The organism is Caballeronia temeraria, from assembly GCF_001544795.2.
Taxonomy (GTDB): domain Bacteria; phylum Pseudomonadota; class Gammaproteobacteria; order Burkholderiales; family Burkholderiaceae; genus Caballeronia; species Caballeronia temeraria.
Window position 1 is genome coordinate 1 of record NZ_FCOI02000040.1, and the last position, 57,454, is coordinate 57,454.

Consider the following 57,454-nt stretch of genomic DNA (forward strand, 5'->3'; position numbering starts at 1 on the left):
TGCGAAAACCTCGCGGCGAAAGCCTTGTGATTGGAGCGAGGCCGCTTCAGCTCGAGTGTATTTCAGCGGCCTGCTAATGCTGCTGGTCGCCCCATATGGCAGGCAAATGACGCGTCCTCGAACGCACTGTTGGAGTTCATGCCGTCCGGGGCCGCGGTCACGGAACAGCCGGACCCCCTGAAAGGACAACTCGACCTCGTCGAGCCAGTCAACGATGCAGCGCTCGGCATCTGAGTGTGCTTGCACCGGACGATGCGTCAGATGTGCTAAGGGCGCGAGCCGGCATATCAGCAGGCTTCCTGCGGAGCCGACGGCGTATATCCGGTGCGTGTTGCGGGCGATGGCTGTGAGCAGTGATGGCCGCCCCAAGTGTGGTTCGGCGGTTCATTGCGGGGAACCGCAGCCGCCGCCCTCTACGGGGCGTGGGCCATCTTCAGCGCGATTGTGTGATCCAAAGGAGCAGGGGTGGCGGGACCCCGGAACCTATCCGGCTGGGGTGCCACTCCACGGGCAATACGAACCGATCCTCAGGGAAAACTATGATTATGGAATAAATGAAAATGGAAATATACTAGCTTCAAGGACGGCGATTCACGCGTCGTGGGCGATAGAAACATTCCGTAAGAGGGCAATGATGGCCGAGCGTTCGTTTGTCGAGGAAGTCAAGAAGCTGCGCCTGGGCGCGGGCGAAGTGTTCAGCGGCGAGGGCATTCTTGCGGTGACCAAGGCCCTTCTCGAATCGGGTGTCGCGTATGTGGCCGGCTATCAGGGCGCACCCATTTCGCATCTGATGGATGTGCTGGCCGACGCTCAAGACATTCTTTTGGACCACGGCATCCGCTTTGAGAACAGCGCCAGCGAGGCGACCGCCGCCGCCTCTCTCGCGGCGTCAGTCAATTACCCGCTGCGCGGCGCCGTTACATTCAAGGCGACCGTGGGCACGAACGTGGCCTCCGACGCCCTGGCGAACCTCGCGTCGGGCGGGGTGACCGGGGGCGCATTGATCATCGTCGGCGAGGACTACGGCGAAGGTTCGTCGATCATGCAAGAGCGTAGTCATGCCTTCGCGATGAAGTCGCAAATCTGGCTGCTTGACCCTCGCCCGAATCTGCCTTGCATCGTGCAAGCCGTGAAGGACGGGTTCGACCTCTCGGAGGCGAGCAGTACGCCCGTCATGCTGCAGCTGCGCATTCGCGCGTGCCATCTGCACGGTCAGTTCGTCGCCTCTGATAACAAGCGCTCCGCCTTCACGATCAAGGACGCACTCGAGAACCCGGCGCGCGACGTCAACCGTATCGTGCTGCCGCCAGCGAGCTTTGCGCACGAGCGCGAAAAGATCCATGAACGTTGGCCTGCGGCCGTCGAGTTCATCGAGTCACGCAGGCTTAATGAATTTTTCGGAGAAGACGGCCACGACATCGGCATTGCCGTGCAAGGTGGTAGTTACAACACGGTGTTGCGAGCCCTCGAACGGCTGGGCCTCGCCGACGTGTATGGCGAGTCGAAAATCCCGATGTACGTAATGAACGTGGCGTATCCTCTGATCGACTCTGAATGGGAGCGTTTCTGTGCGGACAAGCGTGCGGTGCTTGTGATCGAGGAAGGGCAGCCTAATTTCGTCGAGCAGAACGCCAGCGCGATCCTTCGTCAGCGGGGCGTGTCGGCCGCGCTGCATGGCAAGGACGTCCTGCCGCTTGCTGGTGAATACAACACCGCGACGGTGATGAAGGGATTGCGTAGCTTCTTCGAGCGATATGGCGTCCTTGAGCCGCAGCCGGCGCCGCGCAAAGTGATACCGGTGGTCGCGGTCAAAGAAGCGGCCACGACTAACGTCGCGGCAGACAATCGGCCACCGGGAGTCAACGAGTTGCCCGCGCTTGACGACAATGTGCATGCGCGCCCGCCTGGCTTTTGCACGGGCTGTCCTGAGCGGCCGATCTTCACTGCGATGAAGTTGCTCGAGCGTGAGATCGGCCCGCATCACGTCAGCGCCGATATTGGCTGCCATTTGTTTTCCATCCTTCCGCCGTTCAATCTGGGCGCCACAACGATGGGGTACGGCTTGGGTGGCGCCAGCGCGGCCGCGCTCAATGCCCCAGCCGCGAAGCGCGCCATTTCCATGATGGGCGACGGCGGATTCTGGCACAACGGACTGACAAGCGGCATCGCCAATGCCGTCTTCAACAAGAGCGACAACCTGACTGTGGTGGTCGACAACAGTTATACGTCGGCCACAGGTGGTCAGGACATCCTTTCTTCCACCGCATTGAATCCGACCCGTAGCACGGGGCACGAGATCGAGCAGGCGGTGCGTGGAGTGGGCGTGAATTGGGTGAAGACGGTTCGTCGCACCTATGACCTGAAGACCATGAAGGCGACGCTCAAGGAGGCCCTGACCACGCCTACGAAGGGGCCCAAGGTGCTGATCGCGCAAAGCGAGTGCATGCTCAACAAGCAGCGGCGGGAGAAGCCGAAGCAGCGCAAGGCCATCGCTGCGGGCGAGCGCGTGGTGCGAGAACGATTCGGCGTCGATTCCGATACCTGTACGGGGGATCACTCGTGTATCCGCCTGTCAGGTTGCCCATCGCTGTCGATCAAACCCAATCCCGACGCGCTGCGTACTGACCCAGTGGCGACCGTGCTTGACAGTTGCGTGGGCTGCGGTCTGTGCGGGGAGGTTTCGCATGCAGCGGTCCTGTGTCCGTCGTTCTATCGCGCGCAAATCATCAGCAACCCCACGCGCGCAGACAAGCTGCGCCAGCGCACTCGCGACGCAGTGATCGGCTGGCTGCAACGCCGCGGCGCCGCGCGCCGTGCACGCTACGCATTCTGATTCAGGAAAGACATGATGAACCTGCAACCCATCAAAATTGCGATTCTCGCCATGGGCGGCGAAGGCGGCGGGGTGCTCGCCGACTGGATCGTCGATCTCGGCGAGCACAATGGCTATCGCGCCCAGACTACGTCGGTACCGGGGGTCGCACAGCGTACCGGAGCGACCATCTATTACGTGGAGCTCTTTCCGGTCGAACCGGGCCTCGCCCGCGCGCCCGTTCTCTCGCTGATGCCTTTGCCGGGTGATGTGGATGTCGTTCTCGCTTCGGAGCTGATGGAGGCAGGCCGGGCCGTGCAACGTGGACTCGTCACCTCCGACCGCACGACGCTCATTTCTTCCACGCATCGCGTCTACTCGATCGCAGAAAAAACCGCAATGGGCGATGGCCGCGTGGATAGCGAAACGCTTATTGCACACGCGAGCAAGGCTGCGAAACGTTACATCCGCTTCGACATGGCGGCTGCTGCACAGGCAAGCGGCAGTGTGATCAGCGCCGTACTGTTCGGCGCGCTCGCAGGCGCTGGCGTGCTGCCGTTCAGTCGCCGCGAGTTCGAGGAGACGATCGAGCGGGGCGGCGTCGGCGTCAAGCCGAGCCTGCGGGCATTCGCCCTCGCGTTCGATCGCGCAAGCGAGGAAGAGACTGCCGACGCTGGGGTGCCTGCGGACGAGTTGCAGCTGACGCCTCGCAATTCGACAGTCGCACGGCTGGTCGAGCGCGTACGCGCCGAGTTGCCAATCGCGGTTCAACGCATTGCCCTCGAAGGTGTGCGCCGCCTGATCGACTATCAGGATCCCGCCTACGCGCGCCTGTATCTCGACCGGCTCATTGCGCTCGCCAGCGAACTGCCCGCCGAAGAAACGGCGCTTTTACGCGAGACGGCGCGTCACCTCGCGCTCTGGATGTCGTATGAAGATACGATCCGTGTGGCGGACCTGAAGACGCGCGGCGCGCGCTTCGAGCGCGTGCGCGGTGAAGTGCAGGCTCAGTCGAACCAGTTGCTGGAAATTAACGAGTTCATGCATCCGCGTATCGAGGAAATTTGCGAGACGCTGCCTGCGGGCCTCGGCCGCTGGTTGGCGAAGCCGCATTGGCTTCACGGATTCGTCAAGCGACGCACGCAGTCTGGACGGGTGGTCCGCACGAGTTCGCTGGGCGGCTACTTGATGCTGCACGCCGTCGCCAGTCTGCGGGCCATTCGGCGCCGCACGCTGCGCTATCAGCTCGAAAACGCACGTATCGAAGCTTGGCTGGCGCAGATCGCCGAGACGGCAAAACTCAATCCCGCGCTGGCCACTGAAATCGCGCAGTGCCAGCGACTCGTCAAAGGCTATAGCGATACCCACGCACGCGGCCTGAAGAACTACCAGACGCTGATGACCGCGGTGAGTAAGGCCGGTGCGCGGCTGGCTCCTGCAACCCTGCGCGACTTGCGCGACGCCGCGCTCGCCGACGAACATGGCCACAAGTTGAAAGCGGCGCTTGCGCGGCACGCGCTGGCTTGAGCGGCCCACAACAAATCGAGGAATCAGTATGAATGCACATGTGTTCGAACGCCGGCGCAAGATCCACTTTTCCGAGTGCGATGCAGCCGGGATTGTCTTCTATCCCCAATATTTCGTGCTCTTCAACGACTTGATCGAACAGTGGATCGACGAAATGTTGCCCGATGGCTATCACGGCGTGCTCGGCACGCGGCGCGTCGGAATGCCGACGGTGCGTCTGGAGGTCGACTTCAAGGCGATCAGCAAAATGGGCGACCAGGTTTCGCTCTCGCTCGACGTGCAACGCCTCGGCAACAAGTCACTGACGCTCGGATGGACGTGTACCGGCGCCGATGGCGTGGTTCGCATGGCCGCGCGGCAGACAATTGTGACGACTTGCCTGAACACCCATGAATCGATTCCGATCCCACAGGATCTGCGGGCGGGGATTGAGCGTGCGGCGAATGAGTGCGCAGTTGCGGTCAATCAATGAAGCGGGGCGTCCCTGTTGGCAGCGCTGAAATAGGTAAATCTGAGATATCGGAGTAAGGGAAATGAAGATCGTCTGCATTGGGGGCGGGCCGGCAGGCCTCTATTTTGGACTGCTTATGAAGCTGCAGGATCCAGAAAACGAGATTGTGGTCGTCGAGCGCAATCGTCCTTACGACACGTTCGGATGGGGCGTGGTGTTCTCCGACGCGACCATGGACAACTTGCGCGAGGCCGACGCGGTATCGGCTCAGACGATCGGGAATGCGTTCAACCGCTGGGACGATATCGAGATTCACTTCAAGGACCGCTCGATCAGAAGCGGTGGACACGGCTTCATTGGCATTGGCCGCAAGAAGCTACTCAATATCCTGCAAGCGCGGTGCGAAGACGTGGGCGTCAAGCTGGTGTTCGAGGAGTATGTCGAGGATGATCAGGCGATCGCTCGTAAGTATGACGCCGACCTCGTCATTGCGTCCGACGGAGTGAATAGCCTCACGCGCAAGAAGTATCAGCAGACCTTCCGTCCCGATATCGACGAGCGTCGATGCCGCTTTGTCTGGCTGGGCACGAAGAAGGTTTTCGACGCCTTCAACTTCATCTTTGTGCAGAACGAGCACGGCTGGTTCCAGGCGCATGCCTATCGTTTCCAGGACGGTCTGTCGACTTTCATTGTCGAAACGCCCGAGCAGACGTGGCAAGCCGCGGGCATTGGCGAGATGAGTCAGGAAGAGGGCATCGCCTATTGCGAGAGACTTTTTGCACCGTATCTCGACGGCAATCCGCTTATCTGCAACGCCACGCATCTGCGCGGCTCCGCGATCTGGATTCGCTTCCCGCGCGTCATTTGCGGGAAGTGGGTGCACTGGACCACGCAAGGCGATGGAAAGCAAGTTCCGGTCGTGCTGATGGGGGACGCGGCGCATACCGCCCATTTTTCGATTGGTTCAGGAACCAAGCTGGCGCTCGAGGACGCGATCGAGTTGGCGCGTAGTTTGAAAACGGTCAGTGGGTCACTCGAAACGCAGCTCGCGCATTACGAGGCGGTGCGCAGCGTCGAAGTACTCAAGATACAGAACGCCGCGCGTAATTCGACCGATTGGTTCGAGAACGTTGAGCGCTACGCCAGTCTGGAACCCGAACAGTTCGCTTATTCGTTGCTTACCCGCTCGCAACGAATTTCGCACGAGAACCTTCGTCTGCGCGACCGCGAATGGCTCGAAGGCTATGAAACGTGGCTTGCCAGCCAGGCTGGCGCGACGAGTGCCGACCACGCTGTGCCCCCGATGCTTACACCGTATCGAATCCGCGACGTCGAACTGAAGAACCGGATCGTGGTTTCGCCCACCGCGATGTACTCGTGCGAAAACGGCGTGCCGGGTGACTTTCATCTCGTGCATCTCGGTAGCCGCGCGCTCGGTGGCGCAGGGCTCGTGATGGTCGAGATGACAGCGGTTTCTCCGGAAGCACGGGCGACGCCGGGATGTCCCGGACTCTGGAACGACGAACAGACGGCCGCGTTTGCGCACATCGTTAAATTTCTTCACGCCAACTCCAGTGCGCGTATCGGCATTCAGCTGGGTCATGCGGGACGCCGTGCATCGACGCAACTTGGGTGGCAGAAGATGGACCATCCGCTGGAGGCCGGCAACTGGCCGTTGGTTTCGGCTTCGGCGCTGCCGTATCTGCCCGGTGTATCGGAAACGCCTCGAGCCATGACGCGGGAGGACATGGACCGCGTGCGCGACGACTTCGTTGCGGCCGCCCGTCGAGCCGATGCAGCCGGTTTCGACTGGCTGGAGCTGCAAGCGGGTCACGGTTATCTGCTGTCGTGCTTTATCTCGCCGATCACGAACCAGCGAGACGACGAGTACGGCGGATCGCTCGAAAACCGCATGGCGTTTCCTCTCGAGGTCCTTCGCGCAGTGCGCCGCGTGTGGCCGGAGGCAAAACCGATCTCGGTGCGGATTTCCGCCTCGGACTGGGTGGAAGGCGGCATTGGCGGCGATGACGCGGTGCAGATCGGGCGCCTCCTGAAGGCCGCCGGCGCGGACATGATCGATTGCTCGTCTGGCGAAGTGACGCCGCAGCAGAAGCCTGTCTACGGCCGCATGTATCAAACGCCGTTTGCCGACCGTGTTCGCAACGAGGCGCAGGTGCCGACGATTGCCGTAGGCGCCATCACGGAAGGCGACCAGGTGAACGGCATCATCGCGTCGGGGCGCGCCGACCTATGCGCGATCTCGCGCCCGTATCTCGCGGATCCCGCCTGGCTGCTGCGTGAAAGCGCAAAGCTCGGCTACCGGAACGTGGAATGGCCGGCCCAGTATCTGTTTGCTAAGGAGCAGATGGAACGCGCCTTTCAACGCGCGCCATCATGAGAAGGCAGCGTGCCTGGTTGACCCTACTTTCACGCAATGGAGTCGCAACGACATGGCTGAGCAAAATTACGACGCGTATCGCGAGGGCGTCGCGGGCCGCGCAGATGTTGAGGACACGCCAGAACTCATCGCCTATTACAGATCACTTGAAAAGTTGGAGGCGGGGGCGCTCTGGACCGTGGCGAACAAGATCGAACCGTGGCAGCCCAGGTCCGAGTCGGTCCCGGTGCTCTGGCGCTATCGCGATATGCGTGAGCATGTGCTCCGTTCGGTCGACCTCGTCTCGCCCGAAAAAGCCGGCCGTCGCGTCATCTACCTGAGCAATCCGGGTCGTCGCGAGGTGTCAGCAGCGGTTGGCTGGCTGTATTCGGGGCTTCAGGTCATGCACCCGGGGGAAGTTGCATCGGCGCACGCTCACTCTTCATCGGCGCTGCGTTTCATCATGGAAGGCACGGGCGCCTACACCGTGGTCGACGGCCACAAGATGACGCTCGGGCGCAATGATCTCGTGCTTACCCCCAATGGCACCTGGCATGAGCACGGGGTGGCGAAGGAGGGCACGCCCTGCATTTGGCAGGACGGTCTCGACATTCCGCTCGTCAATGCCTTGGAGGCCGGTTTCTATGCGGTGCATCCCGATCTTCGCCAGGCCGTCACGCACCCGGTGAACGACTCAACGGCGACTTGGGGCGCGCCGGGTCTGCTCCCGCAGAACGGCGACTGGAACAAGCGCTACTCCCCGCTCTTCAAGTACGAGTGGGAGCCGACGTACGAAGCCCTTGTACGGCACGCACGCGTAACCGACGGGTCGCCGTTCGACGGCGTGCTGATGCATTACGGAAATCCGGTGACGGGCGGCCCCGTGATGTCGACCATTGGCGCGAGCATGCAATTGCTTCGTCCGGGCGAGCAGACGCGCGCTCATCGGCACACGGGCAGCTTTATCTATCAGGTGGCGAAGGGCAGCGGCTATTCGATCATCGATGGCAAGCGTCTGGACTGGACCGAACGTGACATTTTTTGCGTGCCGTCGTGGGCGTTCCACGAGCACGCGAACAGCTCATCGTCGGACGACGCGTGCCTGTTCTGTTTCAACGATTTGCCGGTCATGCAGGCGCTGAACCTATATCGCGAAGAAGCGCTTGCCGAAAACGGCGGGCATCAGACCGTAGCAGAGTGAACGTCGGGCATTCGGAGTTCGATTCAATATTAGCCGCCTCATTTGTCGGGCGGGTTTTAGGGAGGTTTTATCATGCGTCTTGTCACCTATCGATCCGATGTAAATGCTGCCGCTCGTCTCGGCGCGATCGTCGATGATGCTGTCGTCGACCTCGAGCGCTTGGGCGCCGCCACGGGCTTTCCTTTACCGGCGGGCATGCTCGAATTCATCGACCTCGGCCCGCAGGCAGTACGGCAGACCAGCGCGTTGCTCAACGAACAGCGCGGCAAATGGCCGTTCGGAGTCTCGATGCCGGTGAGCAATGTCAAGCTGCTTGCGCCCATTCCGCGGCCGCGCAAGAACATTTTCGGGATCGGCCTGAACTACGTTGAGCACGTTGCGGAGTCGAGCCGCACCCTCGATACGTCGAAGGATTTGCCGAAGGAACCCGTCATTTTCTCAAAGCCGCCGACCTCGGTGATCGGTCCGGGCGACGCCATCGAGCACAACAAGGAAGTCACGCAGCAGCTCGACTGGGAGATCGAACTTGCGGTCATCATGGGCACGCGCGCCAAGCGCGTCAGCGAGTCCGATGCGCTCAGCTACGTGTTTGGCTACAGCGTCATGATCGATATGAGCGCACGCGATTGTCGCCGCGCCGGTCAGTGGATCTATTCAAAAGGGCAGGACACGTATGCACCGTTCGGGCCATGCATCGTCACCGCAGACGAGATTCCCGACCCGCATACGCTCAACTTGAGCCTGACCGTCAACGGCGTAACCAAGCAAAGCTCGAATACGCGCCACATGCTCTTCAAGGTGCCGACGCTCATCGCGGACATCAGCAAGGCCATCACGTTGGAGCCAGGCGACATCATCGCGACCGGCACGCCGGACGGCGTGGGGGCGGGCCGTTCGCCGCAGGAATGGCTCTGGCCCGGGGACATCGTGCATGGGCAAGTGGAGGGCATTGGTGAGCTGCGTCATCCGGTGGTGGCTGTTTGACGCCCGCGAGATCCGCTTAACCCTGCCGAACTATCGGAGACGCTCCATGCTCAATCTTCCCCAATTCAAGGCGGCGGCGGTGCAGGCCGCCCCGGTGTTTCTGGACACCGACGCCACCGTCGACAAAGTATGCGGGCTCATCCGCGAAGCAGCCGGCAACGGCGCGCGGCTCGTCGCCTTTCCAGAGGTGTTCGTGGCGGGCTATCCTTACTGGAACTGGGTGATGAACCCGGTGGAAGGCAGTCCGTGGTTCGAGAAGCTTTGCAAGTCGGCGATCGAGATTCCCGGACCCGAGATCCGCCGCATTGCCGCCGCTGCAAAAGCGAATCACATCAATGTCGTGGTCGGCGTGAATGAGCGTAGCCGAACAGGCATTGGCACGCTGTACAACACGCTTCTGACGATCAGCGACGACGGGCGCATCCTGGGCCGGCATCGCAAGCTCGTGCCGACGTGGGCCGAAAAGCTCACATGGGCGAATGGCGATGGCTCCGCACTGCGCGTGCACGACACCAGCGTCGGGCCGCTGGGCTCACTCGCGTGTGGTGAGAACACGAACACACTGGCGCGTTTTAGCCTGCTCGCACAAGGAGAACTCGTTCATGTGGCGAGCTATATCGCGCTGCCGGTGGCTCCCCCCGACTATGACATGGCCGAAGCGATTCGGGTGAGAGCCGCCGCGCATTGCTTCGAAGGCAAGCTATTTACGGTGGTGTCGTGTTCGACCGTGTCACCGGAGATCGTCGACGCGATGAGTGCCACGCATCCGCAAGCGCGGGAGCTGCTTGCACGCCGCAACAGCGCGTTCTCCGGCATTCTCGGCCCCGACGGCCGTGTAATCGGCGAACCGCTGATCGACGAAGAAGGGATCGTGTATGCCGACATCGATCTCTCGCGCTGCATCCAACCGCGCCAGATGCACGACATCACTGGCCACTACAACCGCTTTGACGTGTTCGATCTGCGCGTGAACCGCCGGCCGCTCGCGGCTGCGCAGTTTGACGACGGCCCCGCCGACATACTTAACCGCCTCGACGCTGAAACCGATGCGGACCTTAACGCCTTCGAGCTTACTGAGAGCAAGTCATGACACAACCGCGTGTTCTGCGTATCGGGCAGATTGTGCCCTCGTCCAACACGACGATGGAAACCGAGATTCCGGCGATGTTTCGTGCGCGCGAGCGCGACTTCGACGAGCGATTTACGTTCCACTCCAGCCGCATGCGGATGAAGAAGGTCGTCAAGGAGGAACTCGAAGCCATGGATCGCGACAGCGACCGGTGCGCGCTCGAGCTGTCGGATGCGCGCGTCGATGTGTTGGGCTATGCGTGCCTCGTGGCGATCATGAGCATGGGTCAGGGCTATCACCGGGTGTCTGAGAAGCGTCTTTTCGAGCGTACCGTAGAAAATGGTGGCTCAGCGCCGGTCGTGACCAGCGCGGGCGCATTGGTGGATGGGCTGCACGCAATGGGCGCGAAGCGCGTTTCGGTGGTGTGCCCCTATATGAAACCGTTGACCAAGATGGTCGTGGAGTACATCGAGAGCGAAGGCGTCGAAGTGCAGGATTACGTCGCACTTGAAATTCCCGATAACCTGCAGGTGGCGGCGCAAGACCCGGCGCGGCTGCTGGAAATCTACAAGCGCCTGAACCGCGCGAACACCGATGCCCTCGTGCTGTCCGCCTGCGTGCAAATGCAATCGTTGCCTTCTATCCAGCGTGTTCAGGACGAGTCCGGCATCCCCACTGTCTCAGCGGCGGTGGCGACGACGTGGCAGATGCTGAGGCGTCTTGACCTGCGCACCGAGGTGGCGGGGTGCGGCGAACTTCTCTCCGGGAAGTATTGAGATGAATGCGCCGCAGCTTGTCGCGTCAGAGGGTGTCGCAGACGAGGATATCCACTTCTACGAGCCTGCGAGCGGGCACGGTCTCGCCCACGATCCGCTCGGTGCGATCGTCGGACCGCGCCCGATTGGCTGGATCTCCACGCGCGCCGCAGACGGCCGCCTCAATCTCGCGCCTTACAGCTTTTTCAATATCTTCAACTATTCGCCGCCCGTCCTCGCGTTCTCGAGCGTTGGCTTCAAGGACACGGTACGTAACGCGCTAGAAACGGGAGAGTTTGTTTGGAATCTGGTGACCCGGAACCTGTGCGAGCACATGAATATGACAAGCGCGGAAGTGCCGGCCGATGTCAACGAATTTGCACTCGCCGGCGTGGAAGCGGCTTCATCACGCGTCGTCTCCGTCCCCCGCGTGGCGCAAAGCCCGGTTTCGTTCGAGTGCAGGGTATCTGACGTGATGCAGTTGCGACGTGCGAGTGGCAGCGCAATCGACACGTGGATGGTGATCGGGGAGGTCGTCGGCGTGCACATCGCGCGTGGATTGTTGAGTGACAACGCGTATGCAACGGCGGCCGCGCGCCCGGTGATGCGCGGCGGCGGTCCTGCGGACTACTTTGAAATTGAAGAGGCGGCGAAGTTCAAGCTGGCGCGGCCTAAGGCGCTTAACCGAGGATAGCCGAGGCTACCTGCTGAACGGACCGGCCGCGGACCGCATTACTCGGCCGGGCGGTGCAGATCGAGAAGTAAACGCAAGGTGGCCTTCAGTTCATCGGCCTTGGCTTTTCCCAGTGGCGCCAGCACCCGCTCCTCATGAGCTTTCGCCTGCTTAATGAGCGCTGAGACGAGCTTCTGGCCTTGCGGCGTGATACGCACGAGTGTGACCCGTCGATCGGTGTCGTGCGGGACGCGCTTGACGTAGCCTTGCGCTTCCATGCGGTCCAGCAACCGTGTGACGGTGGGCTGCTTGGTGACGGTCTTTTGAGCGAGCTGACCGATGCTGATCGTCTTGCCTTCCGAGAGCGTCGACAGCACGCGCCAGTCAGAGACCTCGAAGCCGGCCGCTTGCACGATCGCATGGAATTCGCCAGAGATGAGCTGGCTGACTTGTGCGAGCAGCGCGGGCGTGTAGTCATCGACGAAACCGCTGAAAGGTGAATTGCTCATGCTTGGATGGTCTGCAGTCGTAGAGGGACGCGCCGTTGATTAAGACGCGTTTGAGCCGCCGGGGCCGCAAGTCTCGAGGCGCCAAAGACAGGCTAAACATGATTTTGAATGGTTTTCCCGCCAAAGACAACGCGGCAGGTAGACGAAATCGGACGAGATGACAGATAGCAACGCGCACTGCGGGCGCAACCCAGTGCATTCATAGTCGATTGAGCATAAAACGGAGCCCAGCATGAGCAATAGTCTTGAGCAACTTACCGTCGATCTCGCGAGCGGCCGTGTCCGCGTGGTCGATCTGACGCAAACTCTGTCACCGGATTTCCCCGCGTTGCAGTTGCCGCCGCAGTTCGGTCAGGTTTGGGCGTTCAAGATGGAAAGGATCAGTCAGTACGATGAGCAGGGCCCGGGCTGGTACTGGAACAATTTCTCGTGCGGCGAACACACCGGCACGCACTTCGACGCTCCCGTACATTGGGTAACGGGCAAGGACCACGAGCACAACACCGTGGATACCATAGACGTTCATAACTTCATTGCACCGGCGGTCGTGATAGACGCGAGCGGTGAGGTGGCGGCCAATGAGGACTGGCTTTTGAGCGTCGGTTTCCTCGAAGCGTGGGAAGCAATGCACGGGCGCATCCCGGCTGGCGCCTGGGTGCTACTGCGCTCTGACTGGTCCAAACGCACGGATCCGGTTTCGTTTCTCAATATGCGTGAGGATGGGGCGCACACCCCCGGCCCGACGCAGGAGGCGGTTGAATGGCTGATACACGAGCGGAAGGTGCACGGCCTCGGCGTCGAGACCATCAACACTGATGCTGGCCAATCGTACGCATGGTCGACGCCTTATCCGTGTCACACGCTGATGCACGGTTCGAATCGGTACGGATTGCAGTGCCTTAAGAATCTCGATCAGCTGCCGGCCAAGGGCGCGGTAATCGTGTCGGCGCCATTGAAGATCCAAGCGGGTTCAGGCAGCCCTTTGCGTGTACTCGCGCTTGTCACGGATTGAGCGATAGGGAGCGCTCTCACCGGAGCACGACACTGCTCAGTTTGCATGGTGCATAAACCTCAATCGGAGGAAAGATGAAATTGAGACTCAGCGGGATCGCGAGTACTCTAATCGTGGCCGGCCTAGGCGCGTCGCTTGTTCACCTGTCATACGCTCAGGAGGCAGGTCCGACGAACGCTCAGGGCGATCAGGCATCTCATGGCAGCAAAGAGCAGCGAAAGGCAGCCCGTGCGCAGGCTCGTGCCAAGAAGAACGCTGAACTTAAGAAGTTGGAAGACGCGGGATACAATCCTTCGAGAGGAAATGATCCTCATTATCCGCAGGATCTTCAGAACGCGCAGAAGAAAGTCGGTAAAGACCGATCAGCCAGCCAGTAGTCGTACGCCGTCCGTGGCCAGATGTTCTTGCTGACTGTCGTCAGTCCGCCGAGAAGATGCGACATGTCGACGAGTCGCTGTGCCACCGGATGGCGAACTTCCCGTCGCATTGCCATGTGCCGTACACCGCGAGCGATGCCGCGCCCAACGTTTCCCGTCGCTGTTTCTCCAGCGGTGACGGCCACACGCTGACGATCACCTTGCCCATCTCATCCTCGGGCGTCACAAACATGACGCCTTTTGCGGTCCCAGGTCGTTGCCGGATGGTCACAAGCCCACAGCCTCGCGCGAGACGACCGTTCCGGCATGTGCGCAAAGTCGAAGCGGGCATCAACCGTTGTTCAAGCAGCGCCGGCCGCAAGAGCGATAGCGGATGGCGTCCGAGCGACAATCCCGCGGTGTTGTAGTCGCTCACGAGCTCCTGCGCTTCCGACGATGCACCGAGCGCCGGCGTTTCATCGTCGATTCGAGTATCGGCCATGTCGCGGTTGGGCACCACATCTGGAGGCTGCCACAGCGCTTCGCGCCGGTTCCCTGCAAGTGACCGGAGCGCCTTCGCTGCCGCGAGCACCTGCAGGTCGCGGCGATCGAGCTGCGCGCGGTGCACCAAATCGCTGACGTCATTGCTTGTCAATACTGTCACGCTATTCTCGCCGTCTTGTTCGCGAGAGCGATTGCCGGGACGCTCAGACAGAGCAGGTCATGGGGGGCTACAAATCGCAGCCCTCGGCCGGCGGGACGATAACGGCCGCTTGCAAGATTAATCCGTCATCCCACCTTTCGTCCGCCGCTCGGCACCGGGGCATTCGACGAGCGAGCTTCTACACACGGCGAACAGGCAACTTCGACGGGCCTCTGCGGCTCGGTTAGTGGCTCGATTTCCGTACGTATTACCAGCCGTAAAAACGCGGCCAGGTTTCCACGCTGCCGTCAGCGGCAATCGCATGATAGACGGGATGCTGCGCGCCCGTTGCACAGGCGTGGTTCGGCAGAATGCGCAGACGTGTGCCGATGGGGAAGCGCGCCTCGATGTCGTAGTCCGGCGTGCCCTTCTGCGAGATGATCCCGTGCTCCTGGTTCGCGCCGCTCATTACATAGTCGCCCACGACCTCGCCGTCTTCGGCACAGACCAGCCCATAGCCGAAGTCCTGCTTCTGGCGCTGCGTGCCCCGGTCACGACTCATCGCCATCCAGCCCGCATCGACGATCGCCCAGCCTTTCGCGCGCTGATGGCCGATTACCGTCGTCAACACGCTCAGCGCGATTTCAGAGGTCTGGTTGACGCCCACGTTGTGCATCACGAGGTCGAGCATCACGTAGACGCCAGCGCGCACTTCGGTCACGCCGTCCAGATGCGTGGCGGCCATCGCGGTCGGCGTAGAGCCGATACTGACGACGTCGCACGGCATACCCGCTTCGCGGATGCGTTGCGCTGCGCGTACGCTGCGCGAGCGCTCCTGTTCCGCAATGCGAACCAGGCCCTCATGCGTGTCGTAGTCATAGCTCGAACCCGCATGGGCGATGACACCGCCCAGTTGCATACCGCCTTCGACGAGCGTGCTGGCGACCGTGAGGAGCAGACCGTCTTCCGGTTCGATACCCGAGCGATGGCCGTCTACGTCGACTTCGATCCACACTTCGAATTTTTCCTGATGCTCCCGGCCAAACGTGACGATGGCTTGTGCGCAGACGATGCTATCCGCGACGATCTTCAGCGCGCAGCCTTGCCGACGCAGCGATAGTGCTTGCGGCAGTTTGACGGGCGCCATGCCGACCGCGTAGACGATGTCACGCACGCCGCTCGTAAAGAACTGCTCGGCTTCTTTCAGCGTGGATACGGTAATGCCGCGTGCGCCCGCGTCGACCTGGGCTTGCACCACCTGATCGCATTTGGTGGTTTTCACGTGCGGCCGGAAACTCACGCCGAGCGCGTTCAGGCGGTGCTGCATCCGCTCGATATTACGGGTCATGCGTTCGACATCGATCAATGCGGCGGGAGTATTCAGCGACTGCAATTTCATCTGCGGCTCCTTGCGATTTCATGCGCGAGTGGGGTCCGGGTATCGGCATGGCGCGGTGCGGATCGAGTCGCCAATATAGGATTCGCGTTGAGGCTTGTGTTTAACGAACGATAAAGGGAGCATTAATCCAGATTGAATACTAGCCGGGCGTCGTGGCGGATGACCCGGCGAGCCTACCTTGTCGCGCATCGGTCAATATGAGTGAAGCGCGCCTCAACTGCGCCACGGAACGGGATCGAATGCGCACTTGGCGGCTTCAAGAAACACCCGCTGACGGGTCGTCAGGCCATGACGGGAGGGCATCAACGCCATCACCGGCGCGGATTCGAGACGCCATGCGGGTAACACACGTTTGAGTTTTCCCGTTGCAATCAGACGCGCAGCGTCCCATTCGGAGCGCTCGACGATGCCAAGTCCTTCGATCGCCCAGTCGCTGACAACCGTGCCGTCTTTGGACGACAGCGTGCCGTCCAGCCTGACTGTGACGGCTTTCGCATTGCGTTTTCCCGAGGCGTCGGCCTGTGTGAAACGCAGACGCGTCACATCCTCGTCGTTTTCGCGCAATGTCAGCCACGGGTACTGCGTGAGTTCCGACGGATGCGCGAGCTTCGACAAGCGGCGCGCGAGGGCAGGGCTTGCGCAAAGGATGCGGTCGTTTGGGGCGAGATAGTGCCCGATCCACGACGACCCCTTGACGTTGCCGATAGATACGACGGCGTCGGCACCTTGGGCCGCCGTGAGCGGGCTGTCGGACAGGATCAGCGAAATCTCGAGATTCGGATGCGAGCGATGCAGATCTCGCACCAGCGGCGCGAGATGCGCGCGACCAAAGCCGAACGGCGCGACGACGCGCAAATGTCCGCCGACGCCGCCCGTCTCGCCAGAGATGCGTGACGGAATCGACTCGATCCGCTCCATGATCTCGACGGCTTCCTGAACCAACCGCTGACCTTCCGTGGTGAGCGAGATGCCGCGAGCCGCACGCGTTGCAAGACGTACGCCCATACGGTCCTCGATGCGCTGAAGCCGAACCGTCACCGCGGGCGGCGTGAGATTCAGCAGCCGCGCGGCGGCGGCAAGCGATTGCGACACACCGAGCGCGCGAAACAGGCGCATATCTTCCAGTTCGATCATTAAACGGCCTTTAACGCTGGGTTCAATGGATATTAAACATGACAGAGAGGTTTTTTTCTATAGTGCGTCGTACGAACCCGGCAATGGCTGCGTCTGACCGATGACCCCGGGGAACCTCATCCAACGTGGAGCGGCCCTCATGAACCAATCCGAACACGCGGGGCATCTTCCCCAGATGCTAAACCCGGCCGGACTCGCGATGCCGGGCGGTCACTACAGTCACGTTTCGATTGCCAATGGACTGGTCTTCCTGTCCGGTCAACTGCCCATCGACGCGCACGGCACGAAGCTCACGGACAGCGACTTCGACGCCCAGGCCGCGCAGGTGCTGGCCAATCTCGGCTCGGCGTTGAGCGGCGTGGGTAGCAATGTCTCGAAGCTGGTTCAGGTCCGTGTCTATATCGTCGACGTCGCGCATTGGGCGAGTCTCAACGCGATCTATGCGCGCTGGGCCGGCGACGCCAAACCCGCTCGCGCGGTGGTGCCGGTTCCGGCCTTGCACTTTGGGCTGAAGATCGAAATCGAAGCCGTGGCGACGCTGTAGCGTCGTCCGGACGTCGCCCGGCTCGGACATCCATAGGGCAAACCGAATCAGACAGGAGGCAAAATGAACGCACCATCCACGATGAGTCTCCACTATCGAGCCTTTACCGCCGCCGATATCGCGACGGCGCACGGGCTGTCACGGGCGGTCAACTGGCCGCATCGCGCGGAGGACTGGCAGTTCGCCGCCGCGCACGGCACCGGCTTCGCGGCCGAAGAAAACGGAGCCCTCATCGGCACGGGACTGTGCTGGAAATTTGGCGCGGATCAAGCCTCGCTGGGTCTCGTGATCGTGTCCTCCGAACGTCAGGGGCGCGGGATTGGTCGCAAGCTGATGGAACTGCTGCTCGAACAACTCGGCCCGCGCGTCACGTTCCTGCACGCCACGCCTGCTGGCAAGCCGCTCTACGAAAAACTCGGCTTCACCGTCTGCGATACGCTCGATCAGCATCAGGGCAATGTCGGCGAGGTGTCGCCGGTGGCATTGCCCGCCGGCGAACGGCTGCGCGCGGCGACTGCCGACGATCTTTCCACGCTCATCGACCTCGCCACCCGCGCTTATGGCCTCGAACGCAATGCGATGTATCTGGCGCTGCTGGAAATGGGCGAGAGCGCGGTACTCGAACGTGACGGCGAGATTGTTGGGTTTTCGGTGCTGCGTCGCTTCGGTCGGGGCCTCGTGCTCGGGCCGGTCGTCGCGATGCGTTCGCCGGACGATCTGCAAGCTAGGGCGCTGATCGGCCATTGGCTGACCGGTCGCGAAGGCGAGTTTGTTCGTATTGACGTCCCCTCGGGCGCAATGCTGACCGAGTGGTTGATCGCGCAAGGCCTGAATCGCGTCGATACCACGGTGAAGATGGTTCGCAATGCACCCGCCAATGCACATCGCGGGCCGCCCGATGCGGTCTACCGACCGTACGGGCTCGTCAGTCAGGCCATGTTCTAGAACGGCACTGCGCGCGATTGCCTGGCGTGCATGCGCGGAAAGTGCGCGACCCGATGCGTCGTATGCGGGCAGGGGCCTGCAAAGAACAGCGTCGCTTCGTGTAGACCAGTCCATTTGATATTTTCTGCCGCGAACCCTCTGTAGTATCAATTGCAGCCGGCCGGCAGAAACCAACGCATGGCACCCAATACCTCAGTCAGTAAGGAGTTTTCTCAGATGCGCGTACCGTTGACCCGCATTGTTACCACCCCGACGCTGCCGGACAGCGCCGATGTCGTCGTGATAGGCGCGGGCATCGTCGGCGTGTTCACCGCATGGTTTCTGGCGAAGCGCGGCGTGAAGGTCGCGTTGATCGAAAAAGGCATAGTCGGCGGCGAGCAATCCAGCCGGAACTGGGGATGGTGTCGTCAACAGAACCGTGACGCGCGCGAATTGCCGATTGCGATCGAAAGCCTGAGGTTGTGGGATCAGTTCGAAGCCGAGTCGGGTGAGACGGCTGGCTTTCGTCGCAGCGGACTGCTCTATCTGAGCAACGACGACAGCGAACTGGCTGGCTGGGCAAAATGGTGCACCTTCGCGCGCTCGGCAGGCGTAAAGACGGAAGTGCTCGGCGGCAAGGCCGCGACCGAGCGCGGCGCTTCGACGGGGAAAAACTGGAAAGGTGGTGTGTTCGCGCCAACGGACGGCACCGCGGACCCCGGCGCTGCGGCGCCCGCCGTGGCACGCAGCATCATGAGACTTGGCGGAACGGTACATCAGAACTGCGCGGCGCGGGGGATCGAAACGGAAGGCGGACGCGTTAGCGCCGTGATCACGGAGCACGGCACGATCCGCACAAAAATCGCGGTGCTGTCGGGCGGTGCTTGGACGTCGACATTCTGCCGCCAACTCGGCATTCGCTTGCCGCAAGCCACCATCCGCTCGTCGTTGATGTCGGTTTCGCTACCGCGCGGCACGCTGCCCGACGCGATGCACACCAAGGCCATCACGATCACGCGACGCGGTAACGGAACGTATTCGCTTGCCATCAGCGGCCTCGGCAAACTCGATCTCACGCTGCAAAAGTTTCGCTACGCCAACGACTTCCTGCCGATGTTGACGCGTCGCTGGCGCAGCCTGAGCCCGGGATATCTTGAAGGCGTGCGCTCCGGTCACGAGAACATGGGGCGCTGGGCACTCGATCGCCCCACGCCGATGGAAAAGATGCGCGTACTCGATCCGTGCGTTGATCAGGCCACGGTCAAGGAGATTCACCGACGGGCCATCGAACTGTGTCCGGCGATTGGCGCGGCGGCGGTGGCGGCGTCCTGGGCCGGTTATATCGACATGACGCCGGACGGCGTGCCTGCAATCGGCGAAGTGAACGAAGTGCCCGGCTTCGTGCTGGCTGCAGGCCTGAGCGGTCACGGTTTTGGCATTGGTCCAGGATGCGGTCATCTGGTCGCGGACCTGGTGATGGGCCTGAAACCGATCGTCGATCCCGAACCTTACCGCCCGGAGCGATTCGACGAATCGGTGTGGGGAAAGGTCGCCGAGTTCTAACCGTCGTCGCGCCCACCGGCATATTAATCACAAACCACCGTGTTCGCCTTCGCAGGCGCATGGTCAAGCCTCCAGGATAAGCCGCAATGATTTCACCCGTTCTTCATCTGAAGCAGGCGGGCCGGCTGGACCGGTTCTTTATCGATGGCGAATGGACGCTGCCCTCGACTATTTCAGACACGGCGCGGGCTGCGGTGATCTGCCCGTCCACGGAGGAAACGCTGTGCGAGATTGCGCTGGGCGATGCGAAAGACGTCGACCGCGCCGTGCTAGCGGCGCGTAAAGCATTCCCGCAGTGGTCCGCGACGTCGCCACAGGAGCGCGCGGCGCTGCTGGATCGCGTACATAGCCTGATGATTGAGCGCACCGAACTGTTTGCCCAGGCGCTGACGCTGGAAATGGGTGCACCGATCGACTATGCCCGCGGCGGGCATGTGCCGCTCGCGATTGCCCATCTCGGCGTCGCACGCGACAACCTGTTGAAGTACCCGTTTATCGTCCAGCACGGCACCACGGCGATTGCGCGCGAACCGATCGGCGTGTGCGCACTGATCACGCCTTGGAACTGGCCGATCTACCAGATCACGGCGAAAGTCGGCCCGGCGCTGGCGGCAGGTTGCACGGTTGTCCTCAAACCCAGCGAACTGTCGGCGCTAAGCGCGTTGCTGTTTGCCGAAGTGATGGCCGATGCAGGCATTCCCGCGGGCGTCTTCAATCTGGTCAGCGGGACAGGACCGGAAGTGGGCACAGCGCTCGCGTCGCATCCGCAGGTGGACATGGTGTCGATCACCGGATCGACGCGTGCGGGTGTGCTGGTCGCTCAGGCGGCAGCGCCAACCGTCAAGCGCGTGGCGCAGGAGCTCGGCGGCAAGTCGCCGAACCTGGTGCTTCCGGACGCCGATCTGCCGCCTGCGGTTTCACTTGGCGTGGCATCGGCCTTCCGGAACATGGGTCAGTCGTGCAGCGCGCCGAGCCGGATGATCGTCCCGCGCGGCGTCCTCGCCGAAGTCGAGGCGCTCGCCGTGGCGGCAACCGAGCAGATGTGCGTCGGCGATCCCTTCGCGGAAGCGACGACGCACGGTCCGCTCGCCAATCGGGCGCAGTTTGACCGGGTGCAGCAGATGATCGAAAGCTTCATCGACGAAGGCACGAAACTGGTAATCGGCGGGGCGGGCAGGCCCGAGGGACTCGCTACAGGCTTCTATGCGCGTCCGACGATCTTCTCCGACGTCCACACCGGAATGAGCGTGGCTCAGCAGGAAGTGTTCGGGCCGGTGCTGGCGATCTTGCCTTATGACACGGTGGACGAAGCCATCGCCATCGCAAACGACACCGTCTATGGACTCGGCGCGCATGTGCAAGGCACGGACAAGGCGCTGATGCGTTCGGTTGCGTCGCGTATTCAGTCGGGTCAGGTGCATCTGAACTATCCGGCGTGGGACCCGCAGGCGCCGTTTGGCGGCTACAAGCAATCCGGCAATGGCCGAGAGTATGGTGTCAAAGGCATGGAAGAGTATATGGAGATCAAGTCAATCCTCGGGTACTACGATTGAAACCATGCGAGGCATCTGTCGTCACATTATTTGACGTTAGATTGCGTCACCTCGCGCGCCCGAAACCGTTCGCTCTCAAAAGGCGTCGAATTGGAATCCGCCGATATTGTCGAGTCATCGCTGAACACGCTTCCGCGCCCTGGGAGAAGTTACGACGCGATCTGTATGCCCATCCCGAACTGCGTTTCGAGGAGCACCGCACTGCAGACGTCGTGGCGCGCGAACTGGAGGCGCTGGGGTACGAGGTGTCGCGCGGACTGGGCGGGACGGGCGTGGTGGCGAATCTGCCGGGCGTGAATCCGGCGTGGGGCATCGTGCTGCGCGCCGATCTCGACGCGCTGCCCATTCATGAAGCTAACGATTTCACCCATGCGTCGTGTGCGCATGGCGTCATGCATGCCTGTGGGCACGACGGGCATACGGTGATGTTGCTTGGCGCCGCACGTCTTTTGAAAACATTGCCCCAGTTGCCCGGCAGCGTGCACTTCGTCTTTCAGCCGGGAGAAGAAGGCGGCGCAGGCGCACGTAAGATGATCGACGACGGGCTGTTCGAGCGCTTTCCGACCGAGGCCGTGTTCGGCATGCACAACTGGCCGGGTTTGGCGGCCGGACATTTCGGGCTGCGTCGCGGGGCGGTCATGGCGGCGGGTTCGCGCTTCAGGATTACGGTGACGGGCAAGGGCGCGCACGCCGCACAGCCGCATCTGGGCCTCGACCCGATGCCGCTGGCGTGTTCGATGGTGCTGCAATGTCAGACCATTTCTGCGCGTCACAAGGACCCGGTGGACCCGGCTGGGATGCCGCTGTTGTCGAGGGCTTCGTAAATCTGCCGAGAGATACGTTGTGTAGATGTAACGTCGGCTAGCTAATTGGCCGAGATTAAGGCCGAACTCCCGCGCCATCACGCCTGGCGCGGTCATGTCAGCCAAGTTCAGTCGCGCGACTACGCCGACAGCACGCACAATGCGTCCACGAATCTCGCTTAGCGAAATGGTACGCGAACGGCTTCGGTGCCATTGGTGCTGATGAAAGGCCGACTCCATCAATACCGTCGGAAGGTCAAAGCCCAGGTACAGAACCCTATAGTCACCCGTCGGATCGTCGTACCGATTCGCGGAGCTTCTACCAAAATAGAGCGGCGTGGCGGCGTATTCGACTCGGCTGATGTGTTGGAGCAGTTCTCCGGCCGCAATGACGCGGCTGCGAATCGACAAAGTCAAACTGCTTCCTCACCGTGAATACCGACCGCGTTCAGGACAACCTCGACAAGTTGATCGAAGTTGCCTGGCGTCACGGCTTCGATAGGTGAGTGACCACCGAGCGCATCATTTCGAGACGACAGCGCACGAAAGAGTGTCCACGAGTCAACCGACGCCGCTCGGGTGAGCGCTTCGCGGGTGAACTTCAGCTTCAGCGGATCAAGCTGCCAGTCGGGCAGTCGCTGACCCCGACGACCCACGTCTATTGAGAGAAGGCGCCGAGGCCGTGCTGACAGATCTTTATAGATCTGTTGGCGCGACTTGTGTGCGAACCGCGCAAACTCCGTCAGCGGAATGTTCCCGGGTGCATCGTATGCGCGCAGCAACGCCGCACGCCCGCGCTGCACATCGGTCGCCGACGGCTGCCAGGGTGATTCTGCCCGAAGCGCGCGTGCTTTCGTTGGCAAGCCCGTGGTGAGCTGGAGCGGCGAGGGTGCAGCCTCCGCAAATTTCTCTCGAATCAACGCGTTCAACTCGGCGACGAAGGCGTCTTCGTCCTTGATGCGTACGGCACGTTCGAAACGATGAGCGTCTTCAGCGGTGATTTCAGGGAACTCCATGGCGGGCATTGGCTTGGACATGGTTCGGCCTCGTGCGAGACACAATACCAGCACAATGACCGCTTTTGTCGCGTTTGTCAACTTTGTCGCGTTAGCCTCGACTTCACGGTCACGCGGCGCGGTTGCAGTTCCTGGGCTTGAAGACGGTGAAGTTTGAAGGCGACTGCTAAAAAGAGTCGAACAATTTTCAACACCAGAGCTTGACGCCGTTTCGAACGTCTCGCTCGCTGAGTCCAAGCGACGCCGCTCGGCAAGCATTCCGCTATGTACCGCGTTGCATCGTCCGTGGGTCGCTAATTGTTGTACCCTCGCGCTCTGCCGTCTTTACGAACCTTCGCACCTGATGCGCGGGTCGACAAGGCCGGGGGCCAGCACGGCATCGACGTCCACGAATTTACTTCCGATTCTATCGAATGGTTAAGAGCTTGGGGGCTTCCGTAAAGCAGGGCTTATTGCATGCGGGAGGTGAGGCGCCAGTGCATATGGGATGATGGGGGCCATGAACGACCCCAAGGTGTGCGCCTAACGCCGATCGTATAACGCAAGTCATCGGGCTTTTGCATTGGGCGGCGGTCGCCGGTTCAGCCGCAACCAAAAAGAAGCAACGAGCGCCAGCATTTTAGAAAATTCGCTGAAACTCGTAGGCTCCCAGATATGCGTTGACGCCTTGTTCGTAGCAGCGGCGCAGATCGCGCGGTTCACGCGAAGAAGTCAACGCAACAACGGGTAGTGACGAGGTGCTCGGCGGTCGGCGGATTTCGTGCAGAACAGCAAGACCATCAACCTTTGGCAGCTTGAGGTCCAATAGTACGAGCGCCGGGTCCGCGTTGAGGCGGTGTTTCCGGGCACCCTCGCGCCGCAGATAAAAGCGCCTCTTCGCCGTCGCGAGCGATGGCCATTGTGCACGTTTCACAGTACGGCTCGAGAGCGATCTGCGCGAGGTCGAGGTCGTACGGATTGTCTTCGACGAAGAGAAGCGATTTCACGATGGCGGGCACGGGATCGGCTCACTTATGTAGCAATGATCGTTCCGATCGCGTTCCGAAGTGGAGCGGATTTTGGGCATCGGTGACGGGTGATTTGCGCTCTCCGGTTCCCACGTCATTGGACATGGAGCAGTTTTTGCGTCATGTAGGCGAGCACTCAGGGCCCAGCGTGCCCGAATCGTGCCTTTCTCCATGGACGACAATAGCCTGCGCCGGCCCGAGCTGGTCTTCTTTCCAACGAAGTGCCCCGAGCCGACTCCTGGTCATTCCACGGACGATTACCGCGTATACGCGTCGTATCGTCCGGGCACCACCGGGCGCTTCATGGGTACATTGAAGGTCGTACGTGTCACGGACGGACGACTGCTCTTTCCTTTTGATGGCGCCGAGGAAATTGGTCCTTTCGAGACCAAAGATGCGGCCAGAGATGCCGCGTCGCGTCGCGGTATGGAAATCGTCGAAGCGGACCTCCATTCACCGGAACTCTGACGGGATACATGGGGACGTCCGCAGCAGCGACTTGCCGTCTTGTATTAGGCAGAAGGCCGGCTGACAGAACTGCTTTCGGAGGTCGTATGAAACTGATTCTAGGAAATGCCTGCCTCTGCGCGCTCATTGTCGTTGTCATCGGCGGTGCGCACGCGGCAGGAACTGAAGGGCAAGGGCCCTTCGCATCGAGCTCGAAAGAATCTGCATCGTCGGGGCAGGGAGACGGTCGAGTTAGCGGACAAGGATCCGCCGGCGGCATGCAGCCGTCCACGCCGGGCGGCAACACCGGGAACACTGCGGATAGCGCCCGACCTCCAACGCAAGAATCTTCGGGCGGTAGACAGCCTGTCACGCCTGTCATACCGGCGAGCGGTGCCAATCACAGCTCTTCCGCCCGAAAAAGCAAGCCCGCCCCCGAGTAGGAGTGACCCTCGACACAAGGCGACGTTTAAGTGCCGGCGGGCCCGACCGCGCCGTAACCTCGATGAGGTCGAACAGGCAATGCAGAGTGTTACCTTTTCGGCAGAACGCGTCGATCTGGGCTTGTTTGCCGCGTTCGACGACCTCAGCTTCGTCGAGCGAGCTATACCCGATGATAGCAACCGCGGCGAAGCAGGCCGATTCACGCATGCCGTGGCCACCGCGAATCCATCACAGAAGGCATGTCAATGTCCAATGTGAGGTCCGAATGTTGGCGGCGTCCTTAATGCTTGCCGTCTTCCTTCGACGACCGTTGTTCGGAACCCTTCGAGAGCCAGAACAGCCGCAAGCGCCTCCGCCTGCGCGCGATCGTCGTCGACAATCAATCAAGAAAGCGACGGGCGGAGTGACGCTCTGGAACGAGCGGACGCTCCACATACGGGAAGGACGCGAAGAGCTGGTTGCATGGTCGAAAAGACGGATTTTTCCAGAAAACAGCAACGGCTATGCCGCAGGTTCACTCGCCGGCTTTCGAAGAACCCAGCTTCCTAGGGACCGCTTCGGCGTTGCAGCGCGCGGCTTCTTCGTTCGCGAATACTTCCTTAGAGCGATAAAGCACAAGCGATGGCCCGCCATCGGGATCGACCGCCAGTGCGATCCAGATCCAGCCGACTAGCTGACGTCCGACCCGGATTTCCGGAGAATCGGACACGGTTAAATATTTCCCTCAGAGATCACCGGGGTCGGCACTCTCCTTGCGAGTGTAGTCAAGCCTGCGATCGGGAGGAATGCAGGAGAACCGAAATGAATGAGGGTCGGCGAAAAGGTGAAGGGAGAAATCAACGGGGGCGTCGGCAAAGTAACGGACGATCCGGCCCAGGAAGCGAAAGGCGATGCTCAGCAGGCGGGCGGCGAAGCCACGAAAGAACTCGGTGACACGAAGGAAGATTTGAAGGACGCCGCCGCTGACAAGGACAGTCCTGCTGCACCCGCACCGCCGCCGCTGCGCTGCAGTTCGCGGTCGCGCTGAAGAGCCATCGCCGTGGTTTTTGTCGAAGCGGCGCGCGATCCCGCCGGAAGTGCCTTGCCCGATTCCGTATAGACGCGCCTCGTACCGCGCGCGGCTAATTGCGACGTGGTACAAGTTCATCGATGTCGTGCGAACTCTGGGTATCGAGCGCGATCAGCGTCGGGTCGTTGGTCAAGCCTTGTGAACTGTGGGACGGTAGGGGCGTACGCGTGTTCAAGACGAAGCGGCCGACTGCTGGACAGCTCGACCAAGCGGACAGGCGGTTCGTCGCGCGGCTCGACCGACTCAAGTCTCATGACGCCGTTCATACCCGGCCACGCGCATACCCCCGTTGACCGAAGCGTGACTTCTTTATAGGCATCTGCGCTGCCAACTCGACCGCCTTCACCAGCGTGGGCGCACGTCGGTTCTCTCGCCGACGGGCATCGCGCCATTGGATGCGCCTCGCGGACAAGCCTTCATGTGCCTTTCGCCGTGCGGTGTGCCAGTTCACTATACATAGTGCCTTCGGCGCATGAAGGCGCGCGGTGACTAACCGCCAGACCCGTCGGCGCCGCACCAATCGTGTCGGGCCAGCGGGGCAGCGAGAAAAATGTCTGTTTTAACCACGGCCCTGAGAGGCACCCTTGTAGGGCCGGAGGAACGCCTCCAGTCCTCCTCGTCATTCGCGACCGACGATCGGTGCATCCGACGTCTGCGCTGGCCGTTGGAGACATCCCCTTCCCTCGCGTTCGAGAAGCAGAGCGCTTCCTATTCTGGGCCTGGCGGTCGAGCAGACACGCGAAGAACGCGCAAGTCCGGCGAGCTTGGCTCTTCGGCACGGGAAGCGTAAGAATGGCCGCGGACCATCTCACGCAGCCTCTGATCGCAAGCCCTGATGGACAAGTAAGGGTCTAATAGCAAAGTAAGGAAACGCTGTTCGATTCGACTCGGCCGTCATCGCAGATGTGGCCGAGGACGTTGTAGAAGCAAGCTCACGGAACGGAACCATAGTGATGAAGCGGCAGATCAGCTTTGCAGAGGCGGAAAGTGCGGGCAAGAAACGCGTGACCAAGCGTCAGCGCTTCCTGGCTGAGATGGAGGCGGTCGTGCCGTGGCCGCGCTTGCTGGCGGCGATCGAACCATACTACCCGAAGGGCGAGCGAGGCCGACCGCCGATTGGCTTGGAACGTATGCTGCGTATTTACTTCCTGCAGCAGTGGTACGGGTTGTCGGATGAAGCGCTCGAAGACGCGCTCTATGACAGCATCGCGATGCGCGCCTTCGCCGGCATTGATCTGGCGGTTGAGAACGCGCCGGATGCGACCACGCTGTTGAAGTTCCGGCGTCTGCTGCTCGAGCACGATCTGACGCGCAAGTTGTTTGACCAAATCGGCATCTCGCTGTGTGAGCGCGGGTTGATGATGAAGGAAGGGACGCTGGTCGACGCGACGATCATTGAGGCTCCGGCTTCGACCAAGAACGCCGGGAAGAGTCGCGACCCGGAGATGCACCAGACCAAGAAAGGAAACACGTGGCACTTCGGTATGAAGGCCCACGTCGGCGTCGATGCCGAATCTGGCCTCGTGCTTAGCGTGGTGGGCACGGCGGCCAATGAGTCGGATGTGTCGCAGGCCCATGCCCTGTTGCACGGCCATGAGCAGGAAGCGTTCGGCGACGCGGGCTACATCGGTGTGGACAAACGCGACGAAATGAAGGGCAAGTCGGTAAAATGGCGCGTAGCGGCCAAGCGCGGAAAGATCAAGGCGATGCAGGATGGTCCGCTGAAGGATCTGGTGATCGCGCTTGAGAAAACCAAGGCGCAAATCCGCGCTCGGGTCGAGCATCCGTTTCATATCATCAAGAACCTGTTCCGTCATCGCAAAGTGCGCTACAAGGGACTGGCCAAAAACACGGCGCAACTGTTCAGCCTGTTCGGTTTGGCGAACCTGTTGATCGCGCGAAATCTGTTGCGCTCGGTTCATGGAAGCAATCCGTCTTGTGTTTGAGAAATGCGAGAAGTGAACCCCGTTTTCGGGCCGAACTCCCAAGAATTACAGGGGTTTCGCTTCGTCATCCGAAAATTGTGAACCAGCGCTGCCGATAACCTCGCGCGCTGACCCATTATTCAGCGATTCCCTAACACGCCCCATCGGTATAGACCTCCCTAATATTTAAGCGCACCAAGAATTCCGCTGCATGTTCGTCCAGTCGCTCTAAGCGTCGCTTAATGTATATCTATATAGGATCGCGCGCGTGTCGGACCCGAAAGCGAAAACCAAAAACGGAAACCTCGAATGGACACTACATCGCTAGAAGATTGCACGCTCACCGGCGACGATCTCGCAATGATGATAAGCAGCGTTGCCGCCTTGCGCGAAGGGAACAGCGATCTGAGCTTTCCGGCCGATTGGACGGGGCTCAAAGGACAGTTGTCCGCTGAATTCATTCGCTTGGCCGATCAATGCGCCCGCCAGTCGCTTGCGCTCGAAAGCGTAAGAGAGAGTCCGACTACACGCCCAGGCGATGGTCGTTGCGTCGACGAAGAAGGGCTGAAGGGGTTCTGGCTGCAGCAAGCCCGCGAAACGAATGCGCTCCTCCGCGGATCTGACACCGCGCACGTATGCACGCGAGAGATTCATGCTGCGCTCATTTCACTCAGGAAGGGAGAAGGCGCGTCGCTTCCCACCGACTGGACTGGCCTGCACGGCAAGCTCGCGGATGCCTTCAACGACGTCGTCGACCAGAACATCCGCATGTCGGACGAGCTCGCGAGACTCAGCCAGGCAGTCGGCAAGGAAGGTCGCATTTATGAGCGCGCCACGCTGCCCGATCCGCGGGGCTTCTGGCGGCGTTCGATCGACTCGGTGAATTCGCTCATCGTCGACCTTGTTCACCCGACGAGCGAGGTGGCGCGCGTCATCGGCGCCGTGGCGCAAGGCGATCTCAGCAAAAGCATGGCGCTCGAAGCCGACGGACGTGCGCTCGAGGGCGAGTTTTTGCGCACGGCCAAGATCATCAACCGTATGGTCGAGCAGCTCGGCACGTTTGCCGCAGAGGTGACACGCGTCGCACGAGAAGTCGGCACTGAGGGCAAGCTCGGCGGTCAGGCGGATGTGCAGGGTGTGGCCGGCACGTGGAAAGACCTGACCGATTCCGTGAACTTCATGGCGGGCAATCTGACGAGCCAGGTGAGAAACATCGCGGAGGTGACCAAGGCCGTCGCGGCGGGCGACTTGTCGAAAAAAATCACGGTCGATGTGAAGGGCGAGATTCTCGAACTGAAAAACACTATCAACACGATGGTCGATCAGTTGCGCTCGTTCGCCTCGGAAGTGACGCGCGTGGCGCGCGAGGTCGGCACGGAAGGCAAGCTTGGTGGTCAGGCGGATGTCAAAGGCGTCGCGGGAACCTGGAAGGACCTGACCGACAACGTCAACTTCATGGCGGGCAATCTGACGAGCCAGGTGCGCAATATCGCGGAAGTCACAACGGCCGTGGCGGCGGGCGACTTGTCGAAGAAGATCACTGTCGATGTGAAGGGCGAGATCCTCGAGTTGAAGAACACGATTAACACGATGGTCGATCAGTTGCGTTCGTTTGCTTCCGAAGTGACGCGCGTAGCGCGCGAGGTCGGCACCGAAGGCAAGTTGGGCGGTCAGGCCGACGTGAAGGGCGTCGCGGGAACGTGGAAGGATCTGACCGACTCGGTCAACTCGATGGGCAGCAACCTGACTGCACAGGTTCGCAACATCGCCGATGTGACGACGGCCGTCGCCGCTGGTGATCTCTCGAAGAAGATCACGGTGGACGTGAAGGGCGAGATTCTCGAACTCAAGAACACCATCAATACGATGGTCGATCAGTTGAGTTCATTCGCATCGGAAGTGACGCGCGTGGCGCGCGAGGTCGGCACCGAGGGCAAGCTCGGCGGCCAAGCCGACGTGCAAGGCGTCGCGGGAACGTGGAAGGATCTGACCGATTCGGTGAATTCGATGGGTGGCAACCTGACCGCGCAGGTGCGCAACATCGCGGATGTGACGACGGCCGTGGCCGCGGGCGATCTTTCGAAGAAGATCACCGTCGACGTGAAGGGCGAGATTCTCGAGCTCAAGAACACGATCAACACGATGGTCGATCAGTTGCGCTCGTTCGCATCGGAGGTGACGCGCGTCGCACGCGAGGTCGGCACCGAAGGCAAACTCGGCGGTCAGGCCGATGTGCAGGGTGTGGCGGGAACGTGGAAGGATCTGACGGACTCGGTCAACTCGATGGGCAGCAACCTGACCGCGCAGGTGCGCAACATCGCGGATGTGACGACGGCCGTGGCTGCCGGTGATCTCTCGAAGAAGATCACTGTCGACGTCAAGGGCGAGATCCTCGAGCTCAAAAATACGATCAACACCATGGTGGACCAGTTGCGCTCGTTCGCGTCGGAAGTGACCCGCGTGGCGCGCGAGGTCGGAACGGAAGGCAAGCTGGGTGGACAGGCCGACGTGCAGGGTGTGGCAGGAACTTGGAAGGACCTCACTGACAACGTCAACTTCATGGCGGGCAATTTGACAAGCCAGGTGCGAAACATCGCGGACGTGACGAAGGCGGTGGCGGCCGGCGACCTGTCGAAGAAAATCACGGTGGACGTAAAGGGCGAAATCCTCGAGCTCAAGAACACTATCAACACGATGGTCGATCAGTTGAGTTCTTTCGCCTCCGAAGTCACGCGCGTCGCGCGCGAGGTGGGCACGCTCGGCAAGCTCGGCGGACAGGCGGATGTGCAGGGCGTCGCCGGTACTTGGAAGGATCTGACTGATTCGGTGAACTTCATGGCCGGCAACCTCACGAGTCAGGTTCGTAACATCGCGGATGTGACGAAGGCGGTGGCAGCAGGCGACCTGTCGAAGAAGATCACCGTGGACGTAAAGGGTGAGATTCTCGAGCTCAAGAACACCATCAACACAATGGTCGATCAGTTGCGCTCGTTCGCTTCGGAAGTGACGCGCGTGGCGCGCGAGGTCGGCACGGAGGGCAAGCTCGGCGGTCAGGCGGATGTGCAGGGCGTTGCGGGCACGTGGAAGGATCTCACCGACAACGTCAACTTCATGGCCGGGAATCTGACCAGCCAGGTCCGCGGCATCGCGCGGGTAGTGACTGCGGTGGCGAACGGCGATCTGGGCCGCAAGCTCACGGTGGAGGCGAAGGGCGAAATCGCGGCACTCGCCGATACGATCAACAGCATGACCGACACGCTCGCCACGTTCGCCGATCAGGTCACGACCGTCGCCCGCGAAGTCGGCGTCGAAGGGAAACTTGGCGGACAGGCAAAGGTGCCGGGCGCGGCGGGGACATGGAAGGGCCTCACTGAAAACGTGAATCAGCTCGCCGCCAACCTGACGACACAGGTGCGTGCGATCGCCGAAGTCGCAACGGCCGTGACCCAAGGCGATTTGACTCGTTCGATCACCGTTGAGGCGCTTGGAGAAGTCGCGGCGCTGAAGGACACGATCAACGAGATGATCCGCAACCTGAAGGACACGACCGCCCTCAATACGGAACAGGACTGGCTCAAGACGAACTTGGCGAAATTCAGTCGCATGCTGCAGGGGCAGAAGGATCTCGTCGCGGTTGGCCAGCTCATCCTCTCAGAACTCGCTCCGGTCGTCGGCGTGCAACACGCCGAATTTTTCGTGTTCGAGACGATCGAGCAAGCTGCTTCACTGAGGCTAGTCGCCAGCTATGCTTCAGACGGTCATCAGTCGCACGGCAAACGGGTCCAGCTCGGCGAAGGGCTGGTCGGTCAATGTGCGTTCGAGAAGCGCAAGATCCTGTTGGCGCCTTCGGATCCTGCTAAGTATCGAATTGAATCCGGCCTTTTGAGCGTAGTGCCGCAGAACGTTCTGGTGATGCCAATCGTCTTCGAAGGGCAGGTGAAGGGCGTGATCGAACTGGCGTCACTTGAATGCTTCAATTCGACTCATCTGGCGTTTCTCGACCAGCTGACCGAAAGTATCGGCATTGTGATTAACACAATCGAAGCGAACACGCGCACCGAAGACCTGCTCAAGCAATCGCAGTCGCTTGCACACGAGTTGCAAAGCCGGCAGGAAGAACTTCAGCAGACCAACGAGGAGTTGCAGGAAAAGGCGAGGCTGCTCGCACATCAGAATCAGGAAGTCGAGAGGAAAAACTCGGAGGTTGAACAGGCACGCCAGGCGCTCGAGGACAAGGCCAAGCAACTTGCGCTGACGTCGAAGTACAAGTCGGAGTTTCTCGCCAACATGTCGCACGAGCTACGCACGCCGCTCAACAGCTTGCTCATCCTGTCTGACCAGCTGTGCAAGAACCCGGAAGGCAACCTATCAGCGAAGCAGATCGAGTACTCGCGCACCATTCATTCTTCGGGAAACGACCTGCTGTTGCTCATCAACGATATTCTGGACTTGGCCAAGATTGAGTCGGGAACGGTCGTTCTTGATGTCGCCGAGCATCGGCTTGCCGACATGACGGCGTACGTCGAGCGCACCTTCCGTCACGTCGCCGAAGCGCGAAACGTCGATTTCAACATTCATCTGGGCAGCGACGTCCCCGCCGCGATCGTGACGGACCTCAAGCGGCTGCAGCAGATCCTGAAGAACCTGCTGTCCAACGCCTTCAAATTTACGCACCAAGGACACGTATCGTTGTCGGTCTCAGTGGCGCGTGACGGATGGAGCGAGGACAACGACACCCTGAACGATGCGGGGAGCGTCGTCGCCTTTTCCGTTCACGATACGGGCATCGGCATTTCTGCGGACAAGCAGCAGATCGTATTCGAGGCCTTCCAACAGGCCGACGGCAGCACCAGCCGCAAATATGGCGGAACCGGACTGGGACTTGCAATCAGCCGCGAGCTCTCGAAACTGCTGGGCGGCGAAATTCGCCTGACCAGCATGCCGAACGATGGGAGTACATTTACGCTTTTCTTGCCACGCACGAACGACCTCGCCAAGACGGGGCGCAGAAGAACCGCGCGCCGAGAAGGGGCGCGCGTCACGGTTCTGAACGACGCGCACGGCGTAAGCAAACCTGCCATGGACTTCCGGGCACACGGAGAGTCGGTCGCCGAGATCGCACACGATATTGCGCTCGCGAATGTTGTTGATGACCGGGACAATATTGTTCAGAGCGACAGCGTGGTGCTGATCGTGGAAAACGATCCCGTTTTTGCACGTGTGATGGTCGATACGACGCGGCAGCGAGGGCTCAAGGCGCTGACCACGCCACTCGGTGCCTGTGCTCTGACGCTGACCAACCAGTTCAAGCCGGACCTCGTCACGCTCGACCTGTTTTTGCCGGACATGGAAGGGTGGCGAGTCCTCTCGCGACTCAAGAACGACGTGGCCACCCGACATATTCCGGTGTGTGTCATCTCGACCGATGATTCCCGCGACCGGGCATTGCGCGCCGGAGCATTCGCTTTTTTGCCGAAGCCTGTCGAATCGCAGGCGGTTCTGGACGCGGCGCTCGCGTCGATGGCCCGCTATGTGGAAGCGGACCGGCGCGTCGCGCTCGTGGCCCTCTCTTCGATGACCGATCGGGAACTGCTCTGCAGTGGGTTGCGGGGCACGCAGGGCGAAGTGGTCTTTGCCGACTCGCGCGATGCGCTGCTGCAACAATTGTCGTCCGAGATCGTCGATACCCTGGTCCTCGCTGACGACATCCCGGGCGTCTCTCCGGAGGACATTGAAGAGGCACTCGCCTTGCGCGAAGGCATTGCTCCACTGCCGGTAATCGTGAGTGCCCCAGTCGAGCTGCCGCCGGCGCGCTGGCGGCGTGCGCGAGAAGGCTTCGTGGTGCAGCACGCGGCGAGCCGCGATCAGCTGCTGGATCTGGTCGTCGCCGCACTTCATGTGGACGCAAGGCACCTCGGCGCGGAGCACGGCGCCATGCTGGATGCCTTTCGGGCGTCGCAGAGCGGATTGAAGGGCGTCAAGGCATTGATTGTCGACGATGACATGCGCAACATCTTTGCACTCGCGACGATCATGGAAGACCTCGGCATGCGTCATGTGTGGGCCGACAACGGACGTGATGCTATACGGCAGGTGGAGTCCGATGCTGAGATCGAGATCGTCATGATGGATATCATGATGCCGGAGATGGACGGTCTCGCCACGATGCGCGAAATCCGAAAGCGACCGGTGGGCAAGGCGTTACCGATCATCGCGGTAACGGCAAAGGCAATGAAAGGCGATCGCGAGAAGTGCATTGAGGCGGGCGCGTGGGATTACCTCTCGAAACCCGTCAACCGAGATGATCTACTCGCCGTGCTGCACGCGTGGCTGCATCGTTAGGAGAAGCTATGTTCGATACTTTCTCCGAAGACAAGGTCAGCATCCTCGTGGTGGATGATCTTGCCAGCCAGCACGTCGTCCTGCGCACGGTGCTCGAAGAACCGGATCAGGAAGTCATTACGGTCTCGTCGGGACGGGAAGCGCTCAAGGCGGTGCTGCAACAGGATTTCGCCGTTATCCTTCTCGACGTAAACATGCCTGACATGGACGGCTTCGAGACGGCCAGTATGTTGCGCTCCTATCGGCGCACGGCATCGACTCCGATCATCTTCCTCACGGCCTATGTCGACGACGCCGAGATGGCGCGGGGGTATTCACTCGGCGCAGTGGACTATATCTCGTCTCCCGTCGTGCCGGAGATCCTCAGCGCCAAAGTACGCGTATTCGTGCAGATGCACCGGATGAACCGCGAACTGCGCGCCCGCGCGGCCCAGCGAGAAGAACTTGCCCGCGCGGAGGCGCAACGCGCGTCCGCGGACCAGGCTCGCCAACGCGCCGATTTTCTGGCGCAGGTGAGCCATCTGCTCACGCGTTCGCTCGATGTGGAGACGACCCTTTCGCGCATCCTCGATACGTCCGTGCCCGCACTGGCCGATGTCGCGTGCGTCTACCTCGAACTGGACGGCGAACCCTGCCCACGCACTTCGGTACGCTGCGGTCCGGCTGTACGCGCTCAAGCCGATCCCGCCCGTGGGCTGACCCTCGAGACCGTTGCCCCGCTCGAACCATTTGTTCCGTTCGCGAAGCGGACGTTGGGCTCAGCCGAGAGTCTAGTTTGCCGGGATGCTGGTATATTCGGCTGGCCGTCCGGCGACGGTGCCGTCGACTTGAAGGAAATCCGGTTCCATCCCTTGTTGAACGGGAAGGAGCGAAGGGCCGTTATCGCCTTCGGAGCGGTTCATTGCGACGAGGACCGTCAGCCTGCGCCTGTGATCACCGAGTTTGTGAGTCGCGCGTCCATCGCGCTTGATAACGCGTTCCTCTACTCTGCGCTTCGGGACGAGGACCGTCGCAAGAACGAATTCCTAGCGATGCTGGCGCATGAACTCCGCAATCCGCTCGCACCTATATCGAACGCCGTCAGCGTGATGAAGCGCTCGGAGCCAGGCGATGCAAAAGTGGCGAGCTGGGCGACCGGAATAATTTCCAACCAGCTTGAGCACATGGTGCGAATCGTTGACGACTTGCTCGATGTGTCGCGGATTGCCCGCGGAACGGTAGCGTTACAGCGCAAACCACTTTCTCTCGGCGTCGTGATCGACCGTGCGATCGAAACGAGTCGGCCGCACTTCGCAGCCCGCTCCCAGGCCTTCACACATGAGGGGAATCAGAACGACCTAATCATTGAGGGAGACGTCGTTCGTCTCACGCAGATCGTCGCCAACTTGTTGAACAATGCGTCCAAGTTCACTCCGCCCGGCGGCCACATTATCCTCTCGACCACCTTCAGAAACGGGGTTGCGGTGGTCACTGTCACTGACAACGGAGAAGGAATCGAGCCCAAACTGCTCCCGCGGGTGTTCGATCTCTTTGCTCAAGGCAATACCGCGCTCGATCGTGCGCAGGGAGGCTTGGGAATCGGGCTGACTCTCGCCCGACACCTGGTGGAACTACATGGAGGCTCGATTCGTTGCTGGAGTGGCGGTCGCGGGAAGGGGAGTAAATTTACGGTCGAGCTGCCGGCGTCTGTCTCACAGGAGAAGTCGCCTTCAGCTGCCGACATTCTTCCGTTGCGGCGCAAGCACGGCGCGCGTATCCTCGTCGTCGACGATTCAATAGCCTCGACGGAAAGCCTGAAGATTTTTCTCGAGATGCACGGGCATGAAGTGCGATGCGCGCACGACGGCATCGCTGCGCTTTCTGTCGCGCGGACATTTGCACCGCAAGTCGCCATTCTCGACATCGGTCTTCCTGGAATGAACGGATATGAAATTGCTAAAGCTTTCCGGGCCGATGCTGCGCTCAAAGACTGTCTGTTAATCGCTTTGAGCGGGTACGGCCAGGACGACGACCGCCAAAAGTCACATGCGGCCGGCATCGACCACCATCTAATCAAGCCGGCGGACCTTCCCGCGCTCGTCGAACTGATTTCGACGGGTTGCGTCGCAAGCGGTGGGGACCGCGAAGACGAAGGGCGGCCCGCCTAGACCGGGAAACCGTTCTCGCCGGTCAAAAGAACGACTCGCTTTCCGTCCGAATGGTGAGGTTCGTCGGTGACAGCCGACGCGGATGGCGGCGTGATATGAGCCCGACAGACAAAATTAGATGACTGACTTCGGGCAACACGATGGGATTCGAACAACTCGCCGCGCTTAAAGTGCAGCTGAATCAAGGCGCGAACGGCAAAGAGACTGTTACAAGCACGCGAAAAGCGCCAGTCGACGTCGCACGGAAAATCGCCCAGCGATCGAAGCCTCGGAAGGTCTGCCGACCCAGCCGCGCGCGCAGTCACCACGCTGCAACGACATTTCCGGCAGGCTTTTCCGCGCAGTCCTGCACCAAAGGTCCCGCTCAAAGTCGCGATCCTCAAGGACGTGCTCGCCCGAGCGGCGTCGCTTGAACTCAGCGAACGAGACGCTCGTAGCGGCGTCAGGCTTTGGTGTCGCAGCCAACGCTGCGGTAGCTGGCTCATTGCATGCAATGTGCGCGTGGATCTTACCGGCGCAACCACAGGCGTGGTCACAGCTGCGGAAGCAGAGTACGGTGTGAGTCAAGAGAAGACTCGGCTTGCGCGCAGGCGCGAGCGGATTGCGAACGAACGACGTGCTCGAGCCCGCTGACCGTCAAAACAACCTTCACCTGCAACCGTACTTTATATAAAGGAATTTAGCACGGTTAGTTTGTACCACTAACGAGCTATAGTGAGTTGGTTTCGACCTTGATTCATCGCGAGAGGCCGGACTGAGCATGGCGTCGCGGCACGTCACTGCGCCGAGGGACAGCTCTCCGAAGAGTGCACCGGATCGATCTCTCGTTGCGCCTCGAACTAGTAAAGGGGTAAAGGGGCCTGAAGCGAGCTGCGTGTCCTGCGCGCAGAGGACCGCCTCAATCGCCTCATTGGTGATAACGGTGCGCTTGCGGTGAAAGACATCGCGAGGCGCTGGCGTTGTTCGCTTCATAAGCGTCGCAGCGACCGGCACGAAGGTTGGTGACTCCGAAATGCAGAAAAGCCTTGTCTATGGAGCCGGTCTTCGAACTTCATTACAGGGAGTTGACGGCTGGCAGCGGTGCCGCTTCAATCGTTTGCAATCAGCCGCTGCGGCCAGATCTGCGGTTCTAGAAGGATGTTCGCGAACAACATTGGTATCTTCCCGACAAGGTAGGTTTTTTGCTGATTGCATTGTGCTATCTCGTTGAATTGAATTGGAGGTTTGCATGAATGCGATCGGTAAGAAACGATGGGCTATTGCTGAGGGATATTTGCCGCCTTCCAGCACTGGCCATACACCCGACCTTCTCAGTCATGAAGCGGCTTGCATTCTAAACGCCGGTGAGCAAGACGCGCACATTGAGTTGACGGTCTTCTTCAAGGACCGAGCGCCAGCAGGGCCTTATCGCATTATTGTGCCAGCGATGCGAACGCTGCACATGCGTTTCAATGACCTTGCCGATCCAGAGCAAATTCCTACGGGCACCGAATATGCCAGTCTGTTTGCATCGGACGTACCGGTCGTCATACAGCATACTCGTCTGGACTCGCGCCAGGCGGAGTTGGCGATATTGACCACAGTCGCCTACGGCGCCGATTGAGGCGCTTGATGCTAAAATATTTACCTGCTCGACCGTCTGGTTCGCCAGCTATCCAGAACCAGGTTGCCGTTGCAGCGAGTGCGAAATATGCTGGTTCGTTCTCCAAAAAAGCAGCGAGACGCGGCCGGTCGATTGCGAGAGCGTAATATAGCATTGTGCGCGGAACTAATGAGGGATGGCAAGCAACGCGCAATGCCTGCTTGCTTTCCGGCGCCCCGAACCCTATCCACCACCTCTTTGTAACGTCGGACCGCTCAGTCCCAACGCTGTGTTGATGACAGCGAGGTGGCTCAGCGCTTGCGGAAAATTTCCTGCGAGTTCGACGCGCTGTATATTGTATTGTTCGGCGAGCAGCCCGACGTCGTTGGCGACAGCCAGCACGCGCTCGAACTGTTTCCGCGCTTCTTCCTTGCGTCCTTGAAGGTTCAGGCAATCCGCCATCCAACAGGAGCAGGCGAGAAATGTTCCTTCGTCGGGACCGCATGGATCCTTCGGATGGCGCCTGATGAGTCCGTTTTCACTTAGATCGCGAGCGATCCGGTCGATCGTCGAGGACATACGCGGATCGTTGACAGAGATAAAACCGACGAGCGGCATCAATAATAGGCTAGCATCCACTTCTTCGGCGCCGTAGTACTGCGTGAAACTACCGAGCCCCTGATTCCAGGCTTCCCGCAAGATTTCTGCGCGAAGGCGCTCGCGAAGTGACTCGAGCCGCTCGGCGAGTGCCGAGTGGCCCTCATCGCACACATGATTGTTGACGAAACGGTCCAGCGCTACCCAAGCCATCACCCGGGAATAAGTGTAGTGCTTCGGCGTCGAGCGCGACTCCCAGATACCAGCGCCGGGGAGGTGCCAGACCTTCTCGATATGCTCGACGATGCGTCTCTCCACAAAGTATTCTTCGCCAGCAGGAGCCAGCCCGCCGCGACGGGCGACATCCAGGCAGTCGATAACTTCCCCGAGTACGTCCAGCTGATGTTGATCGGCGGCCGCGTTGCCGATGCGGACGGGCTTCGCATAGCGATGGCCTTGCAGCCAGTCGACCGTCCACTCCGGAAGATGGCGCCCGCCATCGACCCGGTACATGATCCGACACCGCTCGGGCGCGGTGGCGACGGTGCGCACCAGCCAGTCGCGCCATGCCTGTGCTTCCTCGTGATAACCGGCGTTCAGCAGCGCTACCATCGCGAAACTTGTGTCCCGCAACCACGCGTATCGATAGTCCCAATTGAGTTGACCGTCTGGCGCCTCGGGCAGCGAGGTCGTCGGCGCGGCGACAATTGCGCCGGTGGGACGGTAGATGAGGGCCTTCAGGGTCAACAACGAACGCTTCACTGCTTGCGGCCACGCGGTGCGGGAATCATCGAAGTTAGCGATCCAGTCCCGCCAGAAGCCCTGCGTGGTGTGCAACGCGGCTTGAATATCGAAGGGCTCGTCGCTGGGTTCATGTGTGCGTCCGTAACTCATTACGAAGGTGACGGCCTCTGCGGCCCTGACGTCGAACGATCCGCGTATCACGCCGTCCGTGACATGCATTTCGATATCGCTTCGCAACGTCACCCGGTCAGGGCCGATGTACGATTGAATGGCGCCATTGACTCGTTCGATCAATGGTGAAAGCTCGCCATAGTTGAAGCGTAGGCACAGTTCGGAGCGCATTTTAACGATACCGTGCAGGCCGGTGACGATGCGTACAACAGATCGCGAACCGATCCCAATAGGCATGAAATCGACGATGCGGACCGCACCGTCGGCGACTTCAAAGTCAGTCTCAATTACGAGGGTGTCGTCCTGATAGCGCCGTACGTTGCGCTTAATCGCTTCGGCGGGGGAGATCGTCCAGCTTCCATTCTCGGACCGACCAAGAAGGGCCGCAAAGCATGCATCGTCGTCGAAACGCGGCCAGCAGAGCCAGTCAATGCAGCCGTCGCGGCTCACGAGCGCGGCGGTTTCGCCGTCCGAAAGGAGGGCGTAGTCAGCAATCGGGCAGCTCATCAGCTTAGCTCCCTCGTTTGGCGAGGGAGCGAATCAGGCCTATCGCACCAATGCCGGCGAGACCCCAAAAGAAGGCGCGATGACGATCGGTGAACATCTCCCAGCTATGCTCGCGCGCTTGGTCATCGAAGCGGCCGTGCGCGCCATGGTCACCGGGCACCGGTTCAAACAGGTTCCCAGTTGCATCGCGTTGTAGCGGTTCGTCGGTGAGTTGTCCTGAGTAGCCGGCTTTCGCCAAGTAGCGGTCGATCAATGCGGGGGCGATCCGGTTCGCGAGGATTGCCTTCACAGTCGAGAACCCGAGCCATACTTCGCGGCGGCGGTGCGTAGCCGCAAAGAATATCGCGCGAGCGGCAACCTCCGGCTGGAAAATCGGTGCGACGGGGCGCGCTTTCTTGCCCATCTTGTTCATCGCCCAGTCGAACTGCGGTGTGTTGATGGCGGGAAGCTCGACCATCGTCAGATGTACGTTCAGTGCATCGTGGATGATTTCCGAGCGCAGCGAATCGGTAAACCCGCGAATAGCGAACTTCGCGCCGCAATAGACCGACTGTAACGGGACTGACCGATAAGCCAGGGCAGAGCCGACGTTCACAATGGTGCCGCGATTTCGCGTCCGCATGCGTGAGAGGGCGGCCATCATCCCGTGAACCTGACCCAGATAAGTGACACGCGTACCGCGCTCGATTTCCTCCGCCGTGAGCGCGGATACGGGCGCAAACGCTGTCGCCATCGCGACGTTGACCCAGACATCAATTGGACCCAGCGTGTCTTCCACACGTGATGCCGCTGCATCGACGGCTTTTGAGTCGGCGACATCGGTCGGGATGGCGAGTGTCGGGACGCCGAATCGCTCCTTGAGCTGAGCAGCCGCCCTGTTGAGGCGCTCTTCGTCGCGCGAAATCAGTGCCACCGCATAACCTTGACGGGCAAATTCCTCGGCGGCCGCGCGCCCGACGCCGGCGCCAGCACCAGTGATGACGGCTATCTTATGCATTGTCCAGGTCCTTTTCCACTAGAGGTCTCCGCGAGCGGCTAGCGCCTCGATTCTGTCGGCGGTGCGCAGCGCGATGGCCTGTATGGTCAGCGACGGATTCACCCCGCCGACCGTTGGAAAGACAGAGCCGTCGCAGATCCATAGATTGTCGATGTCCCAGCTTCTACAGTCGGCATTCACAACGCTGGTGGCCGGATCGTCTCCCATGCGTGCGGTGCCATTGAGATGGCACGTGTCATCGGTTTCCCGCCAGACGTCGCGTGCGCCGGCCGCCTCCAGTGCGAGACTCATGAAGTTGAGCGAATGAGCGACGAGGCGTTTGTCGTTTTCACACAGTGAATACGTCACGCGGGCGACGGGCAGTCCATATTGATCTTTTTCGTCGGCGAGCGTTACGCGATTGCGCTCTTGCGGCATTGCCTCCCCAACGATCTTGAGGCCCGCCTGGTGGTTGTACTTCTGCATCTCGTCAACGAGTTGCTGGCCCCACAGACCGCGCACGGTTTGCGTCGAGGCCCATGCGACCGGCAGCGGCCCCTGGCTCATGTAGCAGTAGCCCCCGAAGAAGTCCTTGCTTGTGTCCTTGTAGTTCCAGTGTTCGGTCAGCGCGAGCGACGGCGGCCCCTTGTACCAGCGAATCTCTTCGTCCATCGTGCCCCACGCGGCCTGATTCATTTGCACCATCAAATTCTTGCCTACGAGACCTGTGCTGTTGGCGAGGCCATCGGGGAAGCGGTCCGTCGCGGAGTTGAGCAACAAGCGCGGCGTTTCGATCGCGTATCCCGCGACCACGACGTTGCGTGCGCGCTGAAACTGCCAGCGTCCCTCGCGGAAATACTCGACGCCGGTGGCGCGTCCGTCGTCGCCCATGACGATCCGGCCCACCATCGCCAGATCCCGGATCTCGGCGCCGGCACGCACGGCGCGCGGAATCCAGGTGACGAGCGCGCTTTGCTTGGCGTTGGTGGCGCAGCCTGACACGCAGAATCCCCGATAGACGCACGGATGTGCTTCGCCGCGCGGCGCGGAGACGGTCGCGAGTGGTGTCGGCGCCCAGTCGATGCCGAGCGCTTCACAGCCGCGCGCGAGCACCAACGCCGCCGCGTTCAACTCATGCGCGCGGTACGGGTATCGCGGACGCTTGGGGCCCCACGGATAGTTCACCGGCCCAGATATCTTCAATGCCTCTTCGACTTCTCCGTAGTAGCGCCACATCTCGCGCCAGTCGATTGGCCAATCCGCACCATAGCCAAGAAGCGATCGTGATTTGAACCATTCTGGGCGAAAGCGCAAGGAGACCATCGCGAAGTGAACGGTGCTGCCGCCCACGGACTTGCCGCTGTTGTTGTTGCCGAGCTTGAGCGGATTCTCACCGTCGCAGACGCGCTCATCGGTCCAGAAGAGCTTGCCCTGATGCGTCTCATCCGATGCGAATTCTTCGAGCGGACGCCACCAAGCGCCGGCATCGAACGCGACAACCTTGAAGCCTTTCTCGGCGAGACGGCAGGCGAGTGTGCCGCCGCCCGCGCCCGTGCCGACAATCGCAAAATCCACCGCTTCGTCCTGCGGATACTCGCGCATCGGGATCCATGCGCCTGGGCGGAACACGTCGGGCGCGCGGCCATTCGCGCCGCGCGGGACCTGCTGCGCGTCGTGTGGCGAATCAGCGGACACGGCGGTTCTCCTTCTGCGCAGCATCCTCGTGACCGGGTTTCGCTTCGGCGGCTTCCCACGGGTCGCGGCGGTTGGCGACCATGCGCACGTAGCCGCGCGGGTTGGCCGGGCCGCCGAAGCCGATCTCGCTCCAAACCTGCGGATGCGCGTAGTACATTCCGCAGATGTCGTGCAGCACGCGCTCCGCGAAGAAAACAGCGCTCGGCATGCCTTCCCACTCGGTGCGGTCGAGCTTGCCCTGCTGCATGGCGGTGAGGAGCGCATGGCGCGCGTGATCGTCGATGCTTGCGAACGGCAGCTCGTGACGCGCACGGCTTTCGGCATCGAGCGCGCGAAGGCCGATGCGCCACGCGTCGCGCATCGGCGGCAAACGAGCATCGCGATAGCCGTCGCCTGTGTTCTTCGCGAGGCGTGCGTCGACGAGCGCGGCGACCGGCACGGCGGGCCGTTGCGGATCTTGCGGCACGATGCACGCGCACAGCGCGCAGAGTGCGCGCCACTCGACTGCATCGAAGAAGTGGGGATCCTTCGGCGTCGCAAGCCGTTCGTCGATGACATTGCGCGTGACCTCGTCCCATGACGGGGTGTCGCGCTTCGTCATCACGTCATAGCCGGGATAGCGGGGCAGGTGCTTCATTTCTTCTCTGTCTCCCGAAGACGCAACGCCGCGAGTCCAGCGAGTGCGAGCGCCGAAAAGCTGGGTGGTGCGGGCAATGGCGGACCGTTGAACAGATTCTGGCTCCAGTTACGCCAGCCGCCATGCGCGCGCGCGACGCCGCGTGCATGAAAGCCGACACCGATGAACCCGAGCGCCGTCGTTAGGCGCAGCCACAGCCGCGTCAACCAGTGCGCACGCGGACGGCTGAGGGCAGTGTTGATGAGCAGAGCCGATGCAACGGGCGGAACAACGATCGGTGCGTACATGGCCGGGTTCTGGAACGAGCCGCGAAAATGCAGCAGCGCGACTTCGCCAAGCGTGCCGAGCAGGCCGGCACTCGTGACGAGCGCGAGGGCCTGTCCTGCGGGCATGCCGAAAAGACGCGGCTCGTGGGCCGGTTCATCACGCAGCCGTTCGGAGACCGCCCCCAGCGCACCGGAGAGGAGCAAGGCCATCGGCGCGCCGATCGGCGCAGCATAGAAGAGGTTGTGCCAGCTCCAGCCACCGGGGCGCTTCGTGATGTTGTACAGATGAAACCCTGTGCCGGCGACGCCCGCGAGCGCCGCGCTGATATAGACCGCATTGCGCACTGGATGACGCGCCGGCTCGTGATCGGAGCCGCCGTGCAGGCCGGCCAATAATGACAGTGTGGAGACGACGAGCGGCGTGTACATCGCGGGATTATCGAAGGAGCCGCGATAGTGCTCCATCGCACTGTCCGTCAGCACGGAAAGTGCGAGCAGCGCCGAGCTGCGGTGGAACGTGCGCGCCGTATCGATGTGCGTCTGCGCCGGCGAGCGCTGCGCCTTCTGTCCGCCAAGCCGCACGAGCGCAAGTCCCGCCGCAGCGATCCCGCAGCCGATGGCAATGTCGATTGTTCTGGTTTGCGTCATGTCTCGGTTCGTTCTGTTCGATGCTTCCTGTAGCGGTTAAACCGCATACCGGTGCGCGTCCGCATGCTTGAAGTCGAGCCCGCAACCGGGCCTCGACCAATCCGGCGAGATGGCGCCGTCGCGCGCGCGCGGTGCACCATCGAAAAGCATCGATTCGATGCGCACGTGATCGTGAAACCATTCCTGATGTCGAAGATGCGGTGCGGCGCACGCTACGTGCAAATGCAGCGCGGGCGCGCAGTGCGCCGAAAGCGGCGTATGGAACGCATCACAAAGCGTCGCCGCGCGCAAAAAGCCGGTGATGCCGCCGCATCGCGTGACATCGGCCTGCAGGACGTCCACGGCTTGGTTGGCGAGCAGTCGAAGAGAGTCGTCGAGCGAGTAGCTGTATTCGCCCGCGGCTAGCTCCATATGCGCAGGCAGCGCGTTACGCAATGAAGCGAGCCCGCCAATATCGTCCGATGACACCGGTTCTTCGAACCACTCGACGCCGTATTGCGCGAACTGCTGCGCATAAAAAAACGCCTGCTTCCGATCCAGCGCCCCGTTCGCGTCGACGAAGAGCCCGGCGTCGTCCCCGATGGCTTCGCGCGCGACCGCCACGCGGTGCGGATCACGCGATGGCTGCGTGCCAACCTTGATCTTGACCCAGCGGCAGCCATCCTCATGCACCCAGCCGGCTAGCTGGTCACGAATGTCTTCGTCGGTATAAGTCGTGAAGCCGCCGCTGCCGTAAAGCGGAACTTCGCCGCGGACGGCGCCTAAGAGACGTGCGAGTGGCATGTCGAGCAGGCGTGCCTTCACGTCCCACAATGCGCAGTCGAGCGCCGAAATCGCGGTGGCCGCTATACCTGAGCGGCCAATGTTACGCACGCGCTGCTGCATGCGTATCCAGAGGGCGTCGACGTTCCATGCGTCTTCGCCGACGAGCGTCGAGGCGAGCGTCGATTCGATGAAGGCGGCGGTGGTCGCGTCGTTATACGTGTAGCCGATGCCCGTCTTGCCCGCCGCGGTGACCTCCGCAACGACAAGCGTCGTGGATTGCCAGGCGAAAGTACCATCGGCTTCCGGCCGGTCTGTCGGGATGGTGTAGGCGCGGGCCCGAATCGCGTCGACCGGCGCCTCCCGTTTTGTGAGGTGCATGGCGAAGACCCCGGTTAATTGTCCTTATGACCCGGCAGCACGGCACCGAGCACCTGTTTCGCCGTGTCAACGATGATGTTGCCTTCGTCCGGGTCCCCTTCGAAGAGCGTCGTGGCGAACGCTTTTGCCTGTTGCAGGGTGATGTGCGGCGGCAGCGGAGGCACATTAGGGTCTGCCTTCACCTCGATCACGACGGGTCGATCTGAGTTTAGCGCTTCGTCCCATGCTGCGCCCATGCGCTCGGCCTGGTCGACATAGAGACCCCGCAGCCCAATCAATTCAGCGAAGCGGTGGTAGGGCACCGACGGAATGTCTTGCGACGCCTCGAACTTTGGGTCGCCGTTCATGACGCGCTGTTCCCACGTAACCTGGTTCAGGTCGTCATTGTGAAGCACCATGCATATCCAGCGCGGATCGGACCATTGCTTCCAGTACTTCGCGACCGTGATCAGTTCCGCCATGTTGTTCATCTGCATCGCGCCATCGCCGACCAGTGCAATAACCGGCCGCTCGGGATGCGCGAATTTCGCCGAGATCGCATAAGGCACGGCCGCGCCCATGGACGCGAGCCCCCCGGAGAGCGAACACATCATGCCACGCTTGACCTTGAGATCGCGTGCGTACCAGTTGGCGCACGACCCAGAGTCACTGGTCACGATGGCGTTGGGCGGCACGCGCGCTGACAACTCCCATACTGTGCGCTGTGGGTTCACGCCGGTCGTTCCCGACGCGAGCGCGCGCTTCTCAAGTTTTTTCCACCAGTCGGTCATCCAGCCTTCGATGTCCTCCCGCCACGCGCGATCCGTCTTCTGTTCGAGTAGTGGCAAAAGCGCGCGCAATGTTTCCGCGCTGTCGCCAACGAGATTGACTTCCATCGGATACCGGATGGACAGCATGTCTGGCTTGATATCGATCTGCACTCCACGCGCCGCGCCTTCCTTCGGCAGGAACTCCGAGTAAGGAAAGCCCGAGCCGATCATCAGCAACGTGTCGCATTCAGTCATCAGCTTGTAACTGGGCTCGGTGCCGAGCAGACCGATGGAGCCGGTCACGTAAGGCAGATCATCGGGAAGGGCGGCTTTGCCCAGAAGCGCTTTTGCGACGCCTGCGCCGAGTTTTTCCGCGACCGCGATCACTTCATCGGTCGCCTGCAACGCGCCTGCGCCGACGAGAATCGCCACCTTCTTGCCGGCGTTGAGGACCTCGGCGGCGCATTGAAGATCGTCGGCATAGGGGACCGTTTTGGGCGCGCGGTAGCCTACCCCTGAATGCAGAGTCCCATGCTTGCGCGGCGGCGGCTCGTATTTGAGTTCCTGCAAATCGTTAGGGAACACAAGCGCCGCCACTTTTCGCTCGCCCAGCGCAGTTCGAATGGCCCGGTCGACAAGATGACGAACCTGGGCGGGCACACTTGCTTGCTGCACGAAGGCGCCCGCGACATCCTTGAACATCGATTGGAGATCGACTTCCTGCTGATAATGTCCACCAAGCGATGCCCGCGCTTGTTGACCGGCGATGGCGAGTACGGGCATGTGGTCGAGTCGTGCGTCGTAAAGACCCGCAAGAAGATGCGCTGCCCCGGGTCCCGAGGTCGCCAGGCACACGCCGAGCTCGCCAGTGAACTTGGCGTGCGCAGACGCCATGAAAGCGGCCATCTCCTCATGCCGCGTCTGAATAAATTCGATCTTGCCTTCTGCCCGATTCAACGCCCCGAGGATGCCGTTGATGCCATCGCCCGGATAGCCAAAGATGCGGCGCACGCCCCAAGCGTGCAAGCGGTCGACAAGGAAGTCGCCGACGGTAGTGGACATAGTTTGCTCCTGGTTGCAGCGAAGATAGCTGCTAGGATCCTTGCGGATATGTCACAACGTGACGCAATGACTATGCCGCCTATCGGCGATCAACACGTTAAACGCATCGTAGGTAGCCGTTAGGTTTCTGCAAGCAACTTCCCCAGCTCTCTCATCAGGTCCAGATGTAGGGCAGCGAGTCTAAGGAGGCATCGTCCGCCCTTGCGAAACGCACCGGTGCCATTAGAGGAGTGATTCCTGCTCACTACGGCATCGCTTCGAAGCAGAGGAATGTCCTCAGGCGTTAGCGAAGTTGTGGGAGACGAACCATATCTGTTTTGCTGGCATGACTTACCGACTGCCCTGCGGTCGATCACTCGTCCTCCTTCCTATCGCGCTCGTTCACGTTTTGTTCAAACCGACCAGGTCCAGCACCGCGAGCACCCCGCGCAGACGCAGAAAGCTTTTCAACCGTTTGAAAAAAGCTCACATCGTGATACATATCCGGAGGTGAGTATCAGAGGCGGGCAGTGAGTGACGTTGCGCACGAGATTGGAATGGCGGTTGCTCTGCGCTGAGCGAGCCGAGGTACCCTCATCGAAGCATCAACCGGGCGCAGGAAGAGGGCCGAGTGCGTCTCAAATTTTTCTGTTCGAGCTTTTTTAGGGGATAGCGTGGCCTTAAAGCGCCGGTTTCTCGGGCCCGTTGCACAAGTCGGAGCCTCCTGCTTCACGGCGCTGTTTCAGGTTGGCGCCTTAGCCGCCGAAGCGCCTTCGCGTGAGGCGGGATCGCTGACGGCTGCGTCGACGCCGCTCGCGTATTTTCTACACAGCAAGGGCCCCGCCGCACGACCAGTGATCTATCTCGGATGGGCGCTTGCGACCATATGCGTGCTCGTATGCGTGATCATTGCCGGAATGCTTCTCATCGGCATGTTCCGGCGCAGGAAGCAACAAGACGCGCGCGCGCTCGTCTCCGAAGGAGGGCTGCGTTTGGTCTACGTTGGCTCGGTGCTATCCACCATCGCACTCTTTGGCATCGCCGTCTATATGCTCTCGGTGCTCGCGGAGGTCGCCGACCCTCCCAAAACGCCAGGGTTGACCGTGACGGTCACCGCCTACGACTGGTGGTGGAAAGCGGACTACGGGGACGGCGAGACGCACTTCTCAACCGCCAACGAGTTGCACATCCCGTCCGGCGTACCGGTGCTTGTCCTGCTGAAAAGCGCCGACGTAATTCACGCTTTCTGGGTCCCTGAACTGGCCGGCAAAACGCAGACGGTTCCTGGTACCACAAACCGGCAGTGGATCCAGGCGGACCGCCCCGGTATTTTCCGAGGCCAATGCGCCCAGTATTGCGGCGTACAGCACGCCCACATGGCGTTCGAGGTGTACGCGCAGCCCCAGGCCGATTATGACCGGTGGTACGCCGCGCAGATGAGCGCAGCAACCGCACCGTCGACGTCCCAATCAATGCGAGGAAGCAAGCTCTTTGAAGAACGCTGCGCGGGATGCCATACGGTTCGCGGGAGCAAAGCGGCCGGCGTTCAGGCGCCTGATCTCACCCACGTATTGGCGCGTCGGCTGCTTGCTGCAGGAACCGTGGTCAATACACCAGAAAACCTGATCGACTGGGTTCAGCACGCGCAGGAACTCAAGCCCGGCACGCTAATGCCCGATATGAAGCTCTCGCCCGCTGAGGCGGGCGACTTGTCGGCCTACCTCGCCACTCTCAAGTAAGGAACAGACGATGGCCGCCATCGGTGATCGAAACGCTGCGCAGGCCCATCGGGTCGCGTTCCGACGTGTGCCTGAGTTTGGCAGCGTCGCGCAGGGGTCGGAGGCCGAGAAGCGCCTGCGTGAAATGTGGGAAGGAGACGGGGGCTGGCGCGGTTTCATTACAACCGTCGATCACAAGAAGATCGGCTTGCGTTACATCGTGACAGCATTCCTGTTCCTGATGCTGGGCGGCCTCGAAGCGCTTGTTATGCGTCTGCAGCTCGCACAGCCGAACCAATCACTGGTGACGCCTGGCCAGTTCGCCGAGCTTTTCACGATGCACGGCGTCACGATGATTTTCTTGTATGCGCTCCCGGTGCTCAGCGGTTTCTCCAATTTTCTGTGGCCGCTCATGTTGGGGTCCCGCGATATGGCGTTCCCTCGTCTGAACGCGCTTTCGTATTGGGTCTTCGTCTTTGCCGGCATCTTTCTTTACGGCAGTTTCCCGTTCGGGCAGGCTCCGAATGCCGGATGGTTCAACTATGTCCCGCTTTCCTCCCTGGAGTACAACCGTGGAATAAATATCGACGTGTATTCCCTTGGTATGGTGCTGCTGGGCATCTCAACGACCGTTGGCGCAGTGAATTTTGTAGTCACGCTTTTTCGCATGCGTGCGGTCGGCATGTCGGTTGACCGGCTGCCGATTATCGTCTGGGGCACGCTGACCATTTCGTTCGCGAATCTTTTTGCCGTGCCGTCGGTGAGTTTAGCGTTCCTACTGCTGTGGATGGACCGCAATATCGGCACACATTTCTTCGACGTCGCGAGCGACGGTCGGCCTCTCCTTTGGCAGCACTTGTTCTGGATGTTCGCGCATCCGTGGGTCTACGTCGTCGTGCTGCCGGCTATGGGCATTGTGTCGGATGCCCTGCCGACCTTCTGCCGTCGTCCCCTCGTCGCTTATACGGCGGTGGCGATGGCGACTGTCGGTACGATGATCGTTGGTTTCGAAGTGTGGATCCATCACATGTTCGCAACCGGGATCACACCCTTGGCACTGGCCTTCTTTGGCGCAGCGAGCATGCTCATTTCGATCCCAAGCGCCGTCGCCGTGTTTGCATGGGTCGCGACGATCTGGACTGGACGTCCTATCTTCGCCGTACCCTTCCTTTATTTCGCGAGTTTTGTGCTGATGTTCGTCATCGGCGGCGTCTCCGGCGTGATGACGGCCGCAGTGCCGCTCGACTGGCAGCTTACCGATACCTACTTTGTCGTCGCGCATTTGCATTATGTGCTGCTAGGGATCAACGTTTTTCCCGTCTTCGGCGGAATCACCTACTGGTTTCCGAAATTTACCGGACGGATGATGAATGAACGATGGGGCAAGATCGCGTTCTGGATCATCCTCGTGGGGTTCAATCTTGCCTTTTTCCCGATGCACATCTCGGGTTTGCTCGGCATGCCGCGGCGCATCTACACCTATCCCGAAGGCATGGGATGGGATACGTCGAACCTGATTACGACGATCGGTTCCTTTATTTTTGCGTTAGGCGTTCTGCTCTTTGTGGTGAACGCGCTCGTCTCGGCACGCCGCGGACGTGAAGCGCCGAAGAACCCGTGGGACGCGCCTGGGCTCGAATGGTCGACCGAGTCGCCGCCGGCGCCCTACAACTTTGCGGTCTTGCCGGTGATTGAATCGCGGCATCCGATGTGGGAGGATCGCCTGCAGCCTAAGGGGCGGCAGTCGAGTCTTGCATCAGGGTACTTGCTTCACCGAGGGCGCGAGGCGCTTGGAGTCCACCCATTCAGCGGTAGTCCCGACGTTATTCTCAAGATGCCCGAGGATGCGTGGTCGCCATTCTTTCTCGGACTCTTTGGCGCGCTTGCTTTCCTAGGCTTGCTGCTGCGCTCGCCGTCTTTTACCGTTGTGGCGCTCGCAGCGGCAGGCGCAACGCTCATCGCGTGGATGTGGCCGCGGCGCGCGCTCGCACAGCGCGAGCCTCCCGGACCAGCGCAGACCGTTCCCGCGATCACCAACAAAAGCAAGGATGCCCTGCCGGTCGGAAGTGCGGGCGAGCACTCGGGCGGATGGTGGGGCGTGCTGGCACTCGTCGCAACGGAAGCGAGTCTTTTCGGCTATTTGATCTTCTGCTACTTCTACTCACAGTCGCAGACGACTCTGCCGTGGCCGCCTGAGGGCATGCCGAAAATCGGCACAGGTGCGCTGAGCACGGGCACACTGATCCTGAGCAGCGTGTTCGCGTGGCTGTCCGAGCGAACGCTCAAGAGAAGTAAGCGCTGGCAGGCATTCGGCTGGATGTTGGTCGCTATTGCGCTGGGCATAACGTTCGCTGGCATGCAGTGGAAGGAGTGGCACGATCATCCGTACGGCATTACCGCTCATCTCTACGGCTCCCTCTACTTCACTATCACGGGCTTTCATATGGCCCACGTCGCCGTCGGGCTCGTTATTCTGGTTCTGCTCGCGGTCTGGATTGCGTTAGGGTATTTCGACGCGGAACGCAACGCACCGATGCGCATCGGCGGGCTCTACTGGCACTTCGTCGACGTCGTCTGGCTATTCATCTTTACATCGTTGTATGTGACGCCGTTCTGGATGCGAGGCCACTGATGCAAACGCCCGTGCCCGCGGAGCAGTCTGCGCTCACTCAAAGTGAGAATCGCCGTCTTGGCCTATGCGCGACTGCTGGCTTTTTCTTCGCGCCCGGCGCATGGCTGCTTCAAGTGATGGTCTCTGAGACGATCTCCGCCCAAGCCTGCTCGGCTGGATCGATCCCGCGTGTCAAACCTGTCTTTCCGAATCTCGATGGATGGTTGTATGGAACGTCGATCGCTGCCTTCGTCGTCGCGGCGATATGCGCCGCACTCGCCGTGTACGGCCTCGTGTTCCTCAGGCGCAAGCAAAAGCAGCTCAAAGAACAGCGTCCGGATGCAGGGTCATCCGAGGAGCCGTCGCTCGCTGAGGAGGAGGTGAGTCGTAAGCGCTTCGTTGCATTGTGCAGCGCGCTGATCGGCTGCGGATTCGTCGTCGGGCTGGTGTTCACGGTCCTTGCCGAAGTGTTTTTCCAATCTTGTAGCCAGTGGCATTGACATGAACGCGATCAGAACCCGAGATTGGCTTGTCAATGCGCTCATGATTGTGGCGTTGAGCGCATGTGGCGAACGGTCCACAGATCGCTTATCGGATAACATCACCGCTCAGTCACCGTTGACGACCGAGCCAACGCTGATTGCGCGTGGTGAATATCTTGCAAAAGCCGGCGACTGCAGTGCATGCCACGACGCCGCGGATCACACGCCGCTGGGCGGCGGCATGCCGGTCAACTCGCCGTTTGGTCCGATCTATGCAAGCAACATCACACCGGACACCGAGTTCGGTATTGGCCGCTACAACTTGCGTGATTTCGCCGACGCCTTGCGCGTGGGTAAGCGGCTCGACGGCAAGCGGCTTTATCCGGCAATGCCGTATCCGTCGCTTGCGAACATGACGGACGATGACGTAACCGCGCTGTACGCGTATTTGATGCACGGCGTCGCGCCGGCCGCCAAGCGTGCGCCCGAAACGCACTTGCCGTTTCCGTTCAATCAACGTTGGGGCATGCTTTTCTGGAGTCTCGCGTTCGGCAATCACGACCGGTACCAAGCGAACTCCAAACAAACCGCACAGTGGAATCGAGGTGCGTATCTCGTGCAAGGACTTGGACATTGCGGCGCGTGCCACACGCCGCGAGGCCCCGCTTACAACGAACTCGGCTACAGCGAAGCGTCACCATGGTATCTGACCGGTGGTGTCAATGATCACTGGCTTGCGCCTAACCTGACCGGCGACCCAGGTAGCGGGCTTGGGCGTTGGACGCCAGATGACGTCGTCAGATTCTTGCGGACTGGTCACGGCGCAGGTGCGATCGCATTTGGCGCGATGGCCCCCGTGGTTGAGGAGAGCACGCAGCACTTGTCAGACGCGGACCTCCAGGCGATCGCCATCTATCTGAAATCACTTCCCGCTCAGCAGAGCTACGGCAGTTTCTCAAACAACGCGCACGCGCAGGTGCAAACCGCAAGAAGCATTCGGACCGGTGAGGTGGAGCGACCTGGCGCTGGGGTGTATCTATCCTTCTGCGCACGATGCCACCAGGCGGACGGACGAGGTCAGCCCGGAAAAGTCGCGGCACTCGCGGGCAATCCGCTGGTACTGGCCGAAGATCCGACCTCGGTGACGCGCATCGTGATCGAAGGCAGCAAGAGTCCGAAAACCGATACGGGACCCGCGCCACAGAAGATGCCCGCCTTCCATGGAAAGCTGACGTCCACAGAGATTGCTCAGGTGGTGAGCTTCGTTCGTGGCGCTTGGGGCAATCACGCCGCTCCTGTCTCGGATCAGGAAGTAGAGCGACTGCGATCGGCTATCCACAAGTGACGAGCGCCTGACCGTCTTCTGGACTCGAGCAGGGCCGCAACAGCATGGCTATTGGAACGCCGTGTGAACGCCATTCGTTTGCGTGGCGGGGCGATTGACGAAGACCCGGATGAGACGTCGACGCTGCAGGTTGAGGAAAACCAGGCACCCAGAAGGAGGACGATCGATTTCTTCATGCTGGCTCACTTGCTCTGGCACGCATCTGCGTCATTCGCTTATCCAGTCAGCGGCCACGAGCGGTCGCCGCCATCTTTAGCCGCGGTATCGTGCCGCCGTTAGCTATCGACCGCAGGCATCACTGACCCATCGGCGAGACGGTTGATGCAGCCTGTTTGCGCGGCGCGACCCGCCAGACGGTGTTACCGATGTCGTCAGCTACGAGCAAGGCACCATCCGCGTCCAGTGCGACGCCCACGGGCCGGCCCACAGCATGACCATCTTCTAACAGGAAACCGGACAGGAAATCCTCGGGCGCGCCGGAGGGCTGTCCACCGACAAACGGAACAAACACCACCTTGTAACCCGTGCGCGGCTTGCGGTTCCATGATCCGTGCTGGCCAACAAACGCGCCTCCGCGATAGTGAACCGGAAACAGCGTCCGGCCATAGAAAACCAGACCTAGCGAAGCCGTATGATTGCCCAAGGCATAGTCGGGAACGACGGCCTTTTCGACCATATCGGGGCGTTGAGGTTCGACGCGGGTGTCGACATGCTGCCCGTAATAGCTGTACGGAAAGCCGTAGAAGGCTCCCTCTTTCACAGCGGTCATGTAGTCGGGAACAAGGTTGTTCCCGAGTTCATCGCGCTCGTTGACTGCCGCCCATAATGCGCCACTGTCCGGTTGCCAGGATAGTCCGTTGGCGTTGCGCAGACCTGTTGCATAGGGTCGCAAACGACCGGTATCCACGTCGAACTCAAGGATTCTCGCTCGCCCGTCTTCCGCATCGATTCCATTTTCTCCGGCGTTGCTATTCGATCCGACGGTAATGTAAAGATGCTTGCCCGAGCGATCGGCAACGACATTTTTCGTCCAGTGATGATTGATCGGCCCGGCCGGTAAGTCGACGACCTTGACGGCGGCGCTCGTTATCGCGGTAGCGCCTGTCACGTAATCGAAGCGCAGCAGGGCGTCGGTATCAGCAACGTAAAGATGATCGCCAATGAGCGCCATTCCAAAGGGCGAATGCAGGCCACTCAGAAACACCGTTTGCATCCGGGCCATGCCCTCACTATCCGTCGCGCGCAAGAGCACGATGCGATCCGGGCTCGGCACACCCGAACCCGCGCGCTTCATAACCTGCCGTCTGATCCAGCCGGATATGCCGCTGCCTTCATCGTGTTCCTCAGGCGCGTCGCTCTCCGCTACCAGGACATCACCGTTGGGCAACGTGTAAAGCCATCGCGGGTGGGCCAGATCGCTGGCGAACTGCGTGACGGCAAAACCCGCAGGAGCGGTGGGCATGAACCCGGCAGGCCGCGCTTCCGTCGGCGCGATGTTCACCATCGGAATCATCTTGTGGTCCGGAGCTGGAAGAGATGGCGTTGTACCGAAGCCCGTGTCGCTTGAGCTCGAGTGTCCGATCGCGCAGGCGGCCAGCGGCAATGCCAGCGCCACAGCAACTTGATTCGACAGACGCATGCGTGTTCCCAAGTAGACGGGCAAGCCGAGAATGATCACTGGCGCAAGAAGCCTGCCTGCAAACGCCGCCGCGGAGTCGCACCGATGTTCATCTCATAGAGTCAGCCCGCTCGGCGGATTACGAATCGCTTGCCCTAACTTCGCCCACTGTGACATTGCTGCTGAGTGCGACCCCGGCGGGTTGTTGGACCGTTCCTGCTATGGGGCGCGGGCGGCATTTTCGAGGCTGTCAAACGGAACGCCGTGGGTAAACCGCATTTGCACTGCGGCCGTAAGCAGCATATTGACATAATGAAGATGATCGTTCGTAGTACGAAGTGCATAACCGCGCACGCACACACTCGATCCTGCCAAACCATCGACCACATCAGGCATGTTCGACCCGAGATGTCTTAGCGATATTGGTTCCGTTGGGGAGGCAAGGGCGCACGATTCCCGATTTCCGCCGAGCTCTCTGAAGCTCAATCCCAAGAAGACTGGTTTTTCGGCAGAGCGTTATGTGGATCGTAGACGTCGAAGTGGTCCGTCGAGTCAAGACGCTCTGTGTACAGAACGAGATTCGTACCGTCAGGCTTCAGTCGTGATTTGAAGAGGATACCCTTGGCACCGCTGGCGACAACCTCATCGCCGAGGATCCAACTGGGCGGCTCGATCCGTTCATTGAACCAGCAGTGGCGCCAGTCGCAATAGAAATCCTCCCACAAAGGAGACCACTTTCCGCTCTCGTACCCGCCGGTGAAATCGACTATCGGAGCGGCCGTGAGGTTGTAGCTGACCAAGGTCCCCGGTGGCATCAAGGACGATAGCTGCTGATACTCTCTGATGGCCGTGTCGTGGTCCAAGGCCAGATAGAGCGCATTGAGCCCGACACGATTCGCGCGCCCGCCATGCGTTCCTGCTCCCGCTCCGCTCGTCGGCGCGACAGCCCACCTGGGAACATGCATCCGATAGGCAGTTACCCCGGCCAATTCTGTGAGGATCATCCTGCCGCGCCCGCCTCGAGCGACGAAACGTAGCGTAGGACGTCGTCGGCCCGGCTTTCAGACACTAATTGCTCTGCGGTTTTGTAGTTGAATACGGGCAGGGGTTCGTTTCGATACCAGAACAGCGCCTTCGTGACGTCGCCTGAGATATCCGTCGCCGCGCGAATGACCCGCAGAGCGTCGCGGAGGAATCGTTGTACGCTCTCGGATGCAGGCTGCCGGCTGATCGTGTTCCGATGTACGTGTGCCTGCTGGGCAAGGGTTTGCAAGTCGATATGCAAGGCCTCGCCGAAGCGTCGAGCGGAGACAATCGGGGCTGGATCTTCGGGATCGCGTAGTGAGGCCATGAAACGGTCAAAGCTCACATCCGCACTGGGAATGGCACCGGTATCCGAATTCATGGTTCGCTCCAAGCACATGATCTGCACAATTTTAGCATAACCACCGGTGCCACCTTCGAGCGCGAAAACCGACGTTTCCCTTTATCGCTCCGGCGCGCGCGTGCGGCTCGGGGGCGTATCGGAGCAAGATACGACTAAGTACGATAAAAAGGGCTTGGTCACTGCATTTATTGTGCATTCATGCTGCGTAGATCGACCATTTCACGTGAAACCATCGTGAGCATCGCTGGCATCGAAAACTATACATCTGAATACTTTGTCACGGCCAGATACAAATGTCGGGGTGCGGGCTAAATACAGATGTCGTATCTATCCAAGGATGTTGCGCTCACACGGTGTTGAAGATGCGAGGTTGAACGGGCAGGGCGCGGGTGCATGGACTTCACCGTTTATTGACCGCTGAGCTGTCTTTTACTGACGCGGCACCGCGTTTGTGTTCATGCAGCGCCTTCATCGTTGCCTCCAGGTCCTGTTGCGTGAGCTCGCGCTGTTTTTTCGTGCCGGATGCGCGGCGTGGCGTGCGTACCTCCGCGCCGCGATGCGTGCGCGAGGGCGCCGTGCCAATGCTGCGGTTGTCGCGCTGAGCCTGCACCGCCTGCGCCAACTCAAGCACGTGCGCGAGACGCTTGCACTCAACGATCGCGCCCGGATCGACCTCGGTGAGACGGTCGTACTGCCGGCATACCAGCGCCCGCTCGCCGGCGCGCAACTGCGTGCGCCCGTCGGGATACTCCCACACCTCGATGTCACGGTGGATCAGCGCGCGGTTTGCGTCGGTATCGTCCAGCAGATACAGCACGCGGTCGTACTGCACGGTGAGCGTCTTGGTGACC

Annotated in this window: 42 protein-coding genes and 4 pseudogenes; 27 read left to right on the forward strand and 19 right to left on the reverse strand. The window is 60.9% G+C overall.

What is annotated here, in order from left to right; all coding sequences use genetic code 11:
* Nucleotides 1–634: 634 nt before the first annotated feature.
* The 9 genes from AWB76_RS33740 (at nt 635) to AWB76_RS33780 (ending at nt 11,870) form a co-directional block, all read left to right on the forward strand.
* Nucleotides 635–2,833 (forward strand): thiamine pyrophosphate-dependent enzyme, encoded by a 2,199-nt coding sequence (locus AWB76_RS33740; RefSeq protein ID WP_061164479.1) that lies wholly within the window; start codon nt 635–637, stop codon nt 2,831–2,833.
* Nucleotides 2,834–2,848: 15 nt separating this feature from the next.
* Nucleotides 2,849–4,339 carry an indolepyruvate oxidoreductase subunit beta family protein gene (locus AWB76_RS33745; protein WP_096031389.1) on the forward strand — a complete coding sequence of 497 codons (1,491 nt, stop codon included), beginning with the start codon at nt 2,849–2,851 and terminating at the stop codon, nt 4,337–4,339.
* Between the two features lie 28 nt (nt 4,340–4,367).
* Nucleotides 4,368–4,811, forward strand: coding sequence for an acyl-CoA thioesterase (locus AWB76_RS33750; protein ID WP_061164444.1), 444 nt, complete (start codon nt 4,368–4,370; stop codon nt 4,809–4,811).
* Between the two features lie 61 nt (nt 4,812–4,872).
* Entirely contained in the window at nt 4,873–7,188 is a 2,316-nt protein-coding gene (locus tag AWB76_RS33755; protein ID WP_061164445.1) for a bifunctional salicylyl-CoA 5-hydroxylase/oxidoreductase, read from the forward strand.
* A gap of 52 nt (nt 7,189–7,240) precedes the next feature.
* Entirely contained in the window at nt 7,241–8,368 is a 1,128-nt protein-coding gene (locus AWB76_RS33760) for a cupin domain-containing protein (protein WP_061164446.1), read from the forward strand.
* 72 nt (nt 8,369–8,440) lie between these two features.
* Entirely contained in the window at nt 8,441–9,352 is a 912-nt protein-coding gene (locus tag AWB76_RS33765) for a fumarylacetoacetate hydrolase family protein (RefSeq protein ID WP_061164447.1), read from the forward strand.
* Nucleotides 9,353–9,398: 46 nt separating this feature from the next.
* Nucleotides 9,399–10,442, forward strand: coding sequence for a carbon-nitrogen hydrolase family protein (locus tag AWB76_RS33770; protein ID WP_061164448.1), 1,044 nt, complete (start codon nt 9,399–9,401; stop codon nt 10,440–10,442).
* Nucleotides 10,439–11,197, forward strand: a complete 759-nt coding sequence (locus tag AWB76_RS33775) for a maleate cis-trans isomerase family protein (RefSeq protein ID WP_061164449.1) — start codon at nt 10,439–10,441, stop codon at nt 11,195–11,197. Before AWB76_RS33770 ends, AWB76_RS33775 begins: the two co-directional genes overlap by 4 nt.
* 1 nt (nt 11,198) lies before the next feature.
* Nucleotides 11,199–11,870 (forward strand): flavin reductase family protein, encoded by a 672-nt coding sequence (locus tag AWB76_RS33780; RefSeq protein WP_061164450.1) that lies wholly within the window; start codon nt 11,199–11,201, stop codon nt 11,868–11,870.
* Between the two features lie 38 nt (nt 11,871–11,908).
* Here AWB76_RS33780 and AWB76_RS33785 read toward each other — a convergent pair whose 3' ends face one another.
* On the reverse strand, nt 11,909–12,358 hold the full coding sequence (locus AWB76_RS33785) for a MarR family winged helix-turn-helix transcriptional regulator (RefSeq protein ID WP_061164451.1): 450 nt from the start codon (nt 12,356–12,358) through the stop codon (nt 11,909–11,911).
* A 232-nt stretch (nt 12,359–12,590) separates the two neighbouring features.
* Here AWB76_RS33785 and AWB76_RS33790 point away from each other — a divergent pair, with 232 nt between their 5' ends.
* Together AWB76_RS33790 and AWB76_RS33795 are read left to right on the forward strand one after the other, a co-directional pair.
* Complete coding sequence (locus tag AWB76_RS33790; protein ID WP_061164452.1) at nt 12,591–13,370, forward strand: cyclase family protein; 780 nt, start codon at nt 12,591–12,593, stop codon at nt 13,368–13,370.
* A gap of 74 nt (nt 13,371–13,444) precedes the next feature.
* A complete protein-coding gene (locus AWB76_RS33795) occupies nt 13,445–13,747 on the forward strand; it encodes a DUF4148 domain-containing protein (protein WP_061164453.1) in 303 nt (100 codons plus the stop codon).
* A 23-nt stretch (nt 13,748–13,770) separates the two neighbouring features.
* Here the strand turns inward: AWB76_RS33795 and AWB76_RS33800 are convergent.
* From AWB76_RS33800 to AWB76_RS33810, 3 genes and pseudogenes are all read right to left on the reverse strand, one after another.
* Nucleotides 13,771–14,399, reverse strand: a pseudogene (locus AWB76_RS33800) (error-prone DNA polymerase); the annotation flags it as partial.
* 238 nt (nt 14,400–14,637) lie between these two features.
* Nucleotides 14,638–15,768: a DSD1 family PLP-dependent enzyme gene (locus AWB76_RS33805; protein WP_061164455.1), complete on the reverse strand. Its 1,131-nt coding sequence runs from the start codon at nt 15,766–15,768 to the stop codon at nt 14,638–14,640.
* 213 nt (nt 15,769–15,981) lie between these two features.
* A complete protein-coding gene (locus tag AWB76_RS33810; RefSeq protein ID WP_061164456.1) occupies nt 15,982–16,902 on the reverse strand; it encodes a LysR substrate-binding domain-containing protein in 921 nt (306 codons plus the stop codon).
* A gap of 139 nt (nt 16,903–17,041) precedes the next feature.
* Between AWB76_RS33810 and AWB76_RS33815 the strand changes: the two genes are divergently transcribed.
* The 5 genes and pseudogenes from AWB76_RS33815 to AWB76_RS33835 all read left to right on the forward strand — a co-directional run.
* Entirely contained in the window at nt 17,042–17,446 is a 405-nt protein-coding gene (locus tag AWB76_RS33815) for a RidA family protein (RefSeq protein WP_061164457.1), read from the forward strand.
* A gap of 63 nt (nt 17,447–17,509) precedes the next feature.
* A complete protein-coding gene (locus tag AWB76_RS33820) occupies nt 17,510–18,391 on the forward strand; it encodes a GNAT family N-acetyltransferase (RefSeq protein ID WP_061164458.1) in 882 nt (293 codons plus the stop codon).
* Between the two features lie 216 nt (nt 18,392–18,607).
* Nucleotides 18,608–19,933 carry an NAD(P)/FAD-dependent oxidoreductase gene (locus AWB76_RS33825; protein WP_061164459.1) on the forward strand — a complete coding sequence of 442 codons (1,326 nt, stop codon included), beginning with the start codon at nt 18,608–18,610 and terminating at the stop codon, nt 19,931–19,933.
* Nucleotides 19,934–20,019: 86 nt separating this feature from the next.
* Nucleotides 20,020–21,486 (forward strand): aldehyde dehydrogenase family protein, encoded by a 1,467-nt coding sequence (locus tag AWB76_RS33830; protein ID WP_061164460.1) that lies wholly within the window; start codon nt 20,020–20,022, stop codon nt 21,484–21,486.
* A 90-nt stretch (nt 21,487–21,576) separates the two neighbouring features.
* A pseudogene (locus AWB76_RS33835) lies at nt 21,577–22,280 on the forward strand (amidohydrolase); the annotation flags it as partial.
* A gap of 81 nt (nt 22,281–22,361) precedes the next feature.
* Here AWB76_RS33835 and AWB76_RS39690 read toward each other — a convergent pair.
* From AWB76_RS39690 to AWB76_RS39695, 3 genes and pseudogenes are all read right to left on the reverse strand, one after another.
* Nucleotides 22,362–22,706: pseudogene (locus AWB76_RS39690) on the reverse strand (RES family NAD+ phosphorylase); the annotation flags it as partial.
* Nucleotides 22,703–23,326 carry an integrase gene (locus AWB76_RS33840; protein ID WP_244173561.1) on the reverse strand — a complete coding sequence of 208 codons (624 nt, stop codon included), beginning with the start codon at nt 23,324–23,326 and terminating at the stop codon, nt 22,703–22,705. The pseudogene AWB76_RS39690 and the gene AWB76_RS33840, both read right to left, overlap by 4 nt.
* Nucleotides 23,327–23,924: 598 nt before the next feature.
* On the reverse strand, nt 23,925–24,218 hold the full coding sequence (locus AWB76_RS39695) for a response regulator (RefSeq protein ID WP_341845321.1): 294 nt from the start codon (nt 24,216–24,218) through the stop codon (nt 23,925–23,927).
* 265 nt (nt 24,219–24,483) lie between these two features.
* Between AWB76_RS39695 and AWB76_RS33845 the strand changes: the two genes are divergently transcribed.
* Nucleotides 24,484–24,780: a DUF6723 family protein gene (locus tag AWB76_RS33845; protein WP_244173563.1), complete on the forward strand. Its 297-nt coding sequence runs from the start codon at nt 24,484–24,486 to the stop codon at nt 24,778–24,780.
* A 937-nt stretch (nt 24,781–25,717) separates the two neighbouring features.
* On the opposite strand, the gene AWB76_RS41270 is transcribed toward AWB76_RS33845, so the two are convergent.
* The gene (locus AWB76_RS41270) at nt 25,718–25,912 is read right to left on the reverse strand and encodes a hypothetical protein (RefSeq protein ID WP_157696267.1); all 195 of its coding nucleotides are present in this window, start codon (nt 25,910–25,912) and stop codon (nt 25,718–25,720) included.
* A 96-nt stretch (nt 25,913–26,008) separates the two neighbouring features.
* Here AWB76_RS41270 and AWB76_RS33855 point away from each other — a divergent pair, with 96 nt between their 5' ends.
* From AWB76_RS33855 to AWB76_RS33875, 6 genes are all read left to right on the forward strand, one after another.
* Nucleotides 26,009–26,230 carry a CsbD family protein gene (locus tag AWB76_RS33855; protein WP_061164462.1) on the forward strand — a complete coding sequence of 74 codons (222 nt, stop codon included), beginning with the start codon at nt 26,009–26,011 and terminating at the stop codon, nt 26,228–26,230.
* Between the two features lie 995 nt (nt 26,231–27,225).
* Nucleotides 27,226–28,218: an IS5 family transposase gene (locus tag AWB76_RS33860; RefSeq protein ID WP_061164463.1), complete on the forward strand. Its 993-nt coding sequence runs from the start codon at nt 27,226–27,228 to the stop codon at nt 28,216–28,218.
* Nucleotides 28,219–28,506: 288 nt separating this feature from the next.
* Nucleotides 28,507–34,539 carry a hybrid sensor histidine kinase/response regulator gene (locus AWB76_RS33865; protein WP_082864591.1) on the forward strand — a complete coding sequence of 2,011 codons (6,033 nt, stop codon included), beginning with the start codon at nt 28,507–28,509 and terminating at the stop codon, nt 34,537–34,539.
* A gap of 8 nt (nt 34,540–34,547) precedes the next feature.
* The gene (locus AWB76_RS33870) at nt 34,548–36,686 is read left to right on the forward strand and encodes a response regulator (RefSeq protein WP_061164464.1); all 2,139 of its coding nucleotides are present in this window, start codon (nt 34,548–34,550) and stop codon (nt 36,684–36,686) included.
* A 204-nt stretch (nt 36,687–36,890) separates the two neighbouring features.
* A complete protein-coding gene (locus AWB76_RS43130; protein WP_374729969.1) occupies nt 36,891–37,319 on the forward strand; it encodes a ProQ/FinO family protein in 429 nt (142 codons plus the stop codon).
* 595 nt (nt 37,320–37,914) lie between these two features.
* Nucleotides 37,915–38,289, forward strand: coding sequence for a sensory rhodopsin transducer (locus AWB76_RS33875; protein WP_061164465.1), 375 nt, complete (start codon nt 37,915–37,917; stop codon nt 38,287–38,289).
* A gap of 222 nt (nt 38,290–38,511) precedes the next feature.
* Here AWB76_RS33875 and AWB76_RS33880 read toward each other — a convergent pair whose 3' ends face one another.
* Genes AWB76_RS33880 through AWB76_RS33910 form a run of 7 tightly spaced genes read right to left on the reverse strand, consistent with a single transcriptional unit; the run spans nt 38,512 to nt 47,463 of the window.
* On the reverse strand, nt 38,512–40,287 hold the full coding sequence (locus AWB76_RS33880; protein WP_061164466.1) for a glycoside hydrolase family 15 protein: 1,776 nt from the start codon (nt 40,285–40,287) through the stop codon (nt 38,512–38,514).
* A gap of 4 nt (nt 40,288–40,291) precedes the next feature.
* Nucleotides 40,292–41,284, reverse strand: coding sequence for an SDR family oxidoreductase (locus AWB76_RS33885; RefSeq protein WP_061164467.1), 993 nt, complete (start codon nt 41,282–41,284; stop codon nt 40,292–40,294).
* 18 nt (nt 41,285–41,302) lie between these two features.
* Nucleotides 41,303–42,958, reverse strand: coding sequence for a GMC family oxidoreductase (locus AWB76_RS33890; RefSeq protein WP_244173565.1), 1,656 nt, complete (start codon nt 42,956–42,958; stop codon nt 41,303–41,305).
* Nucleotides 42,948–43,595, reverse strand: a complete 648-nt coding sequence (locus AWB76_RS33895) for a gluconate 2-dehydrogenase subunit 3 family protein (RefSeq protein ID WP_061164469.1) — start codon at nt 43,593–43,595, stop codon at nt 42,948–42,950. The genes AWB76_RS33890 and AWB76_RS33895 overlap by 11 nt, the downstream gene beginning before the upstream one ends.
* On the reverse strand, nt 43,592–44,509 hold the full coding sequence (locus AWB76_RS33900; protein ID WP_061164470.1) for a hypothetical protein: 918 nt from the start codon (nt 44,507–44,509) through the stop codon (nt 43,592–43,594). Before AWB76_RS33900 ends, AWB76_RS33895 begins: the two co-directional genes overlap by 4 nt.
* A gap of 36 nt (nt 44,510–44,545) precedes the next feature.
* A complete protein-coding gene (locus AWB76_RS33905; RefSeq protein WP_061164471.1) occupies nt 44,546–45,652 on the reverse strand; it encodes an enolase C-terminal domain-like protein in 1,107 nt (368 codons plus the stop codon).
* 14 nt (nt 45,653–45,666) lie between these two features.
* Nucleotides 45,667–47,463 (reverse strand): thiamine pyrophosphate-requiring protein, encoded by a 1,797-nt coding sequence (locus AWB76_RS33910; protein ID WP_061164472.1) that lies wholly within the window; start codon nt 47,461–47,463, stop codon nt 45,667–45,669.
* A 653-nt stretch (nt 47,464–48,116) separates the two neighbouring features.
* Here AWB76_RS33910 and coxB point away from each other — a divergent pair.
* Genes coxB through AWB76_RS33930 form a run of 4 tightly spaced genes read left to right on the forward strand, consistent with a single transcriptional unit; the run spans nt 48,117 to nt 53,598 of the window.
* Nucleotides 48,117–49,181 (forward strand): cytochrome c oxidase subunit II, encoded by a 1,065-nt coding sequence (gene coxB, locus AWB76_RS33915; protein ID WP_061164473.1) that lies wholly within the window; start codon nt 48,117–48,119, stop codon nt 49,179–49,181.
* Nucleotides 49,182–49,191: 10 nt separating this feature from the next.
* Entirely contained in the window at nt 49,192–51,792 is a 2,601-nt protein-coding gene (ctaD, locus tag AWB76_RS33920; protein ID WP_061164474.1) for a cytochrome c oxidase subunit I, read from the forward strand.
* Nucleotides 51,792–52,271, forward strand: a complete 480-nt coding sequence (locus tag AWB76_RS33925) for a hypothetical protein (protein ID WP_061164475.1) — start codon at nt 51,792–51,794, stop codon at nt 52,269–52,271. The genes ctaD and AWB76_RS33925 overlap by 1 nt, the downstream gene beginning before the upstream one ends.
* Nucleotide 52,272: 1 nt before the next feature.
* On the forward strand, nt 52,273–53,598 hold the full coding sequence (locus AWB76_RS33930) for a c-type cytochrome (RefSeq protein WP_061164476.1): 1,326 nt from the start codon (nt 52,273–52,275) through the stop codon (nt 53,596–53,598).
* Between the two features lie 295 nt (nt 53,599–53,893).
* On the opposite strand, the gene AWB76_RS33935 is transcribed toward AWB76_RS33930, so the two are convergent.
* The 4 genes and pseudogenes from AWB76_RS33935 to AWB76_RS33950 form a co-directional block, all read right to left on the reverse strand.
* Entirely contained in the window at nt 53,894–55,237 is a 1,344-nt protein-coding gene (locus tag AWB76_RS33935) for a PQQ-dependent sugar dehydrogenase (protein WP_061164477.1), read from the reverse strand.
* 461 nt (nt 55,238–55,698) lie between these two features.
* The gene (locus tag AWB76_RS33940; RefSeq protein ID WP_061164478.1) at nt 55,699–56,220 is read right to left on the reverse strand and encodes an RES family NAD+ phosphorylase; all 522 of its coding nucleotides are present in this window, start codon (nt 56,218–56,220) and stop codon (nt 55,699–55,701) included.
* Nucleotides 56,217–56,621 (reverse strand): MbcA/ParS/Xre antitoxin family protein, encoded by a 405-nt coding sequence (locus AWB76_RS33945; RefSeq protein WP_061150109.1) that lies wholly within the window; start codon nt 56,619–56,621, stop codon nt 56,217–56,219. The genes AWB76_RS33940 and AWB76_RS33945 overlap by 4 nt, the downstream gene beginning before the upstream one ends.
* 382 nt (nt 56,622–57,003) lie before the next feature.
* Nucleotides 57,004–57,454, reverse strand: a pseudogene (locus AWB76_RS33950) (ISNCY family transposase); the annotation flags it as partial.

Excerpts from the sequence above, each read along its gene's own strand:
- AWB76_RS33740 (WP_061164479.1), top strand. The coding sequence starts at position 635 with ATGGCCGAGCGTTCGTTTGTCGAGGAAGTCAAGAAGCTGCGCCTGGGC.
- AWB76_RS33745 (WP_096031389.1), top strand. The coding sequence starts at position 2,849 with ATGAACCTGCAACCCATCAAAATTGCGATTCTCGCCATGGGCGGCGAA.
- AWB76_RS33750 (WP_061164444.1), top strand. The coding sequence starts at position 4,368 with ATGAATGCACATGTGTTCGAACGCCGGCGCAAGATCCACTTTTCCGAG.
- AWB76_RS33755 (WP_061164445.1), top strand. The coding sequence starts at position 4,873 with ATGAAGATCGTCTGCATTGGGGGCGGGCCGGCAGGCCTCTATTTTGGA.
- AWB76_RS33760 (WP_061164446.1), top strand. The coding sequence starts at position 7,241 with ATGGCTGAGCAAAATTACGACGCGTATCGCGAGGGCGTCGCGGGCCGC.
- AWB76_RS33765 (WP_061164447.1), top strand. The coding sequence starts at position 8,441 with ATGCGTCTTGTCACCTATCGATCCGATGTAAATGCTGCCGCTCGTCTC.
- AWB76_RS33770 (WP_061164448.1), top strand. The coding sequence starts at position 9,399 with ATGCTCAATCTTCCCCAATTCAAGGCGGCGGCGGTGCAGGCCGCCCCG.
- AWB76_RS33775 (WP_061164449.1), top strand. The coding sequence starts at position 10,439 with ATGACACAACCGCGTGTTCTGCGTATCGGGCAGATTGTGCCCTCGTCC.
- AWB76_RS33780 (WP_061164450.1), top strand. The coding sequence starts at position 11,199 with ATGAATGCGCCGCAGCTTGTCGCGTCAGAGGGTGTCGCAGACGAGGAT.
- AWB76_RS33785 (WP_061164451.1), bottom strand. The coding sequence starts at position 12,358 with ATGAGCAATTCACCTTTCAGCGGTTTCGTCGATGACTACACGCCCGCG.
- AWB76_RS33790 (WP_061164452.1), top strand. The coding sequence starts at position 12,591 with ATGAGCAATAGTCTTGAGCAACTTACCGTCGATCTCGCGAGCGGCCGT.
- AWB76_RS33795 (WP_061164453.1), top strand. The coding sequence starts at position 13,445 with ATGAAATTGAGACTCAGCGGGATCGCGAGTACTCTAATCGTGGCCGGC.
- AWB76_RS33805 (WP_061164455.1), bottom strand. The coding sequence starts at position 15,768 with ATGAAATTGCAGTCGCTGAATACTCCCGCCGCATTGATCGATGTCGAA.
- AWB76_RS33810 (WP_061164456.1), bottom strand. The coding sequence starts at position 16,902 with ATGATCGAACTGGAAGATATGCGCCTGTTTCGCGCGCTCGGTGTGTCG.
- AWB76_RS33815 (WP_061164457.1), top strand. The coding sequence starts at position 17,042 with ATGAACCAATCCGAACACGCGGGGCATCTTCCCCAGATGCTAAACCCG.
- AWB76_RS33820 (WP_061164458.1), top strand. The coding sequence starts at position 17,510 with ATGAACGCACCATCCACGATGAGTCTCCACTATCGAGCCTTTACCGCC.
- AWB76_RS33825 (WP_061164459.1), top strand. The coding sequence starts at position 18,608 with ATGCGCGTACCGTTGACCCGCATTGTTACCACCCCGACGCTGCCGGAC.
- AWB76_RS33830 (WP_061164460.1), top strand. The coding sequence starts at position 20,020 with ATGATTTCACCCGTTCTTCATCTGAAGCAGGCGGGCCGGCTGGACCGG.
- AWB76_RS33840 (WP_244173561.1), bottom strand. The coding sequence starts at position 23,326 with ATGTCCAAGCCAATGCCCGCCATGGAGTTCCCTGAAATCACCGCTGAA.
- AWB76_RS33845 (WP_244173563.1), top strand. The coding sequence starts at position 24,484 with ATGGACGACAATAGCCTGCGCCGGCCCGAGCTGGTCTTCTTTCCAACG.
- AWB76_RS33855 (WP_061164462.1), top strand. The coding sequence starts at position 26,009 with ATGAGGGTCGGCGAAAAGGTGAAGGGAGAAATCAACGGGGGCGTCGGC.
- AWB76_RS33860 (WP_061164463.1), top strand. The coding sequence starts at position 27,226 with ATGAAGCGGCAGATCAGCTTTGCAGAGGCGGAAAGTGCGGGCAAGAAA.
- AWB76_RS33865 (WP_082864591.1), top strand. The coding sequence starts at position 28,507 with ATGGACACTACATCGCTAGAAGATTGCACGCTCACCGGCGACGATCTC.
- AWB76_RS33870 (WP_061164464.1), top strand. The coding sequence starts at position 34,548 with ATGTTCGATACTTTCTCCGAAGACAAGGTCAGCATCCTCGTGGTGGAT.
- AWB76_RS33875 (WP_061164465.1), top strand. The coding sequence starts at position 37,915 with ATGAATGCGATCGGTAAGAAACGATGGGCTATTGCTGAGGGATATTTG.
- AWB76_RS33880 (WP_061164466.1), bottom strand. The coding sequence starts at position 40,287 with ATGAGCTGCCCGATTGCTGACTACGCCCTCCTTTCGGACGGCGAAACC.
- AWB76_RS33885 (WP_061164467.1), bottom strand. The coding sequence starts at position 41,284 with ATGCATAAGATAGCCGTCATCACTGGTGCTGGCGCCGGCGTCGGGCGC.
- AWB76_RS33895 (WP_061164469.1), bottom strand. The coding sequence starts at position 43,595 with ATGAAGCACCTGCCCCGCTATCCCGGCTATGACGTGATGACGAAGCGC.
- AWB76_RS33900 (WP_061164470.1), bottom strand. The coding sequence starts at position 44,509 with ATGACGCAAACCAGAACAATCGACATTGCCATCGGCTGCGGGATCGCT.
- AWB76_RS33905 (WP_061164471.1), bottom strand. The coding sequence starts at position 45,652 with ATGCACCTCACAAAACGGGAGGCGCCGGTCGACGCGATTCGGGCCCGC.
- AWB76_RS33910 (WP_061164472.1), bottom strand. The coding sequence starts at position 47,463 with ATGTCCACTACCGTCGGCGACTTCCTTGTCGACCGCTTGCACGCTTGG.
- ctaD (WP_061164474.1), top strand. The coding sequence starts at position 49,192 with ATGGCCGCCATCGGTGATCGAAACGCTGCGCAGGCCCATCGGGTCGCG.
- AWB76_RS33925 (WP_061164475.1), top strand. The coding sequence starts at position 51,792 with ATGCAAACGCCCGTGCCCGCGGAGCAGTCTGCGCTCACTCAAAGTGAG.
- AWB76_RS33930 (WP_061164476.1), top strand. The coding sequence starts at position 52,273 with ATGAACGCGATCAGAACCCGAGATTGGCTTGTCAATGCGCTCATGATT.
- AWB76_RS33935 (WP_061164477.1), bottom strand. The coding sequence starts at position 55,237 with ATGCGTCTGTCGAATCAAGTTGCTGTGGCGCTGGCATTGCCGCTGGCC.
- AWB76_RS33940 (WP_061164478.1), bottom strand. The coding sequence starts at position 56,220 with ATGATCCTCACAGAATTGGCCGGGGTAACTGCCTATCGGATGCATGTT.
- AWB76_RS33945 (WP_061150109.1), bottom strand. The coding sequence starts at position 56,621 with ATGAATTCGGATACCGGTGCCATTCCCAGTGCGGATGTGAGCTTTGAC.